The sequence below is a fragment of the Amycolatopsis sp. NPDC114505 genome, assembly GCF_055633615.1.
Genome location: NZ_JBVKDV010000003.1, coordinates 898,538 through 952,262 on the forward strand (window position 1 = coordinate 898,538; position 53,725 = coordinate 952,262).

The 53,725-nt window shown below is 72.9% G+C and carries 61 protein-coding genes, 1 tRNA gene and 1 pseudogene (2 of these 63 cut by a window edge); 32 read left to right on the forward strand and 31 right to left on the reverse strand.

Annotation, left to right across the window (positions count from 1 at the left end; translation table 11 throughout):
- The 3 genes from ACZ7OU_RS33425 to ACZ7OU_RS33435 all read left to right on the forward strand — a co-directional run.
- Positions 1-92, forward strand: partial view of a response regulator gene (locus tag ACZ7OU_RS33425; RefSeq protein WP_470244425.1) — the 3' end only. Its footprint begins 553 nt before the window's first position; only the last 92 of its 645 coding nucleotides appear in the window; its start codon lies off the left edge, out of view; the stop codon is at positions 90-92.
- Positions 93-181: 89 nt separating this feature from the next.
- A complete protein-coding gene (locus ACZ7OU_RS33430; protein ID WP_470258278.1) occupies positions 182-571 on the forward strand; it encodes a hypothetical protein in 390 nt (129 codons plus the stop codon).
- A 1-nt stretch (position 572) separates the two neighbouring features.
- The gene (locus ACZ7OU_RS33435) at positions 573-1,865 is read left to right on the forward strand and encodes a DJ-1/PfpI family protein (RefSeq protein WP_470258279.1); all 1,293 of its coding nucleotides are present in this window, start codon (positions 573-575) and stop codon (positions 1,863-1,865) included.
- Here the strand turns inward: ACZ7OU_RS33435 and ACZ7OU_RS33440 are convergent.
- The gene (locus ACZ7OU_RS33440) at positions 1,840-2,007 is read right to left on the reverse strand and encodes a hypothetical protein (RefSeq protein ID WP_470258280.1); all 168 of its coding nucleotides are present in this window, start codon (positions 2,005-2,007) and stop codon (positions 1,840-1,842) included. The two genes, ACZ7OU_RS33435 and ACZ7OU_RS33440, sit on opposite strands and share 26 nt — an antisense overlap.
- A gap of 9 nt (positions 2,008-2,016) precedes the next feature.
- Positions 2,017-2,127 (reverse strand): hypothetical protein, encoded by a 111-nt coding sequence (locus tag ACZ7OU_RS33445; RefSeq protein ID WP_470258281.1) that lies wholly within the window; start codon positions 2,125-2,127, stop codon positions 2,017-2,019.
- Here ACZ7OU_RS33445 and ACZ7OU_RS33450 point away from each other — a divergent pair.
- From ACZ7OU_RS33450 to ACZ7OU_RS33460, 3 genes are all read left to right on the forward strand, one after another.
- The gene (locus tag ACZ7OU_RS33450) at positions 2,080-2,325 is read left to right on the forward strand and encodes a hypothetical protein (protein ID WP_470259049.1); all 246 of its coding nucleotides are present in this window, start codon (positions 2,080-2,082) and stop codon (positions 2,323-2,325) included. The genes ACZ7OU_RS33445 and ACZ7OU_RS33450 overlap by 48 nt on opposite strands.
- An 81-nt stretch (positions 2,326-2,406) precedes the next feature.
- Entirely contained in the window at positions 2,407-6,057 is a 3,651-nt protein-coding gene (locus tag ACZ7OU_RS33455; RefSeq protein ID WP_470258282.1) for a family 78 glycoside hydrolase catalytic domain, read from the forward strand.
- A gap of 97 nt (positions 6,058-6,154) precedes the next feature.
- Positions 6,155-6,922: a maleylpyruvate isomerase family mycothiol-dependent enzyme gene (locus tag ACZ7OU_RS33460; protein ID WP_470258283.1), complete on the forward strand. Its 768-nt coding sequence runs from the start codon at positions 6,155-6,157 to the stop codon at positions 6,920-6,922.
- Between the two features lie 7 nt (positions 6,923-6,929).
- Here the strand turns inward: ACZ7OU_RS33460 and ACZ7OU_RS33465 are convergent, their stop codons facing one another.
- Positions 6,930-7,274: a hypothetical protein gene (locus tag ACZ7OU_RS33465; RefSeq protein ID WP_470258284.1), complete on the reverse strand. Its 345-nt coding sequence runs from the start codon at positions 7,272-7,274 to the stop codon at positions 6,930-6,932.
- A 182-nt stretch (positions 7,275-7,456) separates the two neighbouring features.
- Between ACZ7OU_RS33465 and ACZ7OU_RS33470 the strand changes: the two genes are divergently transcribed.
- The 10 genes from ACZ7OU_RS33470 to ACZ7OU_RS33515 all read left to right on the forward strand — a co-directional run bounded on the left by ACZ7OU_RS33470 (position 7,457) and on the right by ACZ7OU_RS33515 (position 14,084).
- Positions 7,457-8,716: a cation:proton antiporter domain-containing protein gene (locus tag ACZ7OU_RS33470; protein ID WP_470244432.1), complete on the forward strand. Its 1,260-nt coding sequence runs from the start codon at positions 7,457-7,459 to the stop codon at positions 8,714-8,716.
- Between the two features lie 39 nt (positions 8,717-8,755).
- A complete protein-coding gene (locus ACZ7OU_RS33475) occupies positions 8,756-9,208 on the forward strand; it encodes a Na+/H+ antiporter subunit E (RefSeq protein WP_470244433.1) in 453 nt (150 codons plus the stop codon).
- The gene (locus ACZ7OU_RS33480; protein ID WP_470258285.1) at positions 9,205-9,459 is read left to right on the forward strand and encodes a hypothetical protein; all 255 of its coding nucleotides are present in this window, start codon (positions 9,205-9,207) and stop codon (positions 9,457-9,459) included. Before ACZ7OU_RS33475 ends, ACZ7OU_RS33480 begins: the two co-directional genes overlap by 4 nt.
- Positions 9,456-9,755: a monovalent cation/H(+) antiporter subunit G gene (locus ACZ7OU_RS33485; RefSeq protein ID WP_470258286.1), complete on the forward strand. Its 300-nt coding sequence runs from the start codon at positions 9,456-9,458 to the stop codon at positions 9,753-9,755. Before ACZ7OU_RS33480 ends, ACZ7OU_RS33485 begins: the two co-directional genes overlap by 4 nt.
- Positions 9,752-9,988, forward strand: coding sequence for a Na(+)/H(+) antiporter subunit B (locus ACZ7OU_RS33490; RefSeq protein ID WP_470258287.1), 237 nt, complete (start codon positions 9,752-9,754; stop codon positions 9,986-9,988). Before ACZ7OU_RS33485 ends, ACZ7OU_RS33490 begins: the two co-directional genes overlap by 4 nt.
- Positions 9,985-10,719, forward strand: a complete 735-nt coding sequence (locus ACZ7OU_RS33495; RefSeq protein WP_470258288.1) for an MnhB domain-containing protein — start codon at positions 9,985-9,987, stop codon at positions 10,717-10,719. The genes ACZ7OU_RS33490 and ACZ7OU_RS33495 overlap by 4 nt, the downstream gene beginning before the upstream one ends.
- On the forward strand, positions 10,719-11,063 hold the full coding sequence (locus tag ACZ7OU_RS33500) for a sodium:proton antiporter (RefSeq protein ID WP_470259023.1): 345 nt from the start codon (positions 10,719-10,721) through the stop codon (positions 11,061-11,063). The genes ACZ7OU_RS33495 and ACZ7OU_RS33500 overlap by 1 nt, the downstream gene beginning before the upstream one ends.
- Positions 11,064-11,067: 4 nt before the next feature.
- The gene (locus tag ACZ7OU_RS33505; RefSeq protein ID WP_470258289.1) at positions 11,068-12,858 is read left to right on the forward strand and encodes a complex I subunit 5 family protein; all 1,791 of its coding nucleotides are present in this window, start codon (positions 11,068-11,070) and stop codon (positions 12,856-12,858) included.
- Between the two features lie 93 nt (positions 12,859-12,951).
- A complete protein-coding gene (locus tag ACZ7OU_RS33510) occupies positions 12,952-13,134 on the forward strand; it encodes a CsbD family protein (RefSeq protein WP_470244440.1) in 183 nt (60 codons plus the stop codon).
- 68 nt (positions 13,135-13,202) lie between these two features.
- The gene (locus ACZ7OU_RS33515; RefSeq protein ID WP_470258290.1) at positions 13,203-14,084 is read left to right on the forward strand and encodes an alpha/beta fold hydrolase; all 882 of its coding nucleotides are present in this window, start codon (positions 13,203-13,205) and stop codon (positions 14,082-14,084) included.
- Here ACZ7OU_RS33515 and nrfD read toward each other — a convergent pair.
- The 6 genes from nrfD to ACZ7OU_RS33545 all read right to left on the reverse strand — a co-directional run bounded on the left by nrfD (position 14,062) and on the right by ACZ7OU_RS33545 (position 22,166).
- The gene (gene nrfD, locus ACZ7OU_RS33520; protein ID WP_470258291.1) at positions 14,062-14,985 is read right to left on the reverse strand and encodes an NrfD/PsrC family molybdoenzyme membrane anchor subunit; all 924 of its coding nucleotides are present in this window, start codon (positions 14,983-14,985) and stop codon (positions 14,062-14,064) included. The two genes, ACZ7OU_RS33515 and nrfD, sit on opposite strands and share 23 nt — an antisense overlap.
- Positions 14,982-15,827, reverse strand: a complete 846-nt coding sequence (locus ACZ7OU_RS33525; protein ID WP_470258292.1) for a 4Fe-4S dicluster domain-containing protein — start codon at positions 15,825-15,827, stop codon at positions 14,982-14,984. Before ACZ7OU_RS33525 ends, nrfD begins: the two co-directional genes overlap by 4 nt.
- Positions 15,820-19,047, reverse strand: a complete 3,228-nt coding sequence (gene fdh / locus ACZ7OU_RS33530) for a formate dehydrogenase (protein ID WP_470258293.1) — start codon at positions 19,045-19,047, stop codon at positions 15,820-15,822. The genes ACZ7OU_RS33525 and fdh overlap by 8 nt, the downstream gene beginning before the upstream one ends.
- 38 nt (positions 19,048-19,085) lie before the next feature.
- Positions 19,086-20,798, reverse strand: a complete 1,713-nt coding sequence (gene selB, locus ACZ7OU_RS33535) for a selenocysteine-specific translation elongation factor (RefSeq protein WP_470258294.1) — start codon at positions 20,796-20,798, stop codon at positions 19,086-19,088.
- Positions 20,789-22,072, reverse strand: coding sequence for an L-seryl-tRNA(Sec) selenium transferase (selA, locus tag ACZ7OU_RS33540; protein WP_470258295.1), 1,284 nt, complete (start codon positions 22,070-22,072; stop codon positions 20,789-20,791). The genes selB and selA overlap by 10 nt, the downstream gene beginning before the upstream one ends.
- Positions 22,072-22,166: transfer RNA gene (locus tag ACZ7OU_RS33545), tRNA-Sec, on the reverse strand. The genes selA and ACZ7OU_RS33545 overlap by 1 nt, the downstream gene beginning before the upstream one ends.
- A gap of 53 nt (positions 22,167-22,219) precedes the next feature.
- Between ACZ7OU_RS33545 and selD the strand changes: the two genes are divergently transcribed.
- On the forward strand, positions 22,220-23,212 hold the full coding sequence (gene selD, locus ACZ7OU_RS33550; protein ID WP_470258296.1) for a selenide, water dikinase SelD: 993 nt from the start codon (positions 22,220-22,222) through the stop codon (positions 23,210-23,212).
- A 34-nt stretch (positions 23,213-23,246) separates the two neighbouring features.
- The gene (locus tag ACZ7OU_RS33555) at positions 23,247-23,459 is read left to right on the forward strand and encodes a DUF2795 domain-containing protein (protein ID WP_470258297.1); all 213 of its coding nucleotides are present in this window, start codon (positions 23,247-23,249) and stop codon (positions 23,457-23,459) included.
- Here ACZ7OU_RS33555 and ACZ7OU_RS33560 read toward each other — a convergent pair.
- The gene (locus tag ACZ7OU_RS33560; protein WP_470258298.1) at positions 23,456-23,737 is read right to left on the reverse strand and encodes a hypothetical protein; all 282 of its coding nucleotides are present in this window, start codon (positions 23,735-23,737) and stop codon (positions 23,456-23,458) included. The two genes, ACZ7OU_RS33555 and ACZ7OU_RS33560, sit on opposite strands and share 4 nt — an antisense overlap.
- A 54-nt stretch (positions 23,738-23,791) precedes the next feature.
- On the opposite strand from ACZ7OU_RS33560, the gene ACZ7OU_RS33565 reads away from it, so the two are divergent.
- A complete protein-coding gene (locus ACZ7OU_RS33565; RefSeq protein WP_470258299.1) occupies positions 23,792-24,358 on the forward strand; it encodes an isochorismatase family protein in 567 nt (188 codons plus the stop codon).
- A gap of 234 nt (positions 24,359-24,592) precedes the next feature.
- Here the strand turns inward: ACZ7OU_RS33565 and ACZ7OU_RS33570 are convergent, their stop codons facing one another.
- Genes ACZ7OU_RS33570 through ACZ7OU_RS33580 form a run of 3 tightly spaced genes read right to left on the reverse strand, consistent with a single transcriptional unit; the run spans position 24,593 to position 26,734 of the window.
- Entirely contained in the window at positions 24,593-24,925 is a 333-nt protein-coding gene (locus tag ACZ7OU_RS33570; RefSeq protein ID WP_470258300.1) for an antibiotic biosynthesis monooxygenase family protein, read from the reverse strand.
- A gap of 43 nt (positions 24,926-24,968) precedes the next feature.
- Entirely contained in the window at positions 24,969-25,871 is a 903-nt protein-coding gene (locus ACZ7OU_RS33575) for a serine hydrolase (RefSeq protein ID WP_470258301.1), read from the reverse strand.
- Positions 25,868-26,734, reverse strand: a complete 867-nt coding sequence (locus ACZ7OU_RS33580; RefSeq protein WP_470258302.1) for a LysR family transcriptional regulator — start codon at positions 26,732-26,734, stop codon at positions 25,868-25,870. Before ACZ7OU_RS33580 ends, ACZ7OU_RS33575 begins: the two co-directional genes overlap by 4 nt.
- A gap of 54 nt (positions 26,735-26,788) precedes the next feature.
- On the opposite strand from ACZ7OU_RS33580, the gene bla reads away from it, so the two are divergent.
- Positions 26,789-27,745 (forward strand): class A beta-lactamase, encoded by a 957-nt coding sequence (gene bla / locus ACZ7OU_RS33585; protein WP_470258303.1) that lies wholly within the window; start codon positions 26,789-26,791, stop codon positions 27,743-27,745.
- On the opposite strand, the gene rimO is transcribed toward bla, so the two are convergent.
- From rimO to ACZ7OU_RS33625, 8 genes are all read right to left on the reverse strand, one after another.
- Positions 27,729-29,096, reverse strand: a complete 1,368-nt coding sequence (gene rimO, locus ACZ7OU_RS33590) for a 30S ribosomal protein S12 methylthiotransferase RimO (RefSeq protein WP_470258304.1) — start codon at positions 29,094-29,096, stop codon at positions 27,729-27,731. The genes bla and rimO overlap by 17 nt on opposite strands.
- A 4-nt stretch (positions 29,097-29,100) precedes the next feature.
- Positions 29,101-29,412: an uS12 family ribosomal protein gene (locus ACZ7OU_RS33595; RefSeq protein ID WP_470244456.1), complete on the reverse strand. Its 312-nt coding sequence runs from the start codon at positions 29,410-29,412 to the stop codon at positions 29,101-29,103.
- Positions 29,413-29,508: 96 nt separating this feature from the next.
- Positions 29,509-30,141: an NAD(P)H-dependent oxidoreductase gene (locus ACZ7OU_RS33600; protein WP_470258305.1), complete on the reverse strand. Its 633-nt coding sequence runs from the start codon at positions 30,139-30,141 to the stop codon at positions 29,509-29,511.
- 32 nt (positions 30,142-30,173) lie between these two features.
- On the reverse strand, positions 30,174-30,425 hold the full coding sequence (locus ACZ7OU_RS33605; RefSeq protein ID WP_470244458.1) for a hypothetical protein: 252 nt from the start codon (positions 30,423-30,425) through the stop codon (positions 30,174-30,176).
- 85 nt (positions 30,426-30,510) lie between these two features.
- Positions 30,511-31,761 (reverse strand): PucR family transcriptional regulator, encoded by a 1,251-nt coding sequence (locus ACZ7OU_RS33610; protein WP_470244459.1) that lies wholly within the window; start codon positions 31,759-31,761, stop codon positions 30,511-30,513.
- 24 nt (positions 31,762-31,785) lie between these two features.
- Complete coding sequence (locus ACZ7OU_RS33615; protein ID WP_470244460.1) at positions 31,786-32,484, reverse strand: alpha/beta fold hydrolase; 699 nt, start codon at positions 32,482-32,484, stop codon at positions 31,786-31,788.
- Between the two features lie 11 nt (positions 32,485-32,495).
- Positions 32,496-33,599: an FAD-dependent oxidoreductase gene (locus ACZ7OU_RS33620; RefSeq protein WP_470258306.1), complete on the reverse strand. Its 1,104-nt coding sequence runs from the start codon at positions 33,597-33,599 to the stop codon at positions 32,496-32,498.
- Entirely contained in the window at positions 33,596-34,285 is a 690-nt protein-coding gene (locus ACZ7OU_RS33625; protein ID WP_470258307.1) for a TetR/AcrR family transcriptional regulator, read from the reverse strand. Before ACZ7OU_RS33625 ends, ACZ7OU_RS33620 begins: the two co-directional genes overlap by 4 nt.
- 385 nt (positions 34,286-34,670) lie before the next feature.
- Here ACZ7OU_RS33625 and ACZ7OU_RS33630 point away from each other — a divergent pair, with 385 nt between their 5' ends.
- Positions 34,671-35,096 carry a DoxX family protein gene (locus tag ACZ7OU_RS33630; RefSeq protein WP_470244463.1) on the forward strand — a complete coding sequence of 142 codons (426 nt, stop codon included), beginning with the start codon at positions 34,671-34,673 and terminating at the stop codon, positions 35,094-35,096.
- On the opposite strand, the gene ACZ7OU_RS33635 is transcribed toward ACZ7OU_RS33630, so the two are convergent.
- Positions 35,093-35,599 (reverse strand): VOC family protein, encoded by a 507-nt coding sequence (locus ACZ7OU_RS33635; RefSeq protein WP_470244464.1) that lies wholly within the window; start codon positions 35,597-35,599, stop codon positions 35,093-35,095. The genes ACZ7OU_RS33630 and ACZ7OU_RS33635 overlap by 4 nt on opposite strands.
- Positions 35,600-35,698: 99 nt before the next feature.
- Positions 35,699-36,328 (reverse strand): TetR/AcrR family transcriptional regulator, encoded by a 630-nt coding sequence (locus ACZ7OU_RS33640; RefSeq protein WP_470244465.1) that lies wholly within the window; start codon positions 36,326-36,328, stop codon positions 35,699-35,701.
- A 290-nt stretch (positions 36,329-36,618) separates the two neighbouring features.
- On the opposite strand from ACZ7OU_RS33640, the gene ACZ7OU_RS33645 reads away from it, so the two are divergent.
- Entirely contained in the window at positions 36,619-37,488 is an 870-nt protein-coding gene (locus ACZ7OU_RS33645; protein ID WP_470258308.1) for an alpha/beta fold hydrolase, read from the forward strand.
- A gap of 4 nt (positions 37,489-37,492) precedes the next feature.
- Entirely contained in the window at positions 37,493-38,083 is a 591-nt protein-coding gene (locus tag ACZ7OU_RS33650) for a TetR/AcrR family transcriptional regulator (protein ID WP_470258309.1), read from the forward strand.
- On the opposite strand, the gene ACZ7OU_RS33655 is transcribed toward ACZ7OU_RS33650, so the two are convergent.
- From ACZ7OU_RS33655 to ACZ7OU_RS33665, 3 genes are read right to left on the reverse strand one after another with little or no spacing between them, the layout of a single operon-like run.
- Positions 38,080-38,622 (reverse strand): dihydrofolate reductase family protein, encoded by a 543-nt coding sequence (locus ACZ7OU_RS33655; protein ID WP_470258310.1) that lies wholly within the window; start codon positions 38,620-38,622, stop codon positions 38,080-38,082. The two genes, ACZ7OU_RS33650 and ACZ7OU_RS33655, sit on opposite strands and share 4 nt — an antisense overlap.
- A gap of 52 nt (positions 38,623-38,674) precedes the next feature.
- Complete coding sequence (gene tsaA / locus ACZ7OU_RS33660) at positions 38,675-39,175, reverse strand: tRNA (N6-threonylcarbamoyladenosine(37)-N6)-methyltransferase TrmO (RefSeq protein ID WP_470258311.1); 501 nt, start codon at positions 39,173-39,175, stop codon at positions 38,675-38,677.
- A gap of 43 nt (positions 39,176-39,218) precedes the next feature.
- Complete coding sequence (locus tag ACZ7OU_RS33665) at positions 39,219-40,340, reverse strand: S1 family peptidase (RefSeq protein WP_470258312.1); 1,122 nt, start codon at positions 40,338-40,340, stop codon at positions 39,219-39,221.
- 650 nt (positions 40,341-40,990) lie between these two features.
- Between ACZ7OU_RS33665 and ACZ7OU_RS33670 the strand changes: the two are divergent.
- Positions 40,991-41,206 (forward strand): annotated as a pseudogene (locus ACZ7OU_RS33670) (enolase C-terminal domain-like protein); the annotation flags it as partial.
- A 147-nt stretch (positions 41,207-41,353) separates the two neighbouring features.
- On the opposite strand, the gene ACZ7OU_RS33675 reads toward ACZ7OU_RS33670, so the two are convergent.
- From ACZ7OU_RS33675 to ACZ7OU_RS33685, 3 genes are all read right to left on the reverse strand, one after another.
- A complete protein-coding gene (locus ACZ7OU_RS33675; RefSeq protein ID WP_470244471.1) occupies positions 41,354-41,683 on the reverse strand; it encodes a hypothetical protein in 330 nt (109 codons plus the stop codon).
- A gap of 168 nt (positions 41,684-41,851) precedes the next feature.
- Positions 41,852-43,039, reverse strand: a complete 1,188-nt coding sequence (locus tag ACZ7OU_RS33680; protein WP_470258313.1) for a GGDEF domain-containing protein — start codon at positions 43,037-43,039, stop codon at positions 41,852-41,854.
- A gap of 139 nt (positions 43,040-43,178) precedes the next feature.
- Positions 43,179-44,888: a sulfatase-like hydrolase/transferase gene (locus ACZ7OU_RS33685; protein WP_470258314.1), complete on the reverse strand. Its 1,710-nt coding sequence runs from the start codon at positions 44,886-44,888 to the stop codon at positions 43,179-43,181.
- A gap of 340 nt (positions 44,889-45,228) precedes the next feature.
- Here ACZ7OU_RS33685 and ACZ7OU_RS33690 point away from each other — a divergent pair, with 340 nt between their 5' ends.
- The 7 genes from ACZ7OU_RS33690 (at position 45,229) to ACZ7OU_RS33720 (ending at position 50,685) form a co-directional block, all read left to right on the forward strand.
- Positions 45,229-45,423 carry an antitoxin gene (locus ACZ7OU_RS33690; protein ID WP_470244474.1) on the forward strand — a complete coding sequence of 65 codons (195 nt, stop codon included), beginning with the start codon at positions 45,229-45,231 and terminating at the stop codon, positions 45,421-45,423.
- A gap of 75 nt (positions 45,424-45,498) precedes the next feature.
- Positions 45,499-46,671, forward strand: a complete 1,173-nt coding sequence (locus ACZ7OU_RS33695; protein WP_470258315.1) for a VanZ family protein — start codon at positions 45,499-45,501, stop codon at positions 46,669-46,671.
- A gap of 98 nt (positions 46,672-46,769) precedes the next feature.
- Positions 46,770-47,156 carry an STAS domain-containing protein gene (locus ACZ7OU_RS33700; protein ID WP_470258316.1) on the forward strand — a complete coding sequence of 129 codons (387 nt, stop codon included), beginning with the start codon at positions 46,770-46,772 and terminating at the stop codon, positions 47,154-47,156.
- A 92-nt stretch (positions 47,157-47,248) separates the two neighbouring features.
- A complete protein-coding gene (locus ACZ7OU_RS33705; RefSeq protein ID WP_470244477.1) occupies positions 47,249-47,644 on the forward strand; it encodes an ATP-binding protein in 396 nt (131 codons plus the stop codon).
- A complete protein-coding gene (locus tag ACZ7OU_RS33710) occupies positions 47,637-49,265 on the forward strand; it encodes a PP2C family protein-serine/threonine phosphatase (protein ID WP_470258317.1) in 1,629 nt (542 codons plus the stop codon). Before ACZ7OU_RS33705 ends, ACZ7OU_RS33710 begins: the two co-directional genes overlap by 8 nt.
- On the forward strand, positions 49,262-50,332 hold the full coding sequence (locus tag ACZ7OU_RS33715) for a cobalamin B12-binding domain-containing protein (RefSeq protein ID WP_470258318.1): 1,071 nt from the start codon (positions 49,262-49,264) through the stop codon (positions 50,330-50,332). The genes ACZ7OU_RS33710 and ACZ7OU_RS33715 overlap by 4 nt, the downstream gene beginning before the upstream one ends.
- Positions 50,329-50,685 carry an STAS domain-containing protein gene (locus ACZ7OU_RS33720; protein ID WP_470244480.1) on the forward strand — a complete coding sequence of 119 codons (357 nt, stop codon included), beginning with the start codon at positions 50,329-50,331 and terminating at the stop codon, positions 50,683-50,685. Before ACZ7OU_RS33715 ends, ACZ7OU_RS33720 begins: the two co-directional genes overlap by 4 nt.
- Here ACZ7OU_RS33720 and ACZ7OU_RS33725 read toward each other — a convergent pair.
- The gene (locus ACZ7OU_RS33725; protein WP_470258319.1) at positions 50,662-51,468 is read right to left on the reverse strand and encodes an MBL fold metallo-hydrolase; all 807 of its coding nucleotides are present in this window, start codon (positions 51,466-51,468) and stop codon (positions 50,662-50,664) included. The genes ACZ7OU_RS33720 and ACZ7OU_RS33725 overlap by 24 nt on opposite strands.
- A 49-nt stretch (positions 51,469-51,517) precedes the next feature.
- Here ACZ7OU_RS33725 and ACZ7OU_RS33730 point away from each other — a divergent pair, with 49 nt between their 5' ends.
- On the forward strand, positions 51,518-51,895 hold the full coding sequence (locus ACZ7OU_RS33730; protein WP_470244482.1) for a MerR family transcriptional regulator: 378 nt from the start codon (positions 51,518-51,520) through the stop codon (positions 51,893-51,895).
- Here the strand turns inward: ACZ7OU_RS33730 and ACZ7OU_RS33735 are convergent.
- A protein-coding gene (locus ACZ7OU_RS33735) for an MMPL family transporter (protein WP_470258320.1) crosses the window boundary here: on the reverse strand, positions 51,876-53,725 show its 3' portion. The gene runs 205 nt beyond the window's last position; only the last 1,850 of its 2,055 coding nucleotides appear in the window; the start codon falls outside the window, past its right edge — the gene reads right to left on this strand; its stop codon occupies positions 51,876-51,878. The genes ACZ7OU_RS33730 and ACZ7OU_RS33735 overlap by 20 nt on opposite strands.

Consider the following 53,725-nt stretch of genomic DNA (forward strand, 5'->3'; position numbering starts at 1 on the left):
TGAAGAACCACGTGACGAACGTGCTGGGGAAGCTCGGCGCCCGTGACCGCACCCAAGCCGCGCTGCGGGCCCGGGACCTCGGGCTGCTCTGAGCGGTCACATGACCCGGGTCATGACTTCCGGCACGTCCCCGCGCGGCCGGCACCCGGGATTCTCGTCCAGGAGAAACCTGGAGGGAACCATGACCACCACCGAAACCACCCGGACCACCCCCCGCAAGCTCGCCCGGTTCGCCGGGCACTACGCCGAGATGGTCGCCGCCATGATCATCGGCATGGTCGCGCTCCACCCGCTCTGGCCGGCGGCCTGGCTGGAACGCCCGGACGTCGACGCGCTCGTCATGGCCACGAACATGAGCGTCGCCATGACCGCGGCGATGCTGCTGCGCCGGCACTCGTGGCCGCGGATCGCCGAGATGGCCGCCGCGATGTACCTGCCGTTCGTCGTGCTGCTCGTCCCGTTCCGGCTCGATGCGATCAGTGGCGGCACCCTGATGGTCGCCGGGCACGTGATCATGTTCCCGCTGATGCTCGCCGCCATGGTGTGGCGCCGCGCCGAGTACTGGCACTGACGTGAAGACCGTCCTGAAGTGGTTCGCCTTGGTCGTCGCCGTGCTGGCCGTCCCGGGCATCGGCGCGGCGATCTCCGCGCTGTCGGCGTTCGACGCGCTTTACTCCCCCGGGCCGGACCGGCCACTGCCCGCCGCGACGGTGGCGGCGCACGATCCGGCCAAGCCCACCGCCGTGATCGTCGTCGGCGACCGCGGGGCCGTCGTCTCCGACACCCTCGCGCCGTACGAGATCCTCGCGGCAACGGGCCGGTTCAACGTCTACACCGTCGCGCCGAAACGGGAGCCGAAGCCGCTGAGCGGTGGCCTGGACCTCGTCCCCGACCTGAGCTTCGACGACCTCGCCGCCCGGCTCGGCCCGAAGGCGCCGGACCTCGTCGTCGTGCCCGCGCTCCCGGACGTCGGCGAGCCGAGCACCGAGCCGGTCAAGAACTGGCTGCGCGCCCAGGCCGCCCGCGGCGCGAAGCTGCTGAGCGTCTGCAACGGCGGTGGCGTGCTGGCCTCGACCGGGCTGCTCGACGGCCGCCCGGCCACCGCCCACTGGCTGAAGCTCGAGGCGTTCGCCGACGACTACCCGGCCGTGCACTGGGTGCGCGGGCAGCGGTTCGTCGACGACGGCGACGTCGTCACCACGGCCGGGATCCTGTCGGGCATCGACGGAACGCTGCACTGGGTGGAGCGGCTGGCCGGTCGCACGGTGGCGGCCGACGCCGCGAAGGCGGTCGGCTGGACGCGCTACGGCACCGCGGTCCCGGTGCACCCACCGGCGTCGATGCCGGACGCGGCCGCGATCGTCAACGCCGCCTTCCGCTGGAACCCGGACGAGATCGGCGTGCTGCTCGCGAACGGCGTCGGCGAGATCGAGCTCGCGTCGGTGTTCGACACCGAGGGCCAGTCACTGTCCTCGCGCACCCTCGCCGTGAGTGCCGACGGCGGCCCGATCCGGTCGCGGCACGGCCTGACGTTCCTGCCGCGGGCGGCCCTCGGCACCGCCGGCCTCGACCGGCTGATCGTGCCGGGTGCGACGCGCGGGGTCACCGGGGGCCCCGCACCCGAGTACGTCCACGACCGGCCCGGTTTCGCCTACAACACCGCGGTGAGCGCGCTTTCGCGCAGCACGGACGTCGCGACCGCGCGCTGGACCGCGAAGGTCCTGGAGCTGCCCGCCGATGGTGTCGGGTTCGAAGGCCGGGCCTGGCCGTGGCTGCCCACGGCGTTGCCGATCGCGTTGGTGCTGCTGGGCGTGGCGGTGGTGGTCGCTGTGCGCCGGATCAGGGCTGAGCGGCGACCCGGCTAACCTCGTCATATGCACCGGCGGCGTCCCCGGCGTGGGCGCCGCCGGTGTCGGCGAGTCCCTTCCGGACGATCCACGTGGCACCGCTCTTGTCCAAAATGGAGCCGACCGGCGAAATCACCTGCAGCGCGGTGGTCGCGCGCACGGAGATCTCCTAGCCGAAGTTCAGCCGGTGACGCCGGTCTCCGGGTCGGCCTGCACCCCATGGGTCCGCGCCGTGGCAAGGCTGGAACCAGCACTTGGTGCCGAAGTTGATCTCGTCCATATGGCCGTCGCCTATGTCGTGGCCACCGGCGCCGCCAAGGCAACGATGTCCGCCAGCACGCGCTGGATCTCCAGCGGTAGCGAACGATGTGAGCGTTACCAGCGCGCACTATCCAGCCGTAAAACGATTTATGAAACCCGCCGACTGTCGAAGCGATTCACCACCCATACGTCCCGGTGGAGTATTGCCAACGTGTGAGTTCGTGATTACAGTCACGTATCACGCTGTATTGAAACGTTTTAAATCCGGCCGCTCCATCCCCGCCGTAAGGGAGCCCGCATGCTGCCCTCGAAGCTCTGGCGCGCGACCACCACCACGCTCGCCGCGATCCTGGTCCTCTCCGCCGCGTCGGTTCCCCCGGCCGGCGCCGCTCCACCGGTCGAGCTGACCGGCGCCCACTGGATCTGGTACCCGGAAGGCGATGCCCGGGTGACCGCACCCGCCGCCACGCGCTACTTCCGCACGACCTTCACCGTCCCCGCCGCCGCGGTCAGCGATGCCCGGTTCGTCCTCACCGGCGATGACACCGCCGACGTCTGGCTCAACGGCAAGCCGCTCGCCTCGTCGGCCCGCATCGCGGACTCGTGGCGGTCCGCGCTGGCCGTAGACCTGCGGCCCGCGCTGACTCCCGGTGTCAACACGCTCGCCGTCGCCGTCCGGAACTCCGGTGGGGCGGCCGGACTGCTCGGCCGGGCGCGCGTCACGACCGCGTCGGGCACCACCGACCTCACCACCGGGGCCGGCTGGAAGAGCGCGACGACCGCGGCCGACGGCTGGGAGCAGCCCGGCTTCGCCGACGGGACCTGGGCCGCCGCCCAGGACCTCGGCACCTACGGCACCGGTCCGTGGGGCACGCGCGTCAGCACACCGAGCGCCTCCGCCAAGACTCCGCTCTCCGTCGCGAGTGCGACGGTCGGGCAGCGGGTGAACCCGCTCGGCGTCGACCCGGCCCAGGCCCGGTTCGGCTGGAAGCTGGCGGCATCGTCGGCGCAGCAACGGCAATCGGCCTACCAGCTCGTCGTCTCCGCCGGTGGGAAGGACGTCTGGGACAGCGGCCGCGTCACGTCCGCGCAGCAGGCCGACGTCGCCTACGGCGGACCGGCGCTCACCTCGCTGACCGCCTACACCTGGAAGGTCCGCGTCTGGGACGGCGAAGGCCGGATGAGCGGCTGGAGTGCGGTGCAGCGCTTCGAAACCGCGCTGCGCGACCCGGCGGCCGAATGGACCGGCGCCTTCCTCGGCCGCGCCGCCGCCGGCCCGGACCTCGCCGGCGCCAGCTGGGTCTGGTATCCCGAAGGGGACCCGATCGGCGGCGTACCCCCGGCCACCCGGTTCTTCCGGAAGACCTTCGACCTGGCGGCGCCGGCGAAGGCCACGCTCGTCGTGACCGGTGACGACACCGCGACCGTGTGGGTCAACGGGACCCAGGTCAGCGACTCCCCGCGCGTCACGGACTCGTGGAAGACCGCCGCCGTCGTCGACGTCGGCAGCCTGCTGACCGCCGGGTCGAACACGATCGCGATCAGCGCGGAGAACACCACGCAGAGCCCGGCCGGGATGATCGCGAAACTGACCGTCCAAGGTGGACCCACCGTCAGCACCGACGGCACGTGGAAGGCGAGCCAGACCGGCCCGGCCGGCTGGCAGCAGCGCGGGTTCGACGACAGCTCCTGGACCGCGGCGCGGGCACTGACCGCGTACGGCACCGGCCCGTGGGGCGCGAACGTCGCCGTCAGCGCCCCCGCTCCCCTGCTGCGCAGGAGCTTCACGGTCGCGAAGCCGGTCGCGAGCGCGCGGCTGCTCACCACCGCGCTCGGTCTGCAGGAGACCCACCTCAACGGCGCCAAGGTCGGCGGCGAGGTCCTCGCACCGGGCTGGACGGACTACACGAAACGCCTGCAGTACCGCGTCTCCGACGTCACCGGGCAGATCCGCCAGGGCGAGAACGTCGTCGGCGCGATGGTCGGCAACGGCTGGTACTCCGGGAGCATCGGCATCGCCGGCAGCCAGAAGTACGGCACCGAGCCGTGGTACTCGGCGCAGCTGAAGCTGACCTTCACCGACGGGACGTCCACCACGGTCGCGACCGACGGCAGCTGGAAGACCGGCGACGGCGCGATCCGCGCCGACGACCTCTACCAGGGCGAGACCTACGACGCCCGGCTCGCGACCGGCTGGGACCGGCCCGGGTTCGACGACCGCGCGTGGGCGGCACCCCGCGTCAAGACCGGCGCGAAGCCGAACCTGGTGTCCCAAGTGGACAACGGCGTCACGGTGCAGCAGGAGTTCAAGCCCGTCTCCTGGACGCAGCCGAAGCCGGGGGTCTGGGTGGCCGACCTCGGCCAGAACTTCAGCGGCTGGAACAGGCTGTCCGTGACCGGCCCGGCCGGCACCACGGTCACCATGCGGCACGCCGAGGTGCTCAACCCCGACGGCACGATCTACACGACGAACCTGCGCGCGGCGCAGGCGACCGACCGGTTCACCCTGGCGGGCACCGGGAGCGCGGAGACGTACGAGCCGCGCTTCACCGTGCACGGCTACCGGTACGTCGAGCTGACCGGCCTGCCCTCGGCCCCGACGGCCGCGACGCTGACCGGGCGGGCGATGTGGACGGCCGGCGCGCAGCCCGGCACGTTCACGACGTCGAACGCGCAGGTGAACCAGCTGCAGCACAACATCCTGTGGGGTGAACGCTCGAACATGCTGTCCGTGCCGAGCGACTGCCCGCAGCGCGACGAGCGGCTCGGCTGGACCGGCGACATCGGGATCTTCGCCGGCACCTCGACGTTCAACCTCGACGTCGCGAACTTCCTCGGCAAGTTCAGCGACGACCTGGTCGACGCCCAGCACGCCGACGGGTCGTTCACCGACGTCGCGCCGGGTGTGCTCGACGGCTCGGGCACGGCGGGCTGGGGCGACGCGGGCGTCATCGTGCCCTACACCCTGTGGCAGCGCTACGGCGACACCAGCGTCATCAACGAGCACTTCGCCGCGATGGTGAAGTGGGTCGAGTACCTGCGCTCGACCTCGGGTACCGACCTGATCCGCGACCACCAGACGTTCGGCGACTGGCTCAACGTCAACGACAACACCGCGCAGGACCTGATCTCGACGGCGTTCTTCGCGTGGTCGTCCCGGCTGGTGTCCCGGATGGCCGCGGCCACCGGGCACGCAGGCGAAGCGACGAAGTACGGGACGCTGGCCGACCAGATCGGCGCGGCGTTCACCAGCCGGTTCACGCAGGCGGACGGCACGGTGGGCGCCAACACGCAGACCGGGTACGTGCTCGCGCTGGCCTTCGGGCTGCTGCCCGCTTCCCGCGTCCAGCCGGCGGCGGACAAGCTGGCGGCTCGCGTCGCGGCCGCGAACGGGCACCTCAGCGTCGGGTTCCTCGGCGTCGAGAACCTGCTGCCGGTGCTGGCCGCGCACGGGCACGCCGACGTCGCGTACCAGGTGCTGCTGCAGCCGGACTTCCCCGGCTGGGGCTACATGATCGGCCACGGCGCGACGACGATCTGGGAGCGCTGGGACGGGATCAAGCCGGACGGTTCGTTCAACGACCCCGGGATGAACTCGTTCAACCACTACGGCCTCGGCTCGGTGGGCGACTTCCTGTACCGCTCGGTCGGCGGGCTGTCGCCGGCGTCCCCGGGCTACGCGTCCCTGCTGGTGGCGCCGCGGCCGGGTGGCGGGCTGACGTCGGCGAAGTCGGCGTACGAGACGCCGTACGGCGGCGCGGTCAGCGACTGGTCGGTCTCGGCCGGGAAGCTGACGCTGCGGGTGACCGTCCCGGTGGGTTCGTCGGCGACGGTGCAGGTGCCGACGTCGCAGCCGGGTTCGGTGGTCGCGCCGCCGGAAGCGGTGCCGTCGGCGGCGGGGTCGTACTTCGTGCCCGCCGGGTCGTACGTGTTCACCGCGACCGCGTGACCGGAGAGCCGGTACCGCCGCCGTCCCGCGGCGGTACCGGCTCGATCCGGCGGAAATCCGCTGGCCAGTCGCCGGAGCGCGGTGATAGACACCACCGGTGCACGACACCCTGGACTTCCCCGGCCTGCTGCGCCTGATCGACGAGCGCTCGGCGGCGTTCCGCGCCGCGGTCACCGCCGCACCCGGTCTCGACGTGCGGGTGCCGACCTGTCCCGAGTGGACACTGCTCGACCTGGTGCGCCACCTCGGCGACGGCCGCCGCGCCTGGGCGGCCACCATCGCCGCCGGGCCCGACGCCACCGGCAAATCCACCCCACCCGAAGACCCGGTTCCCCCTCGAGAACTCGAACCCCTGCTGGCGTGGTCGGCCGCGTCGACCCGGCAGCTCCTGGACGCCCTGCGGGAGGCCGGTCCGGATCGCCGTTGCTGGGCCTGGTGGGGCACTTCGCAGTCACCGCTGACCTGTGCCGCCGTCGCGCGGCGTCAGCTCGCCGAGATCGCCGTGCACACCTACGACGCCCAGGTCGCGGCCGGGACCCCGCGGCCGGTGCCGGCCGAGGTGGCGGTCGACGGCGTCGAGGAGTTCCTGACCACCATCTGCACGACGACGGTCGCCTGGCCGCACGAACCCGCCATCGCCGACTACTACGTCACCGAGGGCCGCTCGTGGCGCAACCGGCTCGGCGCCGACGGCGCGCGAACCGACCGCCTCGCCGCCGACGACGGCCGAGCCGACGCCTCCGCCCGCGGCACCGCGAACGACCTGCTCCTCGCCCTCTACGGCCGCGTTCCGCTGGACTCCCTCGCCCTCGACGGCGACCGGCAGCTGTTCGACAAGCTCGTGGAGTGGGACCCGGAACGCTGACCGGCGCTCAGTGACGCAGCGCGAGGTTCAGCACGTCGCCGGCGTGGTCCAGGCAGTCGACGCAGATCACCGCGTCCCGCTGGGCGCTCGTGACCCGCAGCAGCGGGCGCCGCAGGCCGAGGAACGTGCGGCGCTCGCGGCGGCCGCAGAACTCGCACACCGCGGCCAGCGGTGACGTCACCGCCGCCAGCACGTCGCCGCCCGGGGTCTCGCGGTCGGCGCCGTCGCGCACCACCCGCAGCCCGGCCCGGACGCAGTCGAGGCAGATCGGGCCGACCTTGCCCGGGACCCGCGGACCGCCCGTGCTGCCGCAGAACCGGCAGGGCCGCCCGGCCCCGTTCGCCGATGTCACGGCGCCTCCTCCCAGTTTCGCCGCGCGCACATCGGGAACCCGGGACGCGACGCCACCTCCCGGTCACGCTACCCGCATCCGCACCGGGCGGCGGTGTCGGCGGAACCCGGCTCTCGCTCGGCCGGGTCCCGCGCACGGACCTCCCGCCCGGGCGGCACGGCACGAGCGGGCAGGAGGACATTTTGTCGTCGTTGACGGTGCTGTTCGGCGTGGCCGGACTGCTCGCCCTGGCCGCGGCGATCGTGCCGAAACTCGTCGCGGACCGGCCGTTCTCGGTGCCGCTGGTGATGCTGATCGCCGGGATCGTCCTGGGTCTGCTGCCGCTGCCCGCGCCGTACGGCAACGGCTGGAGCGATCCCGCGGCCCACCTCCAGGGCGTGGAGTCGTTCACCCAGCTGGGCATCCTCGTCGCGCTCGCCGGGGCCGGGCTCTCCGTCGACCGCCCGTTCGGCCTGAAGCGCTGGGGCTCGACGTGGCGGCTGCTCGCGCTGACCATGCCGCTGTCCATCCTCGCGATCGCAGCGCTCGGGTACTGGTGGCTCGCGCTGGCGCCGGGGGTGGCGTTGCTGCTGGCCGCGGCGCTGGCGCCGACCGACCCCGTGCTGGCGGGCGACATCGGCGTGCCGCACCCCGACGTCGAGCCGGAACTGGCCAGGGACAACGAAATCCGCTTCACGCTGACCACCGAAGCGGGGCTCAACGACGGGCTGGCCATGCCGTTCGTCCTGCTCGGGCTGGCGATGGCGGGCAGCAGGCCGGACCTGGCCCCCTCCTGGGTGCTCGTCGACCTGCTGCTGCCGGTCGTGACCGGCGTGGTGGTCGGCTTGGTCGCCGGGCGCGGGCTCGGCTGGGCGATCTTCCGCACGTCGTCCGACCGGCTGCGCCTGGCCGAGTACGGCGACGGTCTCGTCCTGCTCGCCCTGGCCTTCCTGCCGTACGCGCTGGCGGAGTTCGCCCACGGCAACGGGTTCGTCGCGGTGTTCACCGCCGCCGTCTGCGTCCGCAAGCAGGAGCGGGAGCACGAGTACCACGGCGTCCTGCACGCCTTCGGCCACCAGCTGGAACGGCTCTTCGTGCCGCTGGCCCTGCTCGGGCTGGGCCTCGCCATCGGGGACGGGCTGCTGCTGGGCCTGCGCCCCCTGGAAGTCGTGATCGCCGTGGTCGCGGTGCTGGTGGTGCGGCCGGTGATCGGCTGGGTCTCGCTGCTCGGCTCCTCGGCCGGGCGCCCGGCGACGCTCGCGATCGCGTTCTTCGGCGTCCGCGGCATCGGCACGCTCTTCTACCTCGCCTACGCGATCGACCGGCTGCCGGTCGAGCACCAGGACGTGCTGTGGCGGGTCGGCGCGCTCGCCGTCGCCGTGTCCGTGCTGGTCCACGGCATCCTCGCGGAGCCGGCCATCAAGCGGATCGAGCGGATGGGCGGCCACCTGCCGGCCCACTGAGCCCGGTTGGCGAACGCGGCCGCGGGGTACCCGGCCGCCGTGGCTTCCGAGGTGCTGCCCTGGTGGCTCGGCCTGACCGGGCTGTGGGTGCTGACGCTGTCGACGCCGTCGCTGCCCGAGATCGTGGCCGCGGCCGTCGCGGCGGTGCCGTGCGCGTTCGCCGCCCGCGCCGCGCGCAAGGCCGTCGGCGGCGCGTGGCGGCCCCGGGCCCGCTGGTTCCGCTGGCTGCTCGCCGTGCCGGGCGCCGCGGTCCGTGAATCCGTCCAGGTGCTGGTCGAGGTCGTGCGGCACCCGCGTGCGGGCCGGTTCGACACGGTGGACCTCCCCCGCGAACCCGGCGCGGTCCACGACGCCCGGGTGGCCTGCGCGGCCCTCGTCGTCGGCAGCACGCCCGGCACGATGGTCGTCGCCACTCCCCCGGGTGAATCCCGGCTCGTCGTCCACCGGCTCCTCGACGGTGACTCGCGCGTGCTGGACGAGGTGCGCCGATGACCGGCTGGCTGATCGCCGCCGTGGCGCTCATGATCGGCGGCCTCGGCCCGGCACTGTGGCTCGCCGCCCGCGGTGACGCCGTCGGGCGCCTCGCCGGGCTGCAGCTCGCCGGGCCGGTCACCGTGCTCACGCTGCTCCTGCTCGTGCAGGCCTACGGTCCGTCGAGCGCGGTGATCCTGCCGCTGACGCTGACCGTGCTGGCCTTCGCCGGCACGCTGCTGTTCATCCGGTTGCTGGGGACGACGGAATGACGGTGGTCGCGCAGGTCCTCGTCTTCGCCGGTGTCGCCGTCGTCGTGGTCTCGGCGCTGGCGATGCTGCGGGCCCGGACGCTGCTCACCCGCCTGCACCTGCTCGCCCCGGTCACGACGCTGGGCGCGCCGCTCGTCGGGCTCGGGCTGGCCTTGGCCACTGGCTGGACGCTGGCGTCAGGTGCCATCCTGCTCACCGTCGTCCTGCTCGCGGTGACCGGCCCGGTGCTGCAGTCCGCCGCCGGGCGCGCCGAGGCTCAGCGGCAGGGCGCGATCGACGAGGACCTGCCGTCGTGACGACGGTCGTGCTGCTCGTCGCCCTCGCGTTCGTCGCCGTCGCGGGGTTCGCGGTGGTGGCCACGCCGGACCCGCGGCGCCAGGCGATCACGCTCTCGCTGTTCAGCCTGTGCCTGGCCCTGCTGTTCGTCGCGCTCCAGGCCCCGGACGTCGCGCTGTCCGAGCTGGCCATCGGGTCGGCCGTGGTGCCGCTGCTCGTGCTGCTCACCATCCGGAAGGTCGGCGGGCGATGACGCTGCGGGCGCGGACGTGGCTGTGCGCGGCCGGCGCGCTCGGCGTCGCCGTCCTGTTCGTGACGGCCTTCCTGCGGATGCCCGAGTTCGGCGGCACCCTGCACGTCTACCGCGACCTGGCCCTGCCCGCCGCGATCGCCCGCGCGACACCGAACCTCGTGTCGTCGGTCAACTTCGACCTGCGCGCGCTGGACACCCTGGGCGAGGAGACGATCGTCGCGGCGGCCGTCGTGGGCGCGCTCTCGCTGCTGCAACCGTCCAAAGAGGAACGACAGCGGATCGAGCCCCAACGCGGGTACGTCCTGCCGGTGGTCAAGCTGGCCGGCTACCTGATGCTGCCGGTGACCCTCCTGCTCGGCGTCGACGTCGTGGTGCACGGCCACCTCACCCCGGGCGGCGGTTTCCAGGGCGGGGTCGTGCTGGCCACGGGCTGGCACCTGCTCTACATCTCCGGCAGCTACCCGGCGCTCGCGCGGCTGCGCCCGATCGACTGGTGCGAGTACGCCGAAGCGGCGGCGACCGGCCTGTACGTCGTCGCCGGGCTGATCGGGCTCGCCGCCGGCGGCACGTTCCTGGCCAACGTCCTGCCGAAGGGCGAGTTCGGGTCGCTGCCGGCGGCCGGCACCGTGCCCGTGCTGAGCGTGCTGGTCGGGATCGAGGTCGCCGCCGGGCTCGTCGTGCTGCTGGCCCAGTTCCTCGGCCAGGGCCTGATCCGCGAGGAGGCCGCGTGATGGTGGGGATGGCCTGCTACGGCGTCGCCGCGTGGCTGCTGCTGATCGGCGCGATCGGCATCGTGCGCAGCCGGCACCTCGTCCACACCGTCGTCTCGCTCTCGGTGGCGCAGGCCGGGACGTACGTGCTGCTGCTCGGCATCGGCTACCAGAACCGGGCCGGCGCCCCGATCGTCGTCCAGGACCAGCGGCAGCCCGTGGTCGACCCGATGGTGCAGGCGATGACGCTGACCGACATCGTCGTGTCGGCGACGATCACCGCGCTGCTGCTCGGGCTGACCATCCAGATCTCGAAGCGCCACGGGACGGTCGATCCCGACGAGCTGCGCGCGCTGCGCGGCTGAGGCGATGAGCGCGCTCCCGGCCCTCGTCGTCGCCCTGCCGCTGCTGGCCGCGTGCGTACTGCTCGGCGTGGGCGCGAAGCTGCCGCGCGTGGTGACCGACGTCGTCGCGACCACCGCGGCGCTGAGCGTCACGGTGCTGACCGCGGTGCTGCTGGTGGCCGTCCAGCACGGCCGGGTGGTGAGCTGGCTCGGCGGTCACGAACCCGAAGGCACGCGGTCGCTCGGCATCGTCATGGCCGCCGACGGTCTCAACACGATGCTCGCCCTGCTGGCGTCGTTCCTGACGACGTGCGCGCTGGTCTACAGCTGGCGCTACTTCGAGGCGGTCGAAGCCCGCTACCACGCGATGATGCTGCTGTTCCTCACCGGCATGCTGGGCTTCCTGCTCACCGGCGACCTGTTCACCCTGTTCGTCTTCTTCGAGCTGATGAGCGGCGTCGCCTACGCGCTCACCGGGTACCGCGTCGAGGAGGCCGACTCCGTCCAGGGCGCGCTCAACTTCGGCGTCGTGAACTCCCTGGGCGCGTACTTCACGCTGATGGGCATCGGCCTGCTCTACGCGCGCGGCGGCCAGCTCGGGCTGGCCCAGCTCGGCGTCGCCCTCGACGGGAAGCCGGCGGACGCGCTGGTGCTCGCCGCGTTCGTGCTCGTCTGCACCGGCCTGCTGGTCAAGGCGGCCGCGGTGCCGTTCCACTTCTGGCTCGCCGACGCGCACGCGGTCGCGCCGACGCCGGTGTGCGTGCTCTTCTCCGGCGTCATGGTCGAGCTGGGCGTCTACGGCGTGCTGCGGGTCCGGCGCACGGTGTTCGGCGGCGTGCTCGACGACGGCGCGTTCGCCCGGGTGCTGCTGGTGCTCGGGATCGGCAGCGCGGTGCTCGGCGCCGTTCTGTGCTTCACCCAGCGCCACCTGAAACGGCTGCTGGCCTACTCGACCATCGCGCACACCGGGTTGTTCCTCTGTGGACTGGCCGCCGCCGACGGCCAGGCGAGCACGGGGTTCCTGCTGGTGGTCGCCGGGCACGCCGGGGCCAAGGCGGCGCTGTTCCTGCTCGTCGGGGTCCTCAAGGACCGCTACGGCAGCGTCGACGAGGACGAGCTGTTCGGCAAGTGCGGGCATTCGCGGCTGGAAGGCGGGCTGTTCGTGCTGGCGGCGCTGGTGCTGGCCGGGCTGCCGCCGTTCGGCGTCGCGTTCGGCAAGGACGTCGCGGAACACGCGCTCGAGCACGCCGGGTACGGCTGGCTGGTGGCGGTGTTCGTGGTCGTCACCGCCGTGACGGCGGCCGCGGTGCTGCGCGCCGGTCTGGGTGTCTACTTCGGACTCGGCCGGCCGCCGCGCCGGGACGACGGCGACCGGACGCCCGGGACGGACGAGGAACCCGAGACGGGCGGACGCATCGCGCGCACCCCGGCGACGATGACCGGCGCGATCGTCGCGGTGCTGGCCGCCGCGCTCGCGGTCCCCTGGCTGAAGGACGTCGCGGTCACGGCCGGGCGGCAGGAGGCGGACCGCGCCGGGTACCTGCACGACGTCCTGCCCGCCTCCGGAGCCGTCGCGCACCTGCCGCCGGTGACGGCCGGGTGGACGACGGCCGGGGTGCTGTTCGGCGGCCTCACGGTGCTGCTGGCGCTCGGCATCGCCGCGGCGGCCCTCTGGCCCCACCGCCTCCCGTCGTGGCCCCGGCCCGTCCGAGCGGCCCTCGAAGTGCTGCACCGGGGCCATTCGGGCCACGTCGGGGACTACGTCGCGTGGCTCCTCGTGGGGGTGACGGTCCTCACGGCGCTCGTCTGGCTCTGATGTGTAGGCGCCTCGCGAGTGGGTAATCGAACGACAAGGCCCTTTTGGCGACTGGCCGATCCGGAAATGTCGCCGCGACGGAAGGTGCGTCCCATGAACGACAAGTTCGAGAACAAGGGTGAAGAGCTCAAGGGCCGGGCGAAGGAAGCTGTCGGCGACGCCACGGGCAACGAGCAGTGGCAGGCCGAGGGTAAGGCCGACCAGGCCAAGGGCTCCCTCAAGCAGGCCGGCGAGAAGATCAAGGACGCCGTCAAGGGCGTCAAGGACAAGAACTGATCCGTAGTTCTGCCGCTGCCGCACCTCGGGTTCCCGGGGTGCGGCAGTTTCGCTGCCGGGGGTGAATCGTGTTCGACGGCTTCGCGCTCGATTACGTCGACGTCGGCGGGGTGACGCTGCGGGTCCGCCACGGCGGCTCCGGTCCGCCGCTCCTGCTGGTGCACGGGCATCCGCGCACCCACACGACGTGGCACCGGGTCGCCCCGCTGCTCGCGGAGCGGTTCACCGTCGTCTGCCCGGACACCCGCGGCTACGGCGAATCGACGAAACCGCCGACCGACGAAGACCACACGCCGTACAGCAAACGCGTCATGGCGGCGGACTGCGTCGCTTTGCTGCGGCACCTCGGCCATTCCCGGTTCTTCGTCGCGGGTCACGATCGCGGTGCCTACGTGGCGACGCGGCTCGCGCTCGACCACCCGTCGGTGATCCGGGGCGCGGCGATCCTGGACGCCGTCCCGATCGGGGAAGCCCTCGCCCGCTGCGACGCGCGGTTCGCGCGCGAGTGGTTCCACTGGTTCTTCTTCGCCCAGCCGGAAAAACCCGAACGGGTGATCACCGCCGATCCCGACGCTTGGTACAACGTCGGCACCAAGAACACCCCGGAACGGCTCGGCGAGGGCAACTTCGCCGACTTCCACCGCGCGATCCACGACCCGGCCACGGTCACCGCGATGCTCGAGGACTACCGGGCCGGCCTGGGTGTCGACCGCGCGCACGACGACGCCGACCGGGCCGCCGGCAAGCGGATCACCTGTCCAACGATGGTTCTATGGTCCAGCGACGACGACCTGGAAGACCTCTACGGCGACGTCCTGGCCGTCTGGCGCGGCTGGACCACCGACCTCCGCGGCCACGCGATCAAGTCCGGGCACCACATGGCGGAGGAGAACCCGGCCGCGCTGGCCACCGCACTCGGCGACTTCTTCAGCGGCCTTCCCGCCGACTGAGCCGCTCCCGCTGCGGGATCACCACGTACTTCGGGTCCTTTGTGGACTCCACCCCGGCCGCGTAGACGCCGAACCGCGTGCACAGTCCCGAGGCCAGGTACGCCGTCCCGGCCAGTACACCCGCCGCGCGGTTCCGCTTCGCCAGCAGGGAAAGTCCCGCGCCGGCCGCGGTCAGTGCCTTCGCCGCCTTCAGCAGCTTGCCCGCTCGGCCCGTCCGGTACGGCTCCGACACCAGGCCCAGCCCGGTTTCCACGTGGTGCTCGGCCAGCAGCTCCGCGACCGCGCCGGCGAGCCCGGCCCGGACCGCCGGGCCGACCTCGCTCGCGGGAACCGCCAGCAAGGCCGCGCCCGCGCCGCTGGTCAGCGCGCTGCCCGCGAACAGCACCGGGAGCGTGCCGTGGGCCTCGTGCCACGACGGCGTCGCCGTGTCCGCCAGCAGGACCGCCGTGTACGTGCACATCGCCGGGCCGAGCACGCCCGCACCGAGGCCCGCGAGCCGGCCGATCCGCGGCAGCCGCCCGGTCACCTCGGACGCCGCCGCCACCGCGGCCAGCCCGGAGAACGGCGAGAGGATCCACGACCCCACCGAGAGCGGCGACGTCGGCTTCAGGACCCGCAGCATGTGCAGGAACCGCGTCGGCTTCCCCAGGTCGTGGACCAGCGCCACGACGCTCGCGAGCGAACCGCCGGACGCGACCAGCCTGCCGACGCGGGCCAGGCCCGGCCGCCCAGTGACGTCGGCGAGCGCCGCCATCGTCGCCGACGCGCCCGCCGCGCCGCCGAGGAACAGGTACAGCGGCACGTCCGGCTGCTTCCAGGCCGGTTCCTTGAGGATCGGCTTGCCGTAGTAGGAGCGGAACTCGGCGGGCTCGACCATCGTCCGTTCGCGGCGCGGGCTCATCGGCGCCGGCCCAGGAACGACGCCGCGACGGCCACGGCGACGCCGGCCGCCGTCACCGCCGCCCGCTTCCACATCGCCGGCAGGTCGCGGGTGGTGACCACCGGGTCCGGCGGCAGCCCGTAGACCTCGGGTTCGTCCAGCAGCAGGAAGAACGCGCCGTCGCCGCCGACGCCGTCCTCGGGGTCACGGCCGTAGAGCCGGGCCTCCGGTACGCCCGAGTCGTGCAGGTCGCGAACCCGCTCGTCGGCCCGTTCACGGAGTTCGTCCAGCTCGCCGAACTGGATGGAGTCGGTCGGGCACGCCTTGGCGCAGGCCGGTTCCATCCCCGCGCCGAGCCGGTCGTAGCAGAGGGTGCACTTGAACGCGCGGCCGTCGCTCTCGCGCTTTTCGATGACACCGTACGGGCACGCCGGGACGCAGTAGCCGCAGCCGTTGCAGATGTCCTGCTGCACGACGACGGTGCCGAACTCGGTGCGGAACAGCGAGCCGGTCGGGCAGACGTCGAGGCAGGCGGCGTGTGTGCAGTGCTTGCAGACGTCGCTCGACATCAGCCAGCGCACGCCCGGGTCTTCCTGCCCCGGCGCGCCGACGTCCGGCATCCCGAGGTCCGGCATTCCGAGGTCCACAGTGGACGTCTTCGGCTGCTCGACGAAGGCCACGTGCCGCCAGGTGTTCGAGCCCAGGGCGCCGGTGTTGTCGTAGGACGTGCCGAGCAGGTCGAGCCCGCCCGCCTCGGGCACCTCGTTCCACTCCTTGCACGCGACTTCGCAGGCCTTGCAGCCGATGCACACCGACGTGTCGGTGAAGAACCCCATCCGGGGCTGGGTGCCGTACTCAGCCATCGGCTCGCCTCCGGTACTCGGCCACGAACTCGGGCAGGGCGGCGCCGCGCGGACGCCGTCCCGGCCGGATGTCGCAGGTGGCCGCCTTGGACTCCTGGATGTGGACGTTCGGGTCCATCACGATGGCCAGCAGGTCGTTGGCCGCGTCGCCGCGGGACAGCCCGTTCGGTCCCCAGTGGTACGGCAGGCCGACCTGGTGGATCGTCCGGCCGCGGACCTTCAGCGGTTTCACCCGATCGGTCACGAGGACGCGGGCCTCGATCGCCGTCCGCGCGGAGACGATCGTCGCCCAGCCGCCGTTCTCCAGCCCGCGTTCGGCGGCCAGGGCCGGCGAGACCTCGCAGAAGAACTCCGGCTGCAGCTCCGACAGGTACGGCAGCGTCCGGCTCATGCCACCGGCCGTGTGGTGCTCGGTGAGCCGGTAGGTGGTGAACACGTACGGGTAGACCTCGCTGCGCGCCGGGTTGTACGGGTTCGCCGGGCTGTCCAGCGTCTGGCGCGTCGGCGACTCCTGCTGGCGGTACAGCGCGTTGTCCACCGGGCTCTCGAACGGCTCGTAGTGCGCGGGCAGCGGGCCGTCCGCGAGACCGGCCGGGACGTAGAGCCACGCCTTGCCATCGGTCTGCATGATGAACGGGTCACGGCCGCCGAGCGCGTCCTGGGCCTTGGCCCCCTCGGGCGGCACGTGGTCCGGGGCCTTCGTCGGCTCGAAGTCCGGGACGTCCGGGCCGACCCACTTGCCCTGGTCGGCGTCCCAGCTGAGCAGCTTCTTCCGCTCGCTCCACGGCTTCCCGTCCGGGTCCGCCGACGCGCGGTTGTAGAGGATCCGCCGGTTCGCCGGCCACGCCCAGGCCCAGCCCTTCGCGACCCAGTCCTGCTCCTGGCCCGGCTGTCGGTTCGCGGCCTGGTTCTTCCCGCCGGCGCGGACGCCGCAGTAGATCCAGCAGCCGCACGAGGTCGAGCCGTCGTCTTTCAGTTCGGTGTACGCCGAAAGCGGGCCCTCGGGGCCGTGGCCGTTGATCTCGGCCAGCACGGACTCCGCGCTCGGGTCGTCGGTCGGCCCCTCGACCGGGTAGCTCCAGGTGAGGTCGCGCACCGGCGCGTCCCGGGGGTCGTCGCCGATCCGTTCCCGGATGATCCGGCCCAGGTGGTAGTAGAACCACAGGTCGCTGCGGGCGTCGCCGGGTGGTTCGACGGCCTTGTGGTGCCACTGCAGCAGGCGCTGGGTGTTGGTGAAGCTGCCGTCCTTCTCGGTGTGCGCGGCGGCGGGCAGGAAGAAGACCTCGGTGCCGATCTCCTCGGGCTTCAGCTCGCCCGTCTCGATCTCCGGGCCGTCCTTCCAGAACGTCGCGCTCTCGATCAGCTGCAGGTCCCGGACGACGAGCCAGTCGAGGTTGGCCAGGCCGAGCCGCTGGAACTTGCCGTTGGCCGAGCCGACCGCCGGGTTCTCCCCGACCAGGAAGTACCCCTTGCACTCCCCTTCGATCTGCTTCTGCACGGTCGCGTACGTCCCGTGGTCTCCGGTCAGCCGGGGCAGGTAGTCGAACCGGAAGTCGTTGTGCGGCTGCGCCGAATCACCCCAGTAGGACTTGAGCAGGCTCACGGCGTAGGAGCGCATGTTGCCCCAGAAGCCCGTCTTGCCCGCGTCGGCTTCGACGAACTCGTCGAGGCTCTGGTGCTGGTGCGCGTGCGGCATCGGGATGTAGCCGGGCAGCAGGTTGAACAGCGTCGGGATGTCGGTGGAGCCCTGGATGCTCGCGTGGCCGCGCAGCGCGAGGATGCCGCCGCCGGGACGGCCGATGTTGCCGAGCAGCGTCTGCAGGATCGACGCCGTGCGGATGTACTGCGCGCCGACCGTGTGGTGCGTCCAGCCGACCGAGTACACCCAGGCCGTCGTCCGGTCGCGCCCTGAGTTCGCGGTGACCGCCTCGGCGATCTCGCGGAACTGCTCGACCGGCAGGCCGCAGACGTCGGCGACCATCTCCGGCGTGTAGCGCGCGAAGTGGCGCTTGAGCACCTGGAAGACGCACCGCGGGTGCTGCAGCGTCTCGTCGGTCTTCGGCTTGGCACCGACCGCCGCGCCGCCGCTGCCGTAGGTGTCCGCACGGGCCGTTTTCTGGTGCGCTTCCCCGCCGTGGTGCGACTCCGAGCCCGGCTCCCCCGGCTGTTCGGGGTCGGTGGAGCCCGCCGCGGGCACGGTCGGCGCGCCTTCGTACTCCCACGACGTCATGTCGTACCGGCGCTTCTCGGGGTCGTAGCCCGAGAAGACGCCATCGAGGTCTTCGGTGTCGGCGAAGTCCTCACGCAGGATGGCGGCCGCGTTCGTGTAGGCCAGCACGTACTCCCGAAAGTCCTTCTCTTCGCTGAGGACGTAGTTGATCAGGCCGCCGAGGAACGCGATGTCCGTCCCGGCGCGCAACGCCGCGTGGACGTGCGAGACCGCGCTGGTGCGGGTGAACCGCGGGTCGACGTGGATGATCTTCGCGCCGCGGGCCTTCGCCTCCATCACCCACTGGAACCCGACCGGGTGACACTCGGCCATGTTCGAGCCCTGGATGACGATGCAGTCGGCGTTGGCGAGGTCCTGCTGGAACGTCGTGGCGCCTCCACGACCGAAGGAGGTCCCCAGACCGGGAACCGTGGCGGAGTGTCAAATACGGGCCTGGTTTTCGATCTGTATCGCGCCGAGCGCGGTGTACAGCTTCTTCATCAGGTAGTTCTCTTCGTTGTCCAGCGTCGCGCCGCCCAGGCTGGCGAAGCCGAGCGTGCGGTTGAGCTTGCGACCCTGGTCGTCGGCGTCCTGCCACGTCTCGTCACGGGTTTTCAGGACCCGGTCGGCGATCATGTCCATCGCCGTGTCGAGGGGCAGCCGCTCCCAGTCGGTGCCGTGGGGACGGCGGTAGAGGACCTCGGTGACGCGGCTCGGGCTGGTCACGAGCTGCTTGCTGGCCGAGCCCTTCGGGCAGAGCCTGCCGCGGGAGATGGGCGAGTCCGGGTCACCCTCGATCTGCGTGACGCGGCCGTCCTTGACGTAGACCTTCTGGCCGCAGCCGACGGCGCAGTACGGGCAGACCGACTTGACCACCTTGTCGGCGTCTTCGGTGCGGGCGTGCCATTTCTCCGAACCGTCCGATTTGGCCGCTGCGGCGCGTGCTGTCCGGTCGGGACCGGTCAGCTGCCGGTACACCGGCCAGCCTTCGATCCACTTCCGCACGCTCATACCGGGCACGGTAGTAGCCATACCCCCGGAACGCAGGTCTAACCACTCGTCCGGCGGGTCCCGTCGCCCAGTGATTCCGTCAGGCCGGCCGCGTCCAGGCGTTCCAGCAGCGGGATCATCACCCGGCGGGTGCTGTCCAAGGCGCGGCGCGCCGCCGAAACCGTGAACGGCTGGGGTAGCGCGCGCAGCTCGGCCGCGGCTCGCTCTTCGATGTCCGGCCCGAGCACCACGCCCTCCGCCACCGCCGTCAGCCGGCCGAGGCGGACGGCCGCCGCCAGCTCGCGGCGGCCCAGGCCCAGCGCCCGCAGCTCGTCCGCCTCCGGGGCCCGGAACGGGTGCTCGGCCAGCTGCTTTTCCACCTCCACCACGGCCTTCTCGACCGCCGGAGCCAGCCCGCCCGGCCGGCGGACGAGCCCGCCCGCCACCTCGAGACCGGTGCCGGCCAGCAGCGGGCCGACCAGTTCCGGTACGGGCAGGCCGAGCCGCTGCCGCAGCGCCTCCACCGGCATGCCCGCGGCGAGGGCGTCCCAGTCCCGCACGATCACCGCGGCCTCGGCACGCAGCCCGGCGAACCGCGGCGGGTCGACGCGCCAGCCGCCCACCAGGTCACCCGTCTCGGGCAGCCCCAGCAGCGAGAAGTCCGCGGCGCGCACGAAACCGGTGCGGCGCAGGTACACCCCGGCGAGATCATCGGTGGTCAGCTCCTCGCCGCGCGCCCGCGCCGCGCCCCGGCGGGCCAGCGACGGCGGCCGGACGTCGAGCACGTCAAAGCCCGCGGCGATCCGGTGCTCGCCGGGGTCGCGCAGCAGCCCGCGATCGCCGACGCGCAGCGGCAGCGCGGACGTCGTCGTGAGCCGGGCGGTGTCCGTCCCCAGTGGACGGACGCGCACCGGCACCGCCGCCGTCCCGAAGTGCAGCACCAGGTTCCGGTGGAGGTCGGTCGCGTGCAGCCGCACGTCGAACTCGGCCGTCTCTTGCCAGCGGCCCGGCGTGAGCAGGACATCGCCACGCCGGACGTCGGTGCGCGCGGTGCCGCGCAGGTTCACCGCCACGCGCGCCACGGCCGTCACCCGGTCGTGTGCCTCGCCGAGCGCCTGCAGGCCGCGGACCTTGACCCGCGCGTCCCCGAGCAGCAGCTCGTCGCCGACGGCGATCGTCCCCGCCGCGAGGGTGCCCGTGACGACCGTGCCCGCGCCCGAAACGGTGAACGCCCGGTCGATCCACAGCCGGACATCGGCGTCCGGATCGGGCGCCGGCAGCCCTCCGGCCAGCGCGGCGATCGCCGCGCGCAGCTCGTCGAAACCCGCACCGGTCTTCCCGCTGACGGCGACGCTCGGCACGGCACCCAGCGACGTCGCGGCGATCTCGCCGAGCGCGGCCTCGGTCGCGGCCGCCGGGTCGGCGCGGTCGGCCTTCGTGACGACCAGCAACCCGCGCCGGACACCGAACGCGTCGAGCGCGGCGAGGTGCTCGGCCGACTGCGGCATCCAGCCCTCGTCGGCCGCGACGACGAACAGCACCGCCGGCGCGGGCCCGGCGCCCGCCAGCATGTTCGGCACGAACCGTTCGTGGCCCGGCACGTCGACGAACGCGACGTCGTCGCCGCCGATCCGCGTCCAGGCGAACCCGAGGTCGATGGTGAGCCCGCGGCGGCGCTCCTCGGCCCAGCGGTCGGGCTCCATCCCGGTCAGCCGGCGCACGAGCGTCGACTTCCCGTGGTCGACGTGCCCGGCGGTGACGATCACCCGCATCGGCGGACGGCTTCCCGGAGCTTCGCGTCCTCTTCCGGCCGCACGGTCCGCAGGTCGAGCAGGCACCGGTCCCGCTCGACCCGGCCGACGACCGCGGGCTCGCCGGTCCGCAACGCGACGGCGTACCGGGCCGGCAGGCTCACCGCGACGCTGGGCAGTTCGACACCGGGCGCTCCCCCGCCGCCGACGGCCGACAGCACCGACGTCACTTGGACGTCGACGCCTTCCAGAGCTCTGACCAAGGTCTCCGCGCGCTCTCGGAGGCTCGCGACCGACGCATCGAGGGCCACGCGCACCGGCGGTTCCGGCCCGCGGAGCGTCGCTTCGAGCGCGGCGAGCGTGAGCTTGTCGACGCGCAGCGCCCGCGCGGCCGGGTGCCGCCGCAGCCGTTCGACGATGTCGGCGTCGCCGAGCAGGAGGCCGGCCTGCGGGCCGCCGAGCAGCTTGTCGCCGCTGGCCGTCACGACCGTGGCGCCCGCCCGCAGCGCGCTCGCGGCGTCCGGTTCGTCCGGCAGGAGCGGGTGCGGGGTCAGCAGGCCGGACCCGATGTCGGCGACCACGGGCACGCCGAGGCCGGCCAGCTCGCCGAGCGCCGCTTCCGACGTGAAGCCGGTGACCCGGTAGTTCGACGGGTGGACCTTGAGGACGAACCCGGTGTCCGGGCCGAGAGCGTCGGCGTAGTCCCGGATCGACGTCCGGTTGGTGGTGCCGACCTCGCGCAGCCGGGCACCGGTCGAGGCGAGGAGGTCGGGGATGCGGAAGCCGTCGCCGATCTCGACCAGTTCGCCCCGGCTGACGACGATCTCCCGGCCCGGGGCCAGCGCGAGCGCGCAGAGCAGCAGCGCGGCCGCGTTGTTGTTGACGACGTGCACGCCACCGGCGTCCGGGACGGCGGCGGCCAGCGCCGCGAGGGCACCTCGGCCCCGCCGCGCCCGCTCGCCGGTCGCCAGGTCGAACTCGACATCGGTGGCGCCCCCGGCCGCCACCAGCGCGTCGAGCGCGGCCGCGGACAGCGGGGCCCGGCCGAGGTTGGTGTGTACGACGACGCCGGTCGCGTTGACCACCGGCCGCAGCGACGCCGCGCTCGCCGGGAGCCGCGCGAGGACGACGTCGACGACGTCGGCCGGGGCGATCTCCCCGGCTCGCGCGGCTCGTTGCGATTCCTGGATCACCACCTTGACCAGGTCACGCCCGAGCGTCTCGGCGAACTTGGCGACGCGGGGCTCGGCCAGCACCGCGTCGGTCCGCGGGATCGCGCGGCGGGGGTCAGGCATGGCGGAGGCGGACGGGAATCGAACCCGCCAACGACAGGACCTGCCGTTCACCGGTTTTGAAGACCGTGCCGGTCACCAGGCCGGATACGCCTCCCTGCACCATGCGGCCATCCTGCCAAGGTTGCGGCCGGCGGGCACGATGAAGCGGTGGAGTACCGACTGACGCAGTACGCCCACGGCGGCGGCTGCGCGTGCAAGATCCCGCCCGGCGAGCTGGAGGAGGCCGTCCGCGGCCTCACCGGCAGCGCCCCCACCGACCCGGCGGGCGAGCTCCTCGTCGGCCTCGACACCGGCGACGACGCGGCCGCCGTCAAGATCTCCGGGTCGACCGCGCTGATCGCGACCACCGACTTCTTCACCCCGGTCGTCGACGACGCCTACGACTGGGGACGGATCGCCGCGGCCAACGCGCTTTCCGACGTCTACGCCATGGGCGGCACGCCGGTGGTGGCGGTCAACCTGCTCGGCTGGCCGCGGGAGACGCTGCCGTTCGAGCTGGCGGGCGAGGTGCTGCGCGGCGGGCTCGACGTCTGCGGCAAGGCGGGCTGCCACCTGGCCGGCGGGCACAGCATCGACGATCCGGAACCGAAGTACGGCCTGGCCGTCACCGGCGTCGCGGATCCCGCGCGGCTGCTGCGCAACGACGCCGGCCGCGCGGGCGTGCCGCTGACGCTGACCAAGCCGCTCGGCATCGGCGTGCTGAACTCGCGGCACAAGGCCACCGGCGAACGGTTCGCGCAGGCGATCGACGTCATGACTACGCTGAACGACACCGCCGCCCACGCCGCGCTGGCCGCCGGGGCCGTCTGCGCCACCGACGTCACCGGCTTCGGCCTGCTCGGCCATCTGCACAAGCTGGCCAGGGCGAGTGGCGTCACCGCGCGCCTGGACCCGTCGGCTGTGCCGTACGTCGAAGGCGCGCGCGAGGCGCTGCGCGACGGGTACGTCAGCGGGGGCACGCGCCGCAACCTCGACTGGGTGCGTCCGCACGTGGACCTGTCCCGGATCTCCGAAGACGAGGCGTTGCTGCTGGCCGACGCGCAGACGTCCGGCGGGCTGCTGGTCGCCGGGGAGGTGCCGGGGTACCCGGTGATCGGGGAGCTCGTGCCGCGCGGGGAGCACACGATCGTCGTGGGGTGAGTTTCGGGGCGGTCGCGGCGGGTACGCGGAAATCATGCCTGCACCGGACCGTTCCAGCCTCGAACAGCACCTGGCCCAGACCGCCTACCCGTGCGGCCGCGACGAACTCCTGCGGCGCGCGGCGGCGGCCGGCGGCGGGGACTCCGTGCTCGGTTCGCTCGGCGGCCTGGCCGAGGGCGACCGGTACGAGGACTTCGACGCCGTGTGGGCGGCGGTGTCGGCGAAGCGCCTCGGCGGGACGTCCTAGGCGAGCCGCTCCACGGCGTCGCGCGCTTCCTTGAGGTCCGCGCCCGTGTTCTCGCGGTAGACCTTGATGGCCTGGATCTTCTTGCCCTCGCGCAGCAACGCGGCGACCTCGTCGAGCCCGGGCTCGATGACGGTCACGCCGAGTTGCGCGACGATGGCGTCCAGCTTCCGTTCCATCCGATCGAGCCGGCGGCCGAGCCTGCGTTCGGTGGACGACGATCCCAGGCCGACGACCGTGATGAGCAGGACGATCCCGAGCAGCAGCATCCCGTAGTCCATGGCGGGTCATGCTACTGCGCGAAAACTGTCGGTGCCCGCGTTTAGGGTGGCCCCATGACGACATTGACCGATCGCCCGAACACCGCTCTGCTGATCGTCGACGTGCAGAACGGCGTGATGGACGGCGCCCACGACCGCGCCGCCGTCCTCGCGAACATCGTCGCGTTGGTGGAGAAGGCGCGTTCCGGCGGGGTCGACGTGGTGTGGGTGCAACACACCGATGACGGGCTGCCCCGCGGGAGCGAGGAGTGGGAGTACGTGCCGGAACTGGTGCGGCGCGAGTCGGAACCGTTGGTGCACAAGGGTTACGGCGACGCGTTCGAGGACACCGACCTGGAGGCGGTGCTGGCGGCCCGCGATATCGGCAGGCTGGTGGTGGCGGGAGCCCAGACGGACGTGTGCATCAGGTCCACCCTCCACGGCGCGTTCACCCGCGGCTACGACGCGACACTGGTGTCCGACGCGCACACGACGGAGGACCTGTCGGCGTACGGGGCACCTGAGCCGGGGGCGGTCATCGCGCACACGAACCTGTATTGGCAGTACCAGACGGCACCGGGGCGGACTGCGGGGACGGTGCAGACCGCGGAGGTGGAGTTCGGGGTGAAGGCACCGGCCTGAGCGGCTCGGGGTGGGGGCGGTTGGTCGGGTGGGCGCGCCCCGGTTGGGGGCTTGCGGGCGGTGGCCCCGGGGTCGCCTTCGTGGCCGGGGTGGGGGCCGTGGTCGGGTGGCGCCCCGGTCGGGGACTTGCGGGCAGTGGCCCCTGGGTCGTTTCCAAGGCCGGGGCGGCAGTTGTTGCGGTCGGCGCACCCGAAGTGGCGTCGGGTGCGAGTCGTTCATGACGACCGGCCCGCCCTACTCCGGGCGCTGGAAGCCGTACGCGCGCTCCACTTTCGCCACCTCGATGTGGTAGTCCGCGTACCACTGCTCCCAGCCGCGGCGCTGGGCCTCCAGGTGCTCCGGGTGCTGCTTCCACGCCGTGATCGACTCGGCGTCGCGGTAGTACAGCACCGTCAGCTCGCGGCCGTCGGCGTCCGTCCGGGACTCGCGTCCCAGGTAGCCCGGCTGCGCCCTCCCCAGCGAGCCCATCCGGGCGTCCATCGGCGCGTAGCCGTCCAGGTTGTCCGCGTCGAGCTTGCTGCTGATGATCACCGCGTAGTACGGGGGTTCGGGTCTCGTGAAGGACACCGCCGGAGCCTAGGTCCGCGCCGCCTCCGGCCCCAACCGATATTCACGCTCCGCGCAGGTGGTCGCGCAGGGATCGGGCCACCCGGGCCATCAGCACGTCCGCCTCGGGCTGGAGTACCGCCGGGACACGGGACCCCGTCAGCGCCACCACGCCGAACGCCCGGCCGTCGGCGTGCTCGACTACTCCGGCCTCGTGCCGCAGGTTCAGCAGCGTTCCCGTCTTCGACGACCACTTCGCCGCGTCCGAAGCGAAGTCCGGCGTCAAGCGGTGGCGGATCACGTTGTGCGCCATCAGTTCCCTCACACCCGCGGCCACCACGGGATCGATCCGCGACGGCGTCCACAGCGCCTGCAGCAGCTCCAGCACCGCCCGCGCCGACGCCGCGTTCGCGCGGGTCACGTCGAGCTGGGGCAGCCGGTGACCCTGCCCCGCCGTGCCCGCGCCGATCGCCAGTGCGTGCGCCAGGTCGACCTCGCCCGCGTCGAACCGCTCGGCCGGGGTGTCGACGAGGTCCGCCATCAGGTGGCGCACGGCGATTCCCCGCAGACCCCACCCCTCCAGCGCCCGCATCACGGCGTCCGGCGGCGTGAGACCGAACAGGACGTCGGCCGCCACGCCGTCGCTCAGTGCCGTGCTCAGGTACAGCAGGTCGTCGACCGCGATCCGGGCCGGGTGGCGGAAGCGCGTCAGCCCGATCGGCCCGGGCGTGGTCACTCCGCCCGGCTCGACCTCCAGCTGCGTGGCGCCGTCCAGTTCGCCGCGGCGGATGCGCTCCAACGTCGCCGCCGCCAGGGGGACCTTCACCAGCGACGCGATCGGGTACTCGCGGTCCGGGTCGATCCCCAGCTCGTGCCCCGACCGCAGGTCGCGGACCAGGAACGACCCGCGCAACCCGCCTTCGTCCAGCTCCGCCCGCAGCTGCCGGACCAGCCCTTCCGCGCTCATGCCTCGGCTCCCAGGCACCGCGCGACCGCGGACGACAGTCCGCGCAACCGGTCGGCGTCTTCGCCCAGAGTCGCCGCGACGCCGAAGCCGCGCGCCAGCGAGATCTCGCCGACCGGACGCCAGTGCAGCCCCAGCTCGTCGGCCTGCGCGGCCGAGCACAGCAGCAGGTCCGCCGAGCCGAACACCGCCGCCGCGGCCGCGGTCAGCGACCCGGCCACGGCCACCTGCGCCGGCGGCAGGCCCACGGCGTCCTGCACCCGCAGCAGCCGGTCGCGGACGTGCGGGACGTCGTCCTCCGGCTGCAGCCGGACGTGCCGCCGCGGTCCCCCGGACCGCCCGGCCCGCAACGTCTCCAGGTGCACGACCCGGGCCGGCGGCGCGACCACCCCGGCCAGCCCCAGCGGCACCGACCACACGCCCTCGTCGGCCGGGACCGCGACGAGCGCCGCCCGCACCTCCTGCGTGCGGACCAGCTCGGCCCGCTCGCCCGGCGGTGCGACGCGGAACTCCAGGTGGACCTCCTGCGCGCGGGCTTCGGCGGCCAGCTCCGCCAGCGAACGCACCCCGCACGTGTCCGGGACGGCGACGCGCATCGGCCGCAGCCGCGCTTGCCGCGCGTCGTGTTCCAGCGCGTCGGCCAGCTGCACCAGCCGCCGGGCGGAGGGCAGCACGTCGCGCCCGAACGGCGTGAGCCGCGCCCGGCGGGTCGTCCGGTCGAAGAGCCGTTCGCCGAAGTGCGCTTCCAGCGCGGCGATGCGCCGGCTCGCGACCGGCTGCGGGATCCGCGCGACCGCCGCGCCCGCCGTGAAGCTGCCCGCCTCGCTCACGCTCACGAACGCCCTGCAGCCGCCCACCAGGTCCACGGCCTCACTCTATGCGATTCCGGCATCGAACCGTTCACTTCCGTCTTGGACAGCATGAGCGAAGCCGGTGAGACTGCGGATGTCGATCAAGATCGGAAAGGTTGTCCCGTGCCGCTCCCCCACGTCCGGCGGGCCGCGCTCGTCGCGCTGGCTCTCCTGTCGCTCACCGCCTGCACCACCCCGGCCCCCGAGGCCCCAGCACCGGCAGCAAAGCCATCGACGACGGCGGCAGCCCCGCAACCGGACTTCGCGCCCTTGGAGCGCGAGTTCGACGCCCGCCTCGGCGTGTACGCCGTCGACACCGGCTCCGGCCGCGAGCTCACCCACCGCGCCGACGAACGCTTCGGATACGCCTCGACGCACAAGGCGTTCTCGGCCGCGGCCGTCCTCCAGCGCACGAGCCTCGACGGGCTGGCGAAGGTGCTGAAGTACACCCGCGCCGACCTCCAGCCGAACTCGCCGGTCACCGAAAAGCAGGTCACCACCGGCGTTTCCCTGCGCGACGCGATGGACGCGGCGCTGCGCTACAGCGACAACACCGCCGCCAACCTGCTGTTCCGCGAGCTGGGCGGGCCGCGGGGGCTCGGCGACGCGCTGCGCGGGATCGGCGACACGACCACGCACGTCGACCGGACCGAACCCGGCCTCAACGACCTCGCGCCCGGCGACGTCCGCGACACCAGCACCCCGCGGGCGATGGCCACCAGCCTGCGCGCGTTCACCCTCGGCGCCGCGCTGCCGCCGGAGAAGCGGACGGTGCTCACCGACATGATGCGCGCCAACACCACCGGCGCGGCCCTGATCCGGGCGGGCGCGCCGGCGGGCTGGGCCGTCGCCGACAAGACCGGCACCGGCGACTACGCGACGCGCAATGACATCGCCGTCGTCTGGCCGCCGGGGCGCGCGCCGATCGTGCTGGTCGTCATGTCCGACAAGAAGGCCGAGGACGCGTCGCCCGACGACCGGCTGATCGCGCAGGCGGCGAAGCTCGCCCTCAGCGGTCTTCGGTGAGGACGCGGGCTTCGAGGTCGACGCCGTGCGTGCCGATCACCTCGGCCCGCACGAGCGAACCCGGCTCCGGCGCCACCCCGGCGAACGTCACGTGCCCGTCGACCTCGGGTCCCTGGTGCGCCGCCCAGCCGCGTCCGCCGGTTCCGACGACCACGTCGACGACCGCGCCGAGCCGCTCCTCCGCGCGACGCGAGACCTGGTCGTCGGCCAGGACCGACAGCTCCTCGACGCGCTCGGCGAGCACCGCGGCCGGGACCTTGCCCGGCAGGCCGGCGGCCTCGGTGCCGTCCTCGTCCGAGTAGCCGAAGACGCCGATGGAGTCCAGCCGGGCCTGCTCCAGGAAGAGCTTCAGCTCGGCGAACTCGGCGTCGGTCTCGCCCGGGAAGCCCGCGATGAAGTTCGACCGCACCCCGGCGTCCGGCGCGATCGTCCGGATCCGTTCGAGCAGCTGCAGGAAGCGCTCCCGGTCGCCGAACCGGCGCATCCGGCGCAGCACCGGGCCGCTCGCGTGCTGGAACGAGAGGTCGAAGTACGGCGCGACGCCCGGGGTCCCGGCGATCGCCTCGAGGAGGCCGGGCCGCAGCTCGGCCGGCTGCAGGTAGCTGACCCGGACGCGGTCGGCGACGGCCGCGAGCTCCGGCAGCAGCTTCTCCAGCGCCTGCAGGTCGCCGAGGTCCTTGCCGTAGGACGTCGAGTTCTCGCTGACCAGCACCAGCTCGCGTACGCCGTGACCGGCGAGCCATTCGGCCTCGGCGAGGATCTCGGCGGGCGGCCGGGAGACGAACGCGCCGCGGAAGCTCGGGATCGCGCAGAACGTGCACCGCCGGTCGCAGCCCGACGCCAGTTTCAGCGGCGCGACCGGGCCGCCGCCGAGCCGGTGCCGCAGCACCCGCGGGCCGCTCGCCGGGCCGCCGTGTCCCGGCACGTGGGCGGAAACCTCGGTCCGCCGCACCGGCGTGATCGGCAGGAGCGTGCGCCGGTCGCGCGGGGTGTGCGCGGGTGCGGTCCGGCCCTGGAGGACGTCCTCGATGCGGTCGCCGATCTCCGGGTAGTCGTCGAACGAGAGGACGGCGTCGGCCTCCGGCAGCGCGTCGGCGAGCTCGCGGCCGTAGCGCTCGGCCATGCAGCCGACCGCGACGACCTTCGCGCCCTTGCCGGACGCGGCGAGGACCGTGTCGATCGACTCCTTCTTGGCCGCTTCGATGAAGCCGCAGGTGTTCACCACGACGACGTCGGCTTCGTCCCCGGCTTCGGCCAAGCGGAAGCCCGAACCGCCGAGGCGGGCGGCGAGCTCGTCGGAGTCGACTTCGTTGCGCGCGCAGCCCAGGGTGACCAGGGAGACGGTGCGCACGCCGTCAGTCCGCGACGACGTCGCCGTGGCCCGGCTGGTCGCCGATCCCGAGGACCACCACGTGCTCGCCGCAGCAGTCGCCGATCGCCTTGGTCTGCACCAGTGCCGGCGTGTCGACAGCCGGTGCGACGGCGTTCAGGGGCAGGTAGGCGGTGATCACCATGCCGCTCGCCAGCAGCACCCTGGCGATCTTCCGGCGCCGGTCACCGACTTCGTGGACGCCGACGCACGTGCCCCACTCCTGCCCGGCCGGTGCCTCCTGGGCGTTCTCCTGGCGCAGCCGGCGTTCTTCGGCCATCCGCTCGAGCATGCTCACGGGGTCCCCCTCGGTGCGTCCGGTAGCCGGTCGAGCCGAGAGTCGCACGCCGCGGGAAACCGTCTCAAGGTCTTCACCGGAAGTGGCCGGAACCGGTCAGTGACCACCGAACAGGTGCCGGACCTCGGTTTCGGCGTCGTCGAGCCACCCGGCCCGGCGCCGTTCGTCCGCGCCGGCGACCACCCGCAGCACCAGCCGGCGCACGTCCGGCTCACCGAGGTAGGGCGCGAGGCAGCGCCGCCAGATCGCGTCGAGCGGGTCGCCGAAGAGCGTCCGCTCGCGCTCCTCGGTGGTGTCGGAGGTGTTCACCACCAGCAGCCCCCGCAGCGAGAGCAGCGACTCCGGTGCGCCGCCGGCGTCGTCGAGGCGGTACGCGACACCGGGGACGAGGATCCGGTCGAGCCAGCCACTGAGGATGGCGGGCGGCTTGCCCCACCAGTTCGGGTGGATGGCGACGAGCCCACCCGCTTCGCCCAGTTCCTCGCGGTGGCGCCGCACCAGCGGATCCGGCTCGGCGGCGAGGAACTCTTCCGCGCGGGTCCCGCTCGTGTAGGCCTCATCCGCGGTGAGCACCGGGTCGAAGCCTTCGGCGTACAGGTCGTGGAAGAACACCGGCCGCCCGGCTCCGCTCAGCGTGTCACGGACCCGCGCGGCGAGGGCGTGGTTGAAGCTTCCCGGCCGGGGGTGGGCCAGCAGGACGACCACCGGCCGGGACGTCTCGTCGATCACCGCACCAGCCTGTCACGGCGGCGGCGGCCGGCTCAGCCCGCGTTCGCCAGCAGGCCCGGCCCCGACGGCGCGTTGCGCATCAGGCAGGCGTGGCACGGCATCCCGCGCAGCCCGTCGAGCACTTCGGCCTCGCCGGGGTAGATCCCTTCGCCGCACAGCGCGGTCAGCTGCGCCGGCACCTCGCCGGGGGCGGGGACGGGGATCAGGTGGCAGACGCGTCTGCTTTCGCCGACGACGCCTCGGCGTAGCCGCACCAGCGCGAGCATCCCACCGTTTTCACCCATACACGGAAGGTAGGCCGATCGGCTCATCGCAGCTTCGTGCCCGGGCACCAACGATCTTCGACGAGGGTGGTCCGGGGTACCAAAATCACGCCGGCGACAGCACGGCCGCACCCAGGCGGTGGCTCAGGTTGAGCGCGAGCTCGACGTCCAGCCTGCTCTCCGCGAGCTCGCGCGGCAGCAGCTCCTGCGCCTTGCGGACGCGGTACTGCACCGAGTTCTTGTGCATCGTCAGCTCGCCCGCGGCGGTCGTGTAGCTGCCGCCGGCCGCGAGGAACACGCGCAGGGTGTCACGCAGCCGCGCGCAGTTCTCGTCGTCGGCGCTCAACGGCCCGAGCGTGCTCGCCACCCACAGCCGGGCCGCGTTGAGGTCGGTCGTCATCAGCGCGACCGTGCCGACGTCCCGGAAGGTCAGCACGCGGTCGCAGTGCTCGCCGGCGGCCAGCGCCAGCGCGTGCACCCGGCGGGCCTGCTGGTGGGTGTCGCGGAAGCCGCCGACGCCGGTGCCGGGGTCGCCGACCGTGACGCGCACGCCGGGGTCCGCCTCGGCGAGCACGGCGTCGAGGTGCTCGCGGCGGACCGACGCCACCGGGAGCCACGCCCACGCGCCGGCCTCGTCGCGGGGCACGAACAGCGGACGTCCCTCGCCGCCGGCGCGCGCCAGCACCGCGCCGGCGACCGACTCCAGCAGCGACAGCACGTCGTGGGCCTCGGACGCGTGCCAGACGACCATCCCCACGTGCGTGCCGCGCAGGCGGTAGCCGATCACCGCCTCGGCCGCGTCGACGTCGGCCGGACCGCCGTTCTCGCTCAGCAGGTCCAGCACCTTCGCCGCCCGCGCGGCGCTCCGGTTGAGCAGCCACTTGTCGCGTTCGTCCTGGTAGACGCTCACGAGCTGGCGCACCACCCGCGTGATGAACTCGTAGGCGACCTTGAGCAGCCGGCGCATCATGGCCCCGAGCAGCGCCGCGTCATCGACGAGCCGGATGCACTCCTGGAAGCCGAAGTCGAGCATCGCGGCCTGCCCGAGGTCGTACGCCCGGATCAGGTCGAACACCGGGGTGCCGCGCTGGGCCAGCCGGCGCGCGTACTCCATGGCCGCCGCCGGCGGCTCGACGGTCGCCGGGTCGATGCCGTGGCGGAAGATCTGCAGGGCGGTCTCGATGTTCTGGTAGACGCTCGCCGACAGCAGGCTCACCATGCGCTCGTCGTCGTTGACCAGCTGCGGCAGGTCCGCCGCGTACAGCTGGACCAGCTCCCCGGTCAGCTCGCCCGCCCGGTCCGCGAGGGTGGCGGCGATCTGCCGGATGCGGTCCGAGACGATTTCTTCGTCCACCATGGAGCCACCCTACGGGGTGAACGATCAAGCTCGTCCGGCGAACTCGTCGATCAAGCGGAAGGTTTCGGCCGGGGCCTGGACATGCGGCACGTGCCCCGCGCCCGCCACGACCTCGAACCGCGCGTCGGCGAACGCGGCCGCGTACACCTTGCCGAACTCCGGCGGCACGACGACGTCGTCCGCACCCCAGACCAGCAGCGCCGGGATCCGGACGCGCACGAGGCGCCGCAGCAGCTTCGGGTCGGCGATCCGCTCGCCCGCGTAGGCCCGCAGCGCGGCCATGTCGGCGGGGTCCGGCCCGGGCGCGCCGGGCGGTGGCTGCGGCAGGCTGATCGGGTGGCCTTCGACGTCCGCGCCGATGCCGTCGAGGATCACCAGCCGCCCGATCCGGCGCCCGCGGTCGCGGACCGCCATTTCGGACGCGACCCAGCCGCCGAAGGAGCTGGCGACCACGAGGACGTCGTTCGCGTCCTCGTCGTCCAGGAGGTCGAGGTAGGTGACGGCGAGGTCGTCGACGCCGGAGAACCAGTCCGGGCGGGGCGTGCCGGCCCAGCCCGGGTGTGTCGGCGCGAGCACGCGCGCGTGCGGTGCGAAGTGCTCGACGATCGGCTCGACGCCGCGCGGGCCGGCGCCGCCGTGCAGGACGAGCACGGTGCGGTCGCCGCCGCCGGTGTCGACGAGGGGGATGTCCAGTCCCGGGTGTGGACGCAGCGTCCGGGTCACGAAGGTTCCTTTCAGTGGTGATCGGCGTGGGCCAGCATCTGCTCGACCATGGCGGCGGGCGCGTCCGGCCGGAAGCAGGCTTCGAGGTTGTCCGCCGAGTCGCGGGCGGCTTCTTCCGACCGCGGGAAGAGGGCGGTTTCGTACGCGGAGAGAGCGCTTTCGACGTCGTCGTGGGCGGCCAGGGCGAGGGCCAGTTCGGTGGCGTCGAGCATGGCGAGGTTCGCGCCTTCGCCCGCGAACGGCGACATCACGTGCGCGGCGTCGCCGAGCAGGGTCACGCCCGGCACCCGGTCCCAGCGGTGGCCGACCGGCAGTGCGTGGATCGGGCGCGGGACCAGGGTCTCGTCGCTCTCCGCGATGAGGGCGCGCAGCCCGGCGTCGAAGTCGGCGAAGACGTCGAGCAGGCGTTCGTGGTCGGTCAGGCCGGTGACGGTGCCGGGGTCTTCGGTCCGCACGGCGGCGTAAACGCGAATCCGACCGCCGCCGTTGCGCTGGGCGATCAGGCCTTTCCCGCCGGCCAGCGCGAACATCGAACCCTGGCCGACGAGCGCGGCCGCGGCCGGGTGCTTCTCGTCCACATCGGACAGATGGGCCTCCACGAACGAAAGTCCGGAGTAGACCGGAACGGCGTCCGACAGCAGCGGCCGGACCTTCGACCACGCGCCGTCCGCGCCGACGACCAGGTCCGCTTCGGCGATCTCGCCGGTGTCCAGGGTGATCCGCCCGGCGGACACCGCGGTCACCTTGGTGCCCCAGCGGACGACGCCGTCCGGCAGGGACTCGACCAGGATCCGTTTGAGGGCACCGCGATCCACCTCGGGCCGGGTGCCGCCGCTCGCTTCGGCGGTCTCCTCGAACCGGATGACGCCGTCGCGGTCGAGGATGCGCAGCGCTTCGCCCTCTTGCCGGGCGACGGCGCGGAACGGCGCGGTCAGGCCCGCTTCGGCGAGGGCGCGCAGGCCGGACTCTTCGTGCAGGTCCAGGGTGCCGCCCTGGTCGCGGGCGGTGGGTGAGGCGTCGAGCTCGTAGACGGTCGACGCGATGCCACGCGTGTGCAGGACGCGGGCCAGCGTGAGGCCGCCCAGGCCCCCGCCGACGATGGCGATCCGGGTCATCGGTTCTCCTCGGGTTCGGGCCGCGGGGTGGCGAGCGCGCCGTTGAGCAGCGCGTCGAACGCCCACCGCGACCGGGCGGGGCCGGGGCCGGACACCAGGTCGGCGGCCAGCGCGGCGATGTGCGGATGGGTCCGCGGGGAGGCCGCGGCCAGGGAGTCGGTCATGACCTCGTGCTCGCGGGCGGCCCCCGGCTTCTCCCGGCGGCTGCCGTGTTCGACGGCGGTCGCCGTGGCGGTCAGCAGGAGCACGTCGACCGCCCAGGCGGCCTGCCCGGGCGCCATGCCGCCCTCGTCGAGCAGCGCGAGCACGGCCTCGACGAGGGCCAGGTAGTGCGGCCCGCTCAGCCGGGTCACCAGCGCGACCCGGGCGAGGCTCGGGTGCGCGAACAGCACGGACCGGTAGGAGTCCAGGAGCGACCACAGGCGTTCCCGCCAGTCCCCCGCCGCGCCGGTGCCGACCTCCGCGAGCAGTTCGTCGAGCACCGCGGCGTGCAGCTCTTCGGTGTCCTTGACGTAGACGTAGAGCGAGGCCGCCCCGGTGTCCAGCTCCTGGGCGAGCCGGCGCATGGTGACGCGCTCGACGCCCTCGGCGCGCATCACGGCGACGGCGGTCGCGACGATGCCTTCGCGGGTCAGCGCCGGTTTCGCCGGGCGCTCACGGCGGTTGTACGTGCCTTCCGGAGCCATGCCCCCACTGTAGCGAACATGTTCGTTCCGAGCACGTTCGCGCCGCACATGTTCGTGCGAGCCGTGTCACAACCGCCGAGCATGTCACTACCCCGGCGATTGTTTCCGGACGAAAAAAATCGGAAACAATCGCGAAACACGGACCAGCCCGCTAACTGGTCTGGACCACAGGACGTAGATCACCTGTCTGGCGGTTCCGGTTACGCCGCATGGCAAATCCAAAGGTACAGACCACTAGGAATTATCACAGTAAAAACCGGTTAAGCAACTTTCGACGGGTGTGGCACCCCGGCCCGGCCGGTATATCTGGAATACACCGAATCCACGGAGGCCGGCGACACCGCCGGCCGGCACGAGGCCGCCCGACCCCCCTCACGGAGGCACCATGCACCGCCTGGACCCGGCCCGCGACCACGTCATCGGGCTCTACCGCATCGTCATCGGCTTCCTGTTCGCCTGCCACGGCCTGAAGACGCTGTTCGGCCTGTTCGGCGCGAAGGCCCCCGCCGCCGTCGGAGTGTGGCCGGGGTGGTGGGCCGCGGTGATCCAGCTCGTCTGCGGCGCGCTCGTCTGCCTGGGCCTCGGCACCCGGGCGGCCGCGATCCTCGGCTCCGGGTCGATGGCCTTCGCCTACTTCACCGCGCACCTGCCGGACGGCCTGTTCCCGATCCAGAACGGCGGCGAGGCGGCGACCCTCTTCTGCTGGAGCCTGCTCGTCGTCGCGTTCGTCGGCCCCGGCCGGTTCGCGCTCGGCAACCTCCCGGCCCTGAACCGGACGCCGGAGGAGGCACCGGCCCGCGTCACCGCCTAGGGACGCGAGATCCCGACGCCGCTGCGCGCGTCGGGACCGTACTTCGCCAGCTCCGCCGCGAGGTCGAGCCGGCCGCTCTTCGCCCGGTCGTCGTCGGTCAGCAGCTCGCGCGGGATGATCCAGACGACCTCGAACTCGAGCCCGCTGGGGTCCTTGGCGTACAAGGACTTCGTGGTGCCGTGGTCGGACGAGCCGACGAGCGCGCCGGCTTCGGTGAGGCGGCCGGCGAGCCGTTCGAGGTCGCCGAGCGTGTCGACCTCCCACGCGAGGTGGTACAGCCCCACCGACGTCTTGCCCGCGCCGGAGTCCTCGGCCTGAGCACCGAGCTCGAACAGGCCGAGGTCGTGGTCGTTGGTCGACCCGGGCGCCCGCAGGAACGCCGCGCCGCGGTGCGCGTCGCCGCCCTCGATGTAGTCGAAGCCCAGGACGTCGCGGTAGAAGGCGACGCTTTCGGCCACATCCCGGACGTAGAGCACGGCATGGTTCAGGCGGAAGATCGACATCGAGGGCTCCCCGCGCGGCACGCAAATCGGTTGAAGTTTCAACCGAAGGCTACCACGAACGACGCCACCCACAGCCGGCCGAGCCAGGCCGCGTAGCGGTCATCGGGCCACCCCCTGACACTCGACGAGCCGGTGCCACAGCATCCCGTCCGTCGTGGACCACACCACGTCGCGGCACTCGTCCTCATCGACGGCCAGCTGCCCGGTGGCCGCGGCCGCCCGGGCGTGGTCCGCCATGGCCGCCGGCCACTGCCGGTCGATCTCGGCGAGCATCGCCGCCGCCGCGGGGCCGCTCGCCGCCGCACCGCGCACGGCGAGGTGCAGTCGCGCGGTCCGCCGCGTCGCCGAGGTGTCGACCACGGCGAACGCCGTGAACCGGGTGCGCAGGTCGGGCTCGGCGAACACGGCCCGCAGCTCCGGACGCTCCAGCATCGACACGTCCTCGTCGTCGCCCACCGCGACGTCCCACGTGCGGTGCAGCAGCGCCGCCTTGTTCTTGAACGCCGAACAGACCGTCTCGGGCGCGACCCCGGCCTCGGCGGCGACGTCGGCGATGGTCGTCCGGCCGTAACCCTTCGTGACGAACTGGGCGTGCGCCGCGCTGCCGCCGGCTCGAGTCGTAGCGAGGAGTTCCTGGCCGACTACCGCCTCGAAGTCGTCGCCGCGGGCGCGAGTGGCGACCTCGCCTACACGAATGGCGGATCGTCCACCGCCACGGCGACCGGCCACCGGACGAGCCCGGGCCGGCCGATGCGCTCCACTCTCGGTAGGTCCGGTGACCGACCGGGCGACAAACCTTCGACACCGCATCGAGGCCCTGGTCAGGCGGCCCGGCGGTTCGTAGGGTGGTTTCACCGCAGGACACCGTGTCAGCTGTCCCGCGGGCGGTGGTGCCCCCGGATCCGACCTTTCCCCGAAGCCAAGTCCGGGGCACCACCGCGCCTCCCTCCCCCGCCGGCTCTGCGAGGCGTAGTCGCGCGGCAATTTACATACATACACCACGTATGTATCCTCGCCTCATGACGAAGCGGAGCGAATCCCTGGGTCAGGAGCACCGGGTCCGGCTGCCGGCCGGCGAGGTGCGGTACTTCGAGCGGGGCGGGGGCGCCCCGGTGGTGTTCGTCCACGGGGTGCTGACGAACGCCGAACTGTGGCGGAAGGTGGTGCCGGACGTCGCCGCCGCCGGGTTCCGGTGCCTCGCCCCGGATCTGCCGCTGGGCTCGCACGACCTCCCGATGCGCGCGGACGCCGACCTGTCCCCCACCGGCAACGCCGACCTGATCGCGGACTTCCTCGACGCGCTGGACCTGCGGGACGTCACAATCGTCGCGAACGACACCGGCGGCGCGCTGACGCAGATCCTGCTCAGCCGGCGCCCGGAGCGGGTCGGGCGGGTCGTGCTCACGCCGTCGGACTGCTTCGAGTACTTCTTCCCGCCGATCTTCAAGGCGCTGCCGCCGGTCGCCCGGATCCCCGGGTCGATGGCGGTGCTCGGGCAGCTGCTGCGGATCCGCGCGCTGTACCCGCTGCCCGTGCTCTTCGGCTGGGTGACCAAGCGGCCGCTGCCGGACGCCGTCGCGCAGGCCTACCTCTCGCCGCTGCGGAAGTCCGCCGGGGTGCGCCGTGACCTGCGCAAGCTGCTGCGGGACGTCCACCCGCGGCACACGCTCGCCGCCGCCGAGGCGCTGCGGACCTTCGACCGGCCGGTGCTGCTCGCCTGGGGTCCCGAGGACAAGCTGTTCCCCATCCGGCTGGCCCACCGGCTCGCCGCACTGCTGCCGGACGCGCGGGTCGTCGAGGTTCCGGACGCCTACACGTTCCTGTCCGAAGACCAGCCCGCCGCGCTGGCCGGGCACATCGTCGAGTTCGCGGGCGTCATGGCAGATTAGGCGGGTGCGACGTACCCAGCAGGACCGTTCCGCCGGCACGAAGGCCGCCCTGGTCGCCGCCGCGCGCGAACTGTTCGCCGCCCGCGGCTACCAGGCCGTCCCGGCGGACGAGATCACCCGCGCCGCCGGCGTCACCCGCGGCGCGCTGTACCACCACTACGCCGACAAGCAGGGCTTGTTCCGCGCCGTCGTCGAAGAGCTGGAACGCGAGCTGACCGCGGAGGTCGAGGCCGCGTTCGCCGGCGGCGCGGACCCGCTGACCGGCATGATGCTCGGCCTCGGCGCCTTCCTCGACGCCTGCCTGCGCGAGGACATCCGCCGCATCTCGCTGACCGACGCGCCCGCCGTGCTGGGCTGGGACGTCTGGCGCGAGATCGAGGCGGAGTACGGCCTCGGCCTGATCGTCACCGTGCTGGAGCAGGCCAGGGCGGACGGGCTGATCGTGGAGACGCCCGTCCGCGCCTTGGCGCAGCTGGTGCTCAGCGCGGTGATGGAGGCGGCGAGGATGATCGCCGCGGCCGACGATCCCGCGCGGACCCGCGCCGAGGTCCAGCAGGTCCTCGGCGGCTGGCTCGCGAGCCTCCTGCGGACCTAACGCGTCCGGTAGGTGCTCAGCACCGCGGGCCCGACCTGCGTGGTCGACACCAGCGAGAGGTCCGCGGCGGCTTCGAAGAGCCGCCGGCCCTCCCCCACCACGCTCGGGAAGACGAGCAGGCGGTACTCGTCGACCAAGCCGTGGCGGGCGAGGGTCTGCGCGATCCCGACGGACCCGATGACGATCAGATCGCCCGTGTCCTTCGTGACTTCGTCGACGAGATCTCCTTGCAGCAGCGAGGAGTTCTGCCACGCGGAGACGTCGTTCAGCGTCCGCGAAGCGACCAGCTTCCGAGCCGCGTTGAGGCGGTCGGGGAATGCGCCGGTGCGGCCGGGCCACAGCTTGGCGAACAGCTCCCACGTGGTGCGGCCGAACAGCAGGGTGCCGGTTTCGAGCAGGGTGCCCAGCCGGAACTTGTCCCCGGCCACGGCCTCCGGTCCGTGCCGGAACGCCCAGCCGCCGGTGGCCGTGCCGCCGGAGCCGTCCGGGTCCCCGACGACACCGTCCAGGGTGAGGAACTCGACGACGATCACGCTCATGACCACTCCCGGTGGATCCTGCCGCGCCCTGGTGGCGCGGCCTCACCGGTACCTACCGGCGGCGCCCGCCGGATTCATCGCTGAGATCGGACGGAGTTGTCCCGTCTTCGACGTCGACCGCGTCGAACCACCCGCACGCGGGGTCGCCGGACGGCCGGTCGAACCGCGTCACGTACGGCTTGACGTCGAGCACAGGAGTGCCGTCGAGCAGGTCGACGCCGGCGAAGCGGATCGAGCTGCCTCCGACTTCGAGGATCCGGACCAGGCTGAGCCCGATGGGGTTCGGGCGGCGCGGGCCGCGGGTGGCGAAGATGCCCATCCGGCGGCCTTCGCGGCGCAGGAGGTACGGGACCTGCGTCAGCGTGCCCGGCCGGTCGGGGCGGTCCAGCAGGCTGAGCAGCCACGCGTAGTCGAACCCGGCCAGCCCCGCCAGGCCCTCGGCGAAGCGCGGGTCGAGCTCGATCGTGCCTTCTTCGGTGCGGTTCGCGCCCGCCTGGACGGGGGTGTGCTCGAGCTCCGTGCGGGCGGTGCGCACGACACCGATCGGGATCATCGGCCCAGGGTAGGACCTCGCGACCGGTGCCGTGCGCGACCCGCTACGCGGTGACCAGCGAGAGGCCGTAGGTCTGCAGGATCTCGTTCACCGGCTGGAACCACGTCTCGCCACCGGAGCTGCAGTTGCCCCAGCCGCCCGACGTCACGCCCTGGGCCTGGTCGCCGGTGATGAAGGAACCGCCGGAGTCACCGGGTTCGGCGCAGACGTTCGTGCGCGTCATCTGGTAGACCGCGCCCTGGGAGTAGTTGACGGTCTCGTTGAGCCCCAGCACCGTGCCGCAGTGCCAGTGCGTCGTCGAGCCCGAGCGGCACACCGAGGTGCCGACCGGCGCGACCCACGAGCCGCGGACGAGCGCGTCGCTCACCGTGCCCCAGCCGAGCACGACCGGCGCGGTCCACCAGCCGTTGCCGATGCGGATGAACGAATAGTCGTTGCCGGGGAAGGAAGAACCGGCGAAGCTGCCCATCGCCGAGCCGTCCCAGCCGACCACCGAGCTGCCCGCGCCGCCGCAGTGGCCGGCGCTGACGAAGCCGCCCTGCACGGAGAAGCCGATCGAACAGCGGGTGTTGCCGTTGATGTAGTAGGGGTCGCCGCCGACGGTGCCCGCCGAGAACGGCGCGGCGGCCGGTGCGGTCCCCACCGTGACCGGACCGGCTTTCGCCGCCCTGGCCAGGAAAGCGTCGACGTCGGCGCCGTGCGCGCCGGGCCGCAGGGTGACGACGACGCTGCCGGCGCGCGGGTCGGTGCGCCAGCCGCTGACGGCGGCCGGTGCGGGGGCTGCCTTGGCGGAGGCGTCGATCGCGGCCTTCGTCGCGTCGAGCTTCGCGGCGCTGACCCGGGCGGTCGCCGGCTCGGCACCGGCCTGGCGGACGGCGTCCGCGGCGGCCGGATCGGTCACGCCGACGACGAGCTTGCCGAGCGCGGGGTCGAACCAGGCGCCACCGAAGGCGGCACCGGCGGCCCGCTGGGCGGCCGGCATCACCCGCGCGGCCGTCACCTCCTGGCCGAGGCGGGTTTCGGCTTGGGCGGCGGTCAAGCCGAAGTCCCGCTGCATGGCGGCGACCAGCCCGGGCGAGGCCACGGCGGGGCTGAGCGACGCCGACGCGAGCGACGCGGTCAGGACGGCGGCGCCGCCGAGGGCGAGGACGATTCTTCGACGCATGAGGTCTCCTTCGAGGCAGGGGGAAAGAAACTCACCGTGGGCCGAGTGTGCGGGCGGATCGTGCGAGTGGTCCAGATTTGTCCGGTCTTCTGTCCGGAATTCGCGGAGGCGAACGTGTGTCCGTTGTGGACTGGACGGCGCGATCGGTTGCGGGGCAACGTGTTTCCGGAACGCGAAGAACCGCGAACAGGTCCTGCCTGTCCGCGTCGACGAAGGTCTGGACCAAGTAGAGCATGTGCGTGGGGGCGGTGACCGGAACCAGAGTCTGCGGGGCAGCGGACGTGCCTCAGCGTCCCCCTCAGCGGCACCCCGGCTGCCTCTTACCTTGGGCAGATCGTATTTCCTATACGATCTGACCTTCAGGGGATCCAGGCGTCGAGCTGACCGCCAACGACGGCGGCCACGGGCTCGGCTACTCGTCCACGATCGGCACTGGGGCAGCTCCGTCGCCGCGCTGCTGCGCGACCACCCGCTCCCCGGCTCGTCGGGCAGGACTCGCGACCGGTCGAGGCGAGATGGCGAGACCTCTTCGCCGGCGCGAAGGCCGCCGGGCGAGCCAGCGTCGAGGTGAAGATCGACATGCCCGCCGACGGCGAGGACCTCGAACGGCTCACCGCGGTCCGGGAGGCCGTCGGGCCGCCGTGCGACTGATGGTGGACGCGATCCAGTGGATAACGGCCGCCGCGCTCGGCCCGCTCGACCTGTGCCGGCTCGAGGAACCGCTGCCGGCCGACGAAATCTCCGGGCACGCCCGGCTCGCCGCCGCGGCCACCGTCCCGAGCGCGGTCGGCGAATCACTCTGCTCGATCGCCCGATTCCGCGACTGCCGGCGGCGGCCGTGCCGAACGGCCTGTACGCCGCGCACATCCCGCGGCCGCGGGCGATCACGCGCACCTGACTCGGAATCGACCGGGACCGGGACGCGGTGGACGACCGCCGCACCTGGCGAAAAAACCCGGACACGACACCGTCCGGCCACCCGGAAATGGGTGGCCGGACGGTTCCCGCGGAAATCAGATTTCGTCGACCTGGTAGGAGACCACCCGCGACGGGACGAGCAGCGCCCCGGCGCATTCCGCGACGGCCGGGCCGAATCCGTACGGCACGAAATCGCCCGCCACGAACCAGAACGCCGAGCCGTTGGCGCAGTGGGCGATCACGCGGTACCCGTAGCCCTCGCCGGGGAAACAACTGACCGAAACGCCCTGACCGAAGAGTGTTCCGTAGCGCTCGCCGAAACAGCCGGGCGGCGCGAAGTCGCCGCCGGCCGCGGCCGCGGGCACGACCGACAATCCGAACAGGGAAAACGCAGCGACCGCGAGAACCGCCAATTTCCTTCGCATGACCACTCCTCAAAGCGGAGAACCCCGACCTTACGAAGCCTAGGAGAGCGGAAGAATTACCGGCAATTCATCGGGCCAGTGAATGCGAGCGCAGCGGAAAGTCACCACACTGCTCCATCCGGGCTAGCCCGCGACCCTGGACGGATGGCGGAAGGCACGCACAATTCCTCAACGGCTGACGCAAACCCGATCCCGGCCGGATTTCTTCGCCGTGTAAACGGCCTTGTCCGCGGCTCCCAGCACGTCGTCGACGCCGCGACCCGCGGCCGGGTGGACCGCCACCCCGATCGACACCGAAAGCCCGGTGATCCTCGTCCCGTCCGCCACCACCACGGCCAGCGCCGCCACCGCGTCCCGGATCCGCTCGGCGACGGCCACGGAGTGGACGCGGCCGATCCCGGGCAGCAGCACGACGAACTCCTCCCCGCCGAACCGGCCGACCGAGTCGTAGACCCGCACCTTGCCCCGGACGGCGCCGGCGACCGCGCGCAGGACGTCGTCGCCCGCCAGGTGCCCGTGGGTGTCGTTGACGCGCTTGAAGTGGTCGAGGTCGAGCATCAGGATCCCGCAGACACCCCCGCGGCCCAGCTCGGCCTCGGCCCGGGCCCGCCACTCCTCGATGGTCAGCAGCCCGGTCTTGGGGTCGTGCGCGCGCAGCTCCAGCCGCCGCCCGAGCTCGCCCCGGTGCAGCAGCACGACCGGCAGCACCAGCAGCGGGACCAGCCACGGCCGGACCGGCAGCAGCGCCGCGGCCACCGCGCCGAGGCACAGCGTCGCCGCGTCGAGCAGGTTCTCCGACGCCGTGCCCGCGAACGACAGGAACGGGCGGCCCGGCTCGTGGAGCTTGAACCCGACCATCACCAGCAGGGTGTTGACCAGGAAGAGTGTCATCCCGGCGGCGATCGTGGCGGCCACGTCGGAACCGAAGACGCCGGCGACGCCGTGAGCGGCGAAGATGCTCACGACGTAGGTCGCCACCGAGCACGTGAGCCGGTACAGCCGCACGCCGGGCACCCGCGCCATCCGCAGCCAGAGGTGCCCGTAGACCAGCACCGCGAGCACGGACGCGAGCACCGGCGGCATCGCGAGCAGCGCGGCGAAGTACCACACCGACGCGACGCTGACGTGGGGGTTCCTCGACAGGAACCGCCGCATCCGCTCGGCTTTCGCCGACAGCTCGGCCTGCACGACCGCCGAGCCGAGCAGGACGGCGAAGAACAGCCAGTCCCGCGGCTGCGGCTTCGTCGCCGGGACGGCGGCCAGCAGCAACACGACGGCGGTGGCTTCGACCGCCAGGTAGTAGGGCACGACGCCGCGTGGCGGGTGCACCGAGCCGGACCGGCCCTGCGGATCCACTTACCCTCCCGTGTCCGTGGATCGGCCGGGCTCCCCCGCCCGGCGCCACCAGGATAGGCGCGCCGGGCGGGGAGCGGAAGCCGCCGGACGGAGTGTCCTCAGTGGACAGTCAGTGAGGGGACAGTCAGGGAGGGGACGGTCAGTGGGCGAACGCGGTCAGGAACCGGTCGCGGAAGGAGTCCATCTTCCAGACCGGCGCCTGCGCGGCGGGGTGCAGGCCGTCCGTCCAGCCCCAGCCGGAGATCCGGTCCAGCACCTTCGGGTCCTTCGCCACGATCGTGATCGGGACGTCGTGCACCGCGCCCTGCGGCGTGACCACCGGCGGCTGGTGGTCGCCGAGGAACACGAGCACGGTGTTGTCGTCGCCGTAGTGCTGCATGAACGAGATGAGCGTCTTCAGGGAGTAGTCGGTGGCGTCGCGGTAGGCGTCACGGATCTTCGCCGGGTCCTTCCAGACCGACTCCGGCGCCTCCCCCGCGCCCGGCTGCGGCGCGAAGATCGAGCCGTCGCCGACCTGGTTCCAGTCCACCAGCCAGGGCCGCGGCGACCACGGCGCGTGGCTGGAGACGAGGTCCACCTCGGCCATCACCGGCTTTTGCGCGCTCTTCGCGAGTTCGTTGCGCTGCAGCATGGAGAACGTGTACTGGTCCGGCATCGTCGCGTAGGCGAAACCCGGCCCCTTGTAGCCGATGTTCCGGAAGTCGTAGTAGGCGTCCGGGTGGTAGAACCGCTGGCCCTCCGGCCAGTCCTTCGTGTGCGCGGGGACGTCCCAGACCGTCTTCCAGCCCGCCTTCTGGAACGCGCCGCCGAGGGTCAGCCGGTCGCTGTCGAGGAGGTTGTTGTACCGCTGTTGGTTGTCGATCCACATGCCGGACTCGACGGTGGAGTGCGCGAGCCAGCTGCCGCCGCCGAACGTCGACGACGACAGGAACGCGCTCTTCGCACCGATGCCGGCCGCCTTCAGCTCGGCGGTGCCCGCGTCGAGCGTCGCGCCGATCTTCGGGGCGAACTCCGGGTCGTCGAGCGCGACGCGGCCGTAGCTCTCCACGAACGTCAGGATCACGTTCTTGCCGCGCAGCCCGGCCAGCAGCTGGTCGCCCGGGGTGTTCCGGAACGCGTCCTCGGCGGCCAGCTCACCGAAAGGCTGCTGCTCCCGCAGGTCCGTGCTCACCTGGCGCAGGTCGTCGTAGGCCAGTGCGGCGGCGTTCTGGGCCGCGACCGGCTGCCCCGGCGCGAGCTCGACGCCGAACAGCGAGCAGACGATCCAGATCACGCCGAGCACGGCCACCACGCGCGTCGCGCCGGTCCGCCGGCCGGCCGCGATCCGGGTCAGCCGCAGCATCGCGAGCACCATGAAGACGACCACGGCGATCGCGAGCAGCACCGCACCCGCCAGCACGGCGTACGCGCCCGCGTCGCCGATCTCCCCGGCGAGGAACTCGACGCCCGCGTTGAAGAAGCTCCAGTCGTAGATCGGGTCGAACGGCTTCTCGAGCGTCGCGTAGAAGCCCGTGTCGAGCGCCTTCAGCACGGTGAGCAGCCCCAGCAGCAGCCCGACCAGCACGGCGACGACGCGGCGTGCCCGCGGCGGCAGGACCAGCACGAAAGCCGCGACGATCAGGCCTTCCACCGGTATGCGGACCAGCGCTTCCGGCGAGAACGAGTTGAGGTCCTCCGGCGCGAGGAGCGCGAATAGCACCAGCAGCGCCGCCAGGACGGAGAGCACCACGCCCGCGACGGCGTGCCGCCGGGCGACCCGGGGCAGTCCGAAGTCCGGCAGCGGCGCACCTCCGTCCGGGGTGCGGCGGCGGGCACGCCGCGGCAACGGCAGTCCGGTGGTTCCCATCATGGCGCGGCCTCACATCACGGTTCACGGGTCGGCCGCCGCTCCCCTGCGGCGGGGACGGCGGTCTCACCGCATATACGGGCCACGACGGCCCACGGTTCACGCCGCCGGGCCGCCGAAGCCAAGGTCGCGGGACGATCCGGACGATGTGCCCGAGACCGTGAGCGATCGGCCGCTACCCGATCCCGCCGGTTCCAAACCCGGGCGCGGAGCTTTCACCCCGGAAAGGGGTGCCGATACCCCCGACAGGTGAGTGCCTGCGGCCGTTCGGTTGCGGGCCGGTTGCGCCGGTGTTCTCCTCGAAAGGTCCGAAGATCGGATTCCGCAACGGAAGGCCTGAGGGATGAACCTGTTCGACAAGGCGAAGGAAGCGCTCGGGAAGGACCCGGACAAGGCCGATCAGGGTGTGGACAAGGTCGCCGACGCCGCCAAGCAGCGGTTCGGCGACCACGCCGACAAGATCGACCAGGGCTCGGACAAGGTGAAGGAGTACCTGCACAAGCAGGGCGGCGGGCAGCAGGACGCGCCCCCGCAGTGAGTCCCGGCCGGTGACCGCCCAGCCGTCCGGGGGAAGCACGCTTCGCTCCCGGCTCGGCTGGGTACCACCGGCTCCGTGGTCGCCACCTACCTCGTCCCCGTCCGGACGGCCCTCATCCTCTTCCCCTTCCTCGTGCTGGCCGTCATGCTCCCGGCCGCCTTCGTCAGCTACCGCCGGCGGGGCCGCGCCGGCGGCTGGCCGACGTTCGTCTTCTACGCGTTCCTGTTCTACCTGCTGGCGATCGCCACGCAGACGGTGCTGCCGCTGCCCGCCGACCCGGCGTACTGCGCGGGTCACACGTACGCGAGTTCTCCGCAGCTGCGGCCGTTCTACTTCGTCGAGGTGGTTTCACAGCGCGCCCGCGGGCACTGGAGCCCGGGTGCGCTGCTGCACAACCCGGCGGTCTGGACCACCGCGCTCAACGTCGTGATGCTCGCCCCGCTCGGGTTCTACGTCCGCTACGCGCAGAAGATGCGGCTCGTCCCCGCGGCGGTGGTCGGCTTCGGCGTGTCGCTGTTCTTCGAGCTGACGCAGCTGACCGGCCTGTGGTTCGTCTACCCGTGCCCGTACCGGCTCTTCAGCGTCGACGACCTGATCCTCAACACCGCGGGCGTCGTCGTGGGCTGGCTGGTGGCCGGCCCGCTCGGCCGGCTGCTGCCCTCGCCGGAGCCCGAGCACGACCGGCGCCGCTACGCCACGAAGGTCACGTTCACCCGGCGGCTGTTCGCGCTGGCCACCGACCTGCTCGGGTTCGCCGCGCTGCTCGGCTTCCTGTTCGGCCTGCTGACGCTGTTCGGCGAGGACCTGGCACACCGCGACACGCCGGTGGTGATCCTCGCGCTCGTCTGGTTCGTGGTGCTGCCCACGGTGACCGGCTCGACGCCCGGGAAGCGGGCGATGCTGCTGCGCGTGGTGCGGCGGGGCCGCCGCCGGGCCGGGCCGATCGCGCTGCTGGTCCGCAACGGCGTCCTGCTCTCGCCGCTGTGGCTCACGTGGTGGCTGCTGGACCTGGACCGCTGGGACCTCGGCAACCACCCCGAGCAGCTGCTCCTGCCCCTCGCGCTGGCCGCGTCGGTGTTCGTCGTCGGCGTCTGGACGCCGCTGGCGGTGCTGCTGGACGGCGAGCACCGGGCACCTTACGAACGGCTGACCCGCACGGTGAACGTCGCCATCGTGGCACCGGGCGCCCCGGCCCCCGAACCGGTGGCCGAGCCCGACCGGCCGACCGAAGTCCTTAAAGGACGGTGACGGGACGTGCTGCCCGGGATCGGGGGCGCTGGTAGATTGCGTCCGGAGCAGGGTTGAGCCGCCAGCCCGTGCCCCCGATCCCCCCTTCTGGAGCCCGCATGACCACCGACGCGACGCGGCCCCGGCAACGGTTTTCCGGTGCCGGGTGGTCCGTCGAGATCCACGAAGAAGGCGGCCTCGAGGTCTACACCCTGCGCGGCGAGTTCGACCTCGCGATCGCACCGAAGCTCGCCGAACTGCTCCCCGCCGATCCCGGCGCCCGGCGGGTCGTGCTGGAGATGGCCGAGGTCGGCTACTGCGACTCCAGCTGCCTGCAGGTCCTGCTGCGGCTGGCCGCCGGGCTGCACGACGCGGGCGGCGAGCTGGCCGTCGTGTCGACCGCGTACGCCGTGACCCGGCCGATCGAGCTGCTCGGCCTCGGCGACCTCATGCCGCTGCACCCGAGCCTCGCCGCGGTGCGGGCGTCCTGGGCCGAAGAAACATGACGGCCGCCGAAACCCGTGTCATCGGACCCGGATCCGGGCATGAAGAAGGGGACGGCTTCGTCCCGGAGCCCGCAACGGCGAAGGAGGCGGACGTGAACCTGCGAGCGATCCGGCACGAGCTCGGCATCACCGCCGACCTCACCGAGCTGGCCAAGGTCCGCCACTGGGTCCGCACGGTCCTGCGCGGACTCCCGGCGAGCGTGGTCGGCACCGCCGTCATGGTGGTGGACGAGCTGACGTCCAACGCGCTCCGCCACGGCCGCGCGCCCTACCACGTGCGCCTGCTGACCGGCGCCGCGAAGCTGCGGATCGAGGTCGACGACGGCGGGGGCGGGCCGGCCCACCGCCGGACACCGTCCGACCAGGGCGGCCGCGGCCTCCTGCTGGTGGAGCGCTGCGCGGCGGCCTGGGGCCAGCTGTGCCGGCCCAGCGGCAAGACGCTGTGGGCCGAGCTGGCGACCGACGACCCCGGGGGCGCCCGTGGGTGACCCGGTGCGCACGGCGCGCCGGACACCCGACACGGGCGACCGCGGCTGGGCCGCCGCGCCCACGGCCGCACTCTGCGCCGACGACGGCGGCGTCGTCCTCGCGCTCAACGAGGCCGCCCGCACGCTCTTCCCCGCGGCCGGGCCCGGCCGCGCCCTGACCGGCACGGTGGCGGACTGGCTGGCCGGCGCGCACGACCACCGCGCCGGCGAGGTCGTCCGCGGCGAGGTCGGCGAGCGGGCCTTCGCGGCCCACCCGATCCCGCACGGCGGGGCCGTGACGTGGTGGCTGGTCGACGAGACCGACGCCCGCCTGGCCCGGAACGCGCTGGCCCGGGAGCAGGAGCGGACGGCGTTCCTCAGCGACGCCTCCGCCGCTCTGCTGGGTTCGCTGAACCTGGAGCGCTGCATGGAGGTCGCCGCCCGGCTCGCCGCGCAGCACCTCGCCGACGCCGCCCTGGTACTGGCGCCCACCACGGCCGGGAACTTCCCCGCCGTCTCCTGCGTGCGCGGCGAGGAGCCGGCGCGGTTCCGGCTGGAGATCAACCCGGACGAGCTGCCCGGCCTCGGTGAGGCGCTGCAGGGCTTCCCGCCGGTGCCTTCGCGCTGGCTCGACCCGGACGCGGCGCCCGCCTGGGTGCTGCCGGCGGGGTTCGGCCCGGTCGGGTCGATCGTCGTCACGCCCTTGCCCGGCCACGGCGTCCCCGCCGGTGCCCTGGTCCTTCTCCGCCGCGGCGACCGGGCCTCCTTCACCGACCAGGAAGAGCTCTTCGCCCGCCTGTTCGCCGCACGGGCCGGCGCGGCGATGTCGGCGGCGCGCGTGTTCGCGCTGCAGGCGTCGATCACCGACACGCTGATGCGCGAGCTGCTGCCGCCGACCCTGGAGCAGCTCGGCGGCATCGAGTTCGCCGGCCGCTACCGCCCGGCCCGCGACGGCGAGCGGATCGGCGGCGACTTCTACGACGTGCACCCGGCGACCACCGGTGCGGGCGACGAGTCGCTGGCCGTGCTCGGCGACGTCTGCGGCAAGGGCCTCGAAGCGGCCGTGCTGACCGGCAAGATCCGCACCACGCTGCGCGCGCTGCTGCCGATGGCGGGCGACCACCACGGGCTGCTGAGCCTGCTGAACCGCTCGCTCGCCAGTGGCCGTGACGCCCGCTTCGTCACGCTCGTGCTGGCCTCGGCCCGCCGCGAGGGAGCGACCGTCCGGCTGCGCGTCACGTGCGCGGGCCATCCGCCGCCCCTGATCGTCCGGGCGGACGGCCGGGTCGAGGAGGCCGACACCCACGGCAGCCTGATCGGCGTGCTGCCGGAGATCCGGTCGTCCGGGACGGACATCACGCTCGACCCGGGCGAAACGTGCCTGCTCTACACCGACGGGATCGTCGAGGCGCGCGGCGGCCCGCTGGGCGACGCGATGTTCGGCGAGGACCGGCTCCGGCAGGCGCTGGGCGAGTGCGCGAACCTGCCGGCCGACGCGGTGGTCGAGCGGATCCAGATGCTCGCGTCCCAGTGGATCGGCCGCGGCACCCACGACGACATGGCCGTGCTGGCGATCACCGCGCCGCGCGGGCAGCACCTGGCCGCGGTCGGCGGCCACGGGCGCGGGAGGTACACCGCATGAGCACCCCCACCCGCACCCCCGGGGTGGCCGAGCACGCCGAACGGCTCTGGGACGCCGTCACGACCGGCGACGAGTACGCCGCCGGCGACGTCGTGATCCAGGCGCTCGACGACGGCGCCGACCCGGAGAGCCTGCTGCTCGACGTGATCGGCGCGGTCCAGCGCCGGGTCGGGCAGGAGTGGGCGGCCAACCGCCTCACGGTCGCCCAGGAGCACGCGGCGACCGCGATCAACGACCGCGTCATCGCGACCTTCGGTTACGTGCTGAAGCGGCCGGAGCCGCACCTCGGCCGGGTCACCGTCGCCTGCGTCGACGGCGAGTGGCACGCGATGCCCGCCCGGCTGCTCGCCGAGGTGCTGCGGCTGCGCGGCTTCCGGGTCGACTACCTGGGCGCGCAGGTGCCCGCCCCGCACCTGGTCGCCCACCTGCACCGCACCGGGCCGGACGCGGTCGCGCTGTCCGGGTCGATCGCGACCCGGCTGCCGACCGCGCACGCCACGATCACCGCGTGCCAGGCGGCCGCGACCCCGGTCATCGCCGGCGGCGCCGCGTTCGGCCCCGACGGCCGGTACGCCCGGCTGCTCGGCGCCGAGGCGTGGGCACCGGACGCCCGTTCGGCCGCCGACCGGCTCGCCGAGCCGCTCCCCCGCCCGCTCGCCGGGCACCAGCCACTCGACGACCTGCCGCACCTGGCCGACCAGGAGTACACGCTGGTCACGCGCAGCTCCGGCCGGCTCGTCAAGGCGGTGCTGACCGGCCTGGAGGAGCGCGTCCCGGCGATGCGGACCTACACCGACCTGCAGCGCCAGCACACGGCCGAGGACCTCGCGCACATCGTCGAGTTCCTGGCGACCGCGCTGTACGTCGGCGACGACGACCTGTTCACCGGGTTCCTGACCTGGACCGCCGGGATCCTCACCGCGCGGGGCGTCCCGGCCGCTTCGCTGGTGCCGGCCCTCGACCTGCTCGAGGCGGAGCTGCGCGACTTCCCGCGCGCGACCGGCCTGCTCCGCGCCGCGCGCACGCACTTGGCGAAGCCGGCCGCCGGATCGGAGCGGTCGGCATGACCAGCGGGCTGACCTGCACCTGGACCGCCCCGGACGACGCCACGGCCCGCGTCGCGATCGTCGGCGAGCTCGAGTTCGCCACGGCCGGGCTGCTGCTGCAGCTGGTCACCGCCCGCCTGGCCGACCACCCGGACGTGCGGGACGTGCGGCTCGACTGCGGCGGGATCGCCTTCTGCGACTCCTCCGGGCTGTCCACCCTGCTGCTGGTCCACCGCGCGGTCACCGGCGCGGGCGCCCGCCTGCACCTGGACAACCGGCCGCCCGCCCTCGAACGGCTGCTGTCCCTGACCGGGACGACGGCCTACCTCACCGGCGAGGTCACGGCCGACTCACGCGCCCGCCGCGACTCCTAGCCGCTCCAGCTCCCACGGGTCGTGGGCGCTGAAGAGCGTCACCTCGTCGCCGTGCCGCCTCGCCAGCTCGCGCAGCCGTGCCTGCGTCCCCAGTCGCAGGTCGTGGTGGATTTCCGAGCGGGTCTGGACGACGTCCAGCACCGGGTGCGGCTCGGGGTCCGTCGTCAGCTCTCCGTGGAAGTAGTACGCGTCGCCGCAGTGCAGGAGCCAGCGCGTGCCGTCGTGGACCGCGACGCCCGCGTGGCCCGCCGTGTGCCCGCCGAGCGGGACGATCCGGATGTCCGCTTCCACGCCGGTCAGCCGCACCGAGGCGAAGCCGAACCAGTCGTCCCCGGCCGGCGCGTCGTAGGTCTCCCACTTCGGGCCGTGTGCCCAGTGCGCCGGCCGGTAGCGGAAGCTCGGCGCCTCGGCCAAGGCCGCGTCCAGCTCCGCGGCGAGGACGTGGACCCGCGCGTCCGGGAAGTCGGGCAGGCCGCCGCAGTGGTCGACGTCGAGGTGCGTGACGACGACGTGCCGCACGTCCGCCGGGGCGAAGCCGAGCCGGGCGATCTGCCGGACGGCCGTCTCGGCTTCGGCCAGCAGCGGCTGCGCCATGGTGACCCAGTCGCCGCCGAGGGTGGCGGTGGGGTCGCGGACGTCGTCGAGGCCGAGCCCGGTTTCGACCAGCACGAGTCCGTCGTGCTCGGTCTCGGCCAGCAGGCAGTGGTTGACCGCGTGCGCGGCGGGCAGTCCGGGGGCTTCGATCTGCCGCACGGACCCGCAGTTGAGGTGGTGGATCTTCATGGCCGTCATCGTCCGACTTGAACTACGCTTCAAGTCAAGGAGGAACCCGATGACCCTGCTCGACATCGCCGAAGTCGCCGAGAAGTCCGGGCTGGCGCCCTCGGCGCTGCGGTTCTACGAGAAGCGCGGGCTCGTCGAACCGGCCGGCCGCAACGGCCTGCGCCGCACGTACCACCCGGACGTCCTGCGCCGCCTCGACCTCGTGGCCTGCGCGCGCGGCGCCGGGTTCACGATCGCGGAGATCGCCCGGTTCCTGGTGGCGACGCCGAGCGACGACGCGCTGCGCGAGCGGATGGCGGTCAAGGCGTCGGAGCTCGACGACGCCATCGACCGGCTCACCCGCATGCGCGACAGCCTCCGCCACGCCGCGACCTGCGACCACGTGCCGCTGGTCGAGTGCCCGGACTTCAAGCGGGCGATTTCGTAGCTTTCGCCAGCTTGGACGGCCACCAGATGCGCCGCCCGACGTCGACCGTCAGCGCCGGCACCAGCAACGACCGCACCAGGAACGTGTCCAGCAGGACGCCGAACGCGACGATGAACGCGATCTGGGCCAGGAACAGGATCGGGATCACCGCGAGCGCGGAGAACGTCGCGGCGAGCACCACCCCGGCCGAGGTGATCACGCCGCCGGTCAGCGACAGCCCGCGCAGCGTGCCGTCGCGCGTGCCGCGGGTCAGTGCCTCCTCGCGGACCCGCGTCATCAGGAAGATGTTGTAGTCGATCCCGAGTGCCACCAGGAAGACGAACCCGAACAGCGGCACGACCGGGTCCGCGCCCGGGAAGTCCAGGATGTGGTTGAACACCAGGGCGGACACGCCCATCGTCGCGGCGAACGAGAGCACCACCGTCGCGATCAGCAGCAGCGGCGCGAGCAACGACCGCAGCAGCAGGGCCAGCACGAGGAAGATCACCAGCAGCACGATCGGGATGATCAGCGCGCGGTCGTGCTCCGACGTCTGCTGCGTGTCGAGCTGGATCGCCGTCGGGCCGCCGACCTTCGCGGCCGCGCCGGGGATCGCGTGCACGGCGTCGCGCAGCTTGCCGACCGTGGCGACGGCCGCTTCGGAGTCCGCCGGATCGTTCAGCACCGATAGGATCTGCACCCGGCCGTTCACGACCTTGGGCAGCGGCACCGACTCCGCGACTCCGTCCACTTTGGACGCCGCCAGCACCGCGGGCGCGGCGCCGGTGTCGGCGATCGTGATCACGGGCGCACCCAGCCCGCCCGGGAAGTGCCGGCCGAGGACGTCCTGCCCGGTCCCGGACTCGACCTGGGTGAGGAAGACGTCGGACTGCGCCGTGCCGGACGCCTTGAGCTGCGGCAGGAACGCGACGCCGACACCGAGGACGAGCGCCGTCACCACCCAGACCGTGCGCGGCCGGCCGCCGACCAGGCGCGCCACACGGCCCCAGATCCCCGACGTCTCCGGGTGCGGCGAGCCGAGCGCCGGCTTGAACGGCCAGAACGCGCCGCGGCCGCACAGCGCCAGCACGGCGGGCAGGAACGTGGTGGACGCCAGCAGCGCGGCGCCGATGCCGATCGCCGCGACCGGGCCGAGGCCCTTGTTCGAGTTCAGGTCGCTGAACAGCAGGCACAGCACCCCGAGGATGACGGTGCCGGCCGAGGCGGCGATGGGTTCGAGCGTCGCGCGCCAGGCGAGCTTCAGCGCGTCGAACCGGCTCGGCGTGTCCCGCAGCTGCTCCCGGAACCGGGCGACGGTCAGCAGGGCGTAGTCGGTCGCCGCGCCGAACACGAGGATCGAGAGGATGCCCTGGCTCTGGCCGTTGAGCGCGAGGACGTCGTTCTTCGCCAGCAGGTAGACGACGAGGCTGGCGAGCCCGAGCGCGAACACCGCCGAGAGCAGTACCAGGAACGGCAGCAGCGGGCTGCGGTAGACCACGATGAGGATCAGCGCGACGACCCCGCCGGCGACGAGCAGCAGGATGCCGTCGATGCCGCCGAACGCCTTGACCAGGTCGGCGATCTGCCCGGCCGGCCCGGTGACCAGCACGGTGAGCCCGGCCGGGGCGCCGGTGAGCGCCGCGCGGACCTCCTTGACGACGTCGCCGGGGTTGCCGTCGGCGAGGATCGGCACGGCCAGCTGCACGGCCTGGTCGTCGCGCGGCGCGTTCTCGGGTTTGCCGAGCGGGCCGACGACGCCGGGGATGCCGCCCAGCTCCTGGGCCTTGGCATCGAGGAACCGGCGGTCCTCGGCGGTCAGGCCGGTGGTGCGCTCGGCGACGACGGTCGCGG

Excerpts from the sequence above, each read along its gene's own strand:
- ACZ7OU_RS33430 (WP_470258278.1), top strand. The coding sequence starts at position 182 with ATGACCACCACCGAAACCACCCGGACCACCCCCCGCAAGCTCGCCCGG.
- ACZ7OU_RS33445 (WP_470258281.1), bottom strand. The coding sequence starts at position 2,127 with ATGGACGAGATCAACTTCGGCACCAAGTGCTGGTTCCAGCCTTGCCAC.
- ACZ7OU_RS33455 (WP_470258282.1), top strand. The coding sequence starts at position 2,407 with ATGCTGCCCTCGAAGCTCTGGCGCGCGACCACCACCACGCTCGCCGCG.
- ACZ7OU_RS33480 (WP_470258285.1), top strand. The coding sequence starts at position 9,205 with ATGACCGGCTGGCTGATCGCCGCCGTGGCGCTCATGATCGGCGGCCTC.
- ACZ7OU_RS33485 (WP_470258286.1), top strand. The coding sequence starts at position 9,456 with ATGACGGTGGTCGCGCAGGTCCTCGTCTTCGCCGGTGTCGCCGTCGTC.
- ACZ7OU_RS33495 (WP_470258288.1), top strand. The coding sequence starts at position 9,985 with ATGACGCTGCGGGCGCGGACGTGGCTGTGCGCGGCCGGCGCGCTCGGC.
- ACZ7OU_RS33500 (WP_470259023.1), top strand. The coding sequence starts at position 10,719 with ATGGTGGGGATGGCCTGCTACGGCGTCGCCGCGTGGCTGCTGCTGATC.
- ACZ7OU_RS33505 (WP_470258289.1), top strand. The coding sequence starts at position 11,068 with ATGAGCGCGCTCCCGGCCCTCGTCGTCGCCCTGCCGCTGCTGGCCGCG.
- ACZ7OU_RS33510 (WP_470244440.1), top strand. The coding sequence starts at position 12,952 with ATGAACGACAAGTTCGAGAACAAGGGTGAAGAGCTCAAGGGCCGGGCG.
- nrfD (WP_470258291.1), bottom strand. The coding sequence starts at position 14,985 with ATGAGCCCGCGCCGCGAACGGACGATGGTCGAGCCCGCCGAGTTCCGC.
- ACZ7OU_RS33525 (WP_470258292.1), bottom strand. The coding sequence starts at position 15,827 with ATGGCTGAGTACGGCACCCAGCCCCGGATGGGGTTCTTCACCGACACG.
- selB (WP_470258294.1), bottom strand. The coding sequence starts at position 20,798 with ATGCGGGTGATCGTCACCGCCGGGCACGTCGACCACGGGAAGTCGACG.
- selA (WP_470258295.1), bottom strand. The coding sequence starts at position 22,072 with ATGCCTGACCCCCGCCGCGCGATCCCGCGGACCGACGCGGTGCTGGCC.
- ACZ7OU_RS33555 (WP_470258297.1), top strand. The coding sequence starts at position 23,247 with ATGCCTGCACCGGACCGTTCCAGCCTCGAACAGCACCTGGCCCAGACC.
- ACZ7OU_RS33560 (WP_470258298.1), bottom strand. The coding sequence starts at position 23,737 with ATGGACTACGGGATGCTGCTGCTCGGGATCGTCCTGCTCATCACGGTC.
- ACZ7OU_RS33565 (WP_470258299.1), top strand. The coding sequence starts at position 23,792 with ATGACGACATTGACCGATCGCCCGAACACCGCTCTGCTGATCGTCGAC.
- ACZ7OU_RS33575 (WP_470258301.1), bottom strand. The coding sequence starts at position 25,871 with ATGAGCGCGGAAGGGCTGGTCCGGCAGCTGCGGGCGGAGCTGGACGAA.
- bla (WP_470258303.1), top strand. The coding sequence starts at position 26,789 with ATGAGCGAAGCCGGTGAGACTGCGGATGTCGATCAAGATCGGAAAGGT.
- ACZ7OU_RS33605 (WP_470244458.1), bottom strand. The coding sequence starts at position 30,425 with ATGGGTGAAAACGGTGGGATGCTCGCGCTGGTGCGGCTACGCCGAGGC.
- ACZ7OU_RS33610 (WP_470244459.1), bottom strand. The coding sequence starts at position 31,761 with ATGGTGGACGAAGAAATCGTCTCGGACCGCATCCGGCAGATCGCCGCC.
- ACZ7OU_RS33620 (WP_470258306.1), bottom strand. The coding sequence starts at position 33,599 with ATGACCCGGATCGCCATCGTCGGCGGGGGCCTGGGCGGCCTCACGCTG.
- ACZ7OU_RS33625 (WP_470258307.1), bottom strand. The coding sequence starts at position 34,285 with ATGGCTCCGGAAGGCACGTACAACCGCCGTGAGCGCCCGGCGAAACCG.
- ACZ7OU_RS33630 (WP_470244463.1), top strand. The coding sequence starts at position 34,671 with ATGCACCGCCTGGACCCGGCCCGCGACCACGTCATCGGGCTCTACCGC.
- ACZ7OU_RS33635 (WP_470244464.1), bottom strand. The coding sequence starts at position 35,599 with ATGTCGATCTTCCGCCTGAACCATGCCGTGCTCTACGTCCGGGATGTG.
- ACZ7OU_RS33645 (WP_470258308.1), top strand. The coding sequence starts at position 36,619 with ATGACGAAGCGGAGCGAATCCCTGGGTCAGGAGCACCGGGTCCGGCTG.
- ACZ7OU_RS33655 (WP_470258310.1), bottom strand. The coding sequence starts at position 38,622 with ATGAGCGTGATCGTCGTCGAGTTCCTCACCCTGGACGGTGTCGTCGGG.
- tsaA (WP_470258311.1), bottom strand. The coding sequence starts at position 39,175 with ATGATCCCGATCGGTGTCGTGCGCACCGCCCGCACGGAGCTCGAGCAC.
- ACZ7OU_RS33665 (WP_470258312.1), bottom strand. The coding sequence starts at position 40,340 with ATGCGTCGAAGAATCGTCCTCGCCCTCGGCGGCGCCGCCGTCCTGACC.
- ACZ7OU_RS33675 (WP_470244471.1), bottom strand. The coding sequence starts at position 41,683 with ATGCGAAGGAAATTGGCGGTTCTCGCGGTCGCTGCGTTTTCCCTGTTC.
- ACZ7OU_RS33685 (WP_470258314.1), bottom strand. The coding sequence starts at position 44,888 with ATGATGGGAACCACCGGACTGCCGTTGCCGCGGCGTGCCCGCCGCCGC.
- ACZ7OU_RS33690 (WP_470244474.1), top strand. The coding sequence starts at position 45,229 with ATGAACCTGTTCGACAAGGCGAAGGAAGCGCTCGGGAAGGACCCGGAC.
- ACZ7OU_RS33700 (WP_470258316.1), top strand. The coding sequence starts at position 46,770 with ATGACCACCGACGCGACGCGGCCCCGGCAACGGTTTTCCGGTGCCGGG.
- ACZ7OU_RS33715 (WP_470258318.1), top strand. The coding sequence starts at position 49,262 with ATGAGCACCCCCACCCGCACCCCCGGGGTGGCCGAGCACGCCGAACGG.
- ACZ7OU_RS33720 (WP_470244480.1), top strand. The coding sequence starts at position 50,329 with ATGACCAGCGGGCTGACCTGCACCTGGACCGCCCCGGACGACGCCACG.
- ACZ7OU_RS33725 (WP_470258319.1), bottom strand. The coding sequence starts at position 51,468 with ATGAAGATCCACCACCTCAACTGCGGGTCCGTGCGGCAGATCGAAGCC.
- ACZ7OU_RS33730 (WP_470244482.1), top strand. The coding sequence starts at position 51,518 with ATGACCCTGCTCGACATCGCCGAAGTCGCCGAGAAGTCCGGGCTGGCG.